Source organism: Microbacterium sp. 05N427, from assembly GCF_056397105.1.
In genome coordinates, this window is sequence record NZ_JBFTMT010000013.1 from 56,777 (window position 1) to 113,317 (window position 56,541).

Consider the following 56,541-nt stretch of genomic DNA (forward strand, 5'->3'; position numbering starts at 1 on the left):
CCCGCCCATCGACCATACGGCGCAGGGCCCGCATGCGCCGAGGACCGAGCTCGAACACCTCGTCGAGGCCATCGAGATCTATCAGCCCCTGGTGCAGCGCGCTGTCCAGCGATGCTACGGAGTCGCGCGGTTCCTGGCAGGACATCGCCTGCGCGAGCGCCTCCGCCAGGGGGACCTCCAGGTCGTTCCACGGCGCCGAACACGCGCGCCAGTGCCGCACGATTCCGCGTGGCGGGCGGATCTGCCTCGAGGAATGCGGCGTCATCTGCACGTGCAGAGGGTGGCTGGCCCGCACGAACACCCCGGCGAGCGCGAGCGCGCTGACGCAATCGACACGTCCGCCCAGTTGTCCGGCCCTGACCGCCGGGTCGGCGCTGCCCGCCACCGCGTACTGGCCCTTCCTCAGGCGGATCAGCACGCCGTGGCGCACCGCCTCGGTGATGTCCCTCCCGGTATGCCCCTCGGCGCGGAGTTCAAATGTCCGGAATCGCTGCTCGATCATGGCCCGAGGTTGACGAGTCTTCGACGGCCTGTGGGGCGCACCCACGAAACCCGTGCACAATCGGGCAGTTGTCGCATCTGTGGAGGACGACCGAGCAGGCCTCTCGGCGGTTGCGAACTCAGTCGATTCGGGCCGTGTCGCGGCCGGGAACGGTAGAACAGTCCGAATCGACTGAGTTCGCGACGAGGAGGCGGCGAGACAGCGGTCGGCTCCGCCCTAGGCTGGGTCGATGGAACCCACGATCCTCCGCACCGAGCGCCTGGTCCTGCGTGCCCCGACCTCCGCCGACGTCGACGCGATCACCGCGGCGTGCCAGGATCCGGAGATTCCCCGCTGGACGACCGTTCCCAGCCCCTACGCGCGCGAGGACGCCGAGGACTTCGTCCGGCTCATCGGCGAGTGGTGGGAGGACGGATCCCAGACCGTGTGGGCCGTGTTCGCGGACGACGTCCTGGTCGGTGCCATCGGGCTGCACCAGATCACCGAGCACCGGGCGGGCGGGGATGCGGAGCTCGGGTTCTGGGTCACGGCCCCGGCGCGCGGTCACGGATACGTCACCGAGGCGGCCCGTGCCGTGATCGACTGGGGCTTCGCCAACCTCGGGCTCGCCCGTATGACCTGGCGCGCTGTGGTCGGCAACATCCCGTCCGCCCGCAGCGCTCGTTCGCTCGGCTTCCGGTTCGAGGGAACGCACCGCCAGTTCCTGACGAGCCCTCGGGGGCGGGACGACGGATGGCTCGCGGGGCTCCTGCGCACAGACGACCGCATCCCGGTCGACTGGCCGATCGACCTCGGCTGAGGCGTCTCCCCCGGCGCGTCGTCGGACGGCATCCGACCCGGCCTGTCCGGATGTCGCACGCGGGTGGCAGGATGAACCCATGCCGGAGATGCCTGAGGTGCAGGGGCTTGTCGACTTCCTCGCGCAGCGCGCGGTCGGCCTCACGATCACACGTGCGTCCGTGTCGGCGATCGCAGCGCTCAAGACCTTCGATCCTCCTGTGACCGCGCTGGCGGGCGCGCGCGTCGAGGGCGTGGAGCGGCATGGCAAGTTCCTGGATCTGACACTGAAAAGCGACGTCGAACCGCAGCTGCACCTCGTGTTCCACCTCGCCAAGGCCGGGTGGCTGCGCTGGTACGACGCGCTGCCCACCACCCTGATCCGCCCGGGCAAGTCGCCGATCGCGCTGCGGATCGCGTTCGACGGCAGCGGCTTCGACCTGACCGAGGCCGGCACCAAGAAGTCCCTCGCCGTGTACGTCGTCCGGGATCCGGCCGACGTACCCGGCATCGCGCGACTGGGCCCGGATCCTCTGGATCCGTCGTTCACCCGCGACGTGTTCGCCGCGCTGCTCGACGGCCGGCGCACCCAGATCAAGGGGCTGCTGCGGGACCAGGCCGTGATCGGCGGGATCGGCAACGCCTACTCCGACGAGATCCTGCACGCCGCGCGGATGTCCCCCTACGCACCTGCCGGAGGTCTCGACGACGCCGACGTCACCCGGCTCTACGACGCGATGCAGTCGACCCTGCGCGAAGCCGTGGCGGAGGCGAGCGGCAAGCCGCCGGCCGACCTCAAGGACGCGAAGCGGCGCGGCATGCAGGTCCACGCTCGCCGCGGCGAAGCCTGCCCGGTGTGCGGCGACACRGTGCGCAGCGTGTTCTTCGCCGACCGCTCGCTGGAGTACTGCCCGACCTGCCAGACCGGCGGCAAAGTGCTCGCGGACCGCCGGCTGTCCMGGCTGCTGAAGTGACCCTGCGCACGACATGAGGCGTCACAGAACCATCCATCGGAATGAAACCGGCACCGACGCGTTGACTAAGCTGAGAGCAGTACAACGTGCTCCGGGGTCGGTGAGAATCCGAACCGGCGGTGACAGTCCGCGAACCGAGGATCCGACACGGATCCGAGGCCGATCCGGTGGAATTCCGGGACCGACGGTGATGCGAGCGAAGGCTTGCGAGTCCGGATGAGAGGAAGCACGCACGATCGACGTGCGCCCGACCCCGGTGACCTTGACCAGGATGAGGAAGGCGACATGACGGCGACAGCGGTGGAGCAGGCGGCGATGACGCACGCGCTCGAGATCGCGCGCCGCGGCCCCCGGGGGCTCAACCCGCAGGTCGGCGCCGTGATCCTCTCCCCCGCAGGCGACCTGCTCGCCGAGGGCTGGCACCGAGGCGCCGGCACCTCGCATGCGGAGGTCGACGCGCTCTCGAAGCTCCCGCCGGAGCAGCTCCGCGGCGCGACCGCGGTGGTGACCCTCGAGCCGTGCAACCACACCGGGCGCACGGGCCCGTGCGCACAGGCGCTCATCGACGCGGGCGTCCGCCGCGTGATCTATGCGCTGGACGACCCCGGAGTGACCTCCGGCGGAGGTGCCGAGAGGATGTGCGCCGCAGGCGTCGACGTCATCGCCGGCGAGCAGGCCGAGGCCGCGCGCGCCCTGATCGACGGCTGGCTCACCGTGCAGAGGCTCGGCCGGCCGCACGTGACCGTGAAATGGGCGCAGAGCCTGGACGGACGCGCCGCAGCGGCGGACGGATCCAGTCAGTGGATCACCGGTCCCGCCGCTCGCGCCGATGTGCACGGTCGTCGCGCCGCCGCCGACGCGATCGTCGTCGGCACCGGAACCGTGCTGGCTGACGACCCCGCCCTCACCGCCCGTGACGGCGACGCCCTGCTCCCCCACCAGCCGGCCCCCGTGGTGATCGGCGCCAGGGAGACCCCGGCCGACGCCGCCGTGCGCCGTCACCCGCACGAGCCGCTGTTCTATGCCGAGCACGACCTCGACGCCGTCCTCGCGGACCTGCGGGACCGCGGGTTCCAGCGCGTGTTCGTCGAAGGCGGACCGACCCTCGCCAGCGCGTTCCTCGCCGCGGATCTCGTCGACGAGGTGCTGGCATATCTCGCGCCCGTCCTGCTCGGCGGGCCGAAGCTCGCCCTCACCGACATCGGCGTGCCCTCGATCGGCGAAGCACGACGCCTGGTCGTGGACGAGTGGCTGCCGCTCGGCGCGGACCTGCTGGTGGTCGCCCGCCCGGCGGACCTCGACGGCACGACATCGACCGGCGCCGCACCGGTGCCCGCAGTCCTGAACACCTCCCGGAACGAAGGAGCAGCCTGATGTTCACCGGAATCATCGAGGAGATCGGCGAGATCACCGCGATCGCGCCCGCCGGCGACGGCTGGCGCCTGACCGTGCGCGCCCCGAAAGCGGCGTCCGACGCCGTGCACGGCGAGTCCATCGCCGTGAGCGGCGTGTGCCTCACCGTCGTTGGCTCCACGCCCGACACGTTCGACACCGACGTCATGAAGCAGACGCTCGACGTCGCCGCGATCGGCGGCGCGACCGTCGGCACGCGGGTGAACATCGAGAAGGCGATGCCGGTCGGCGCGCGCCTCGGCGGCCACATCGTCCAGGGCCATGTGGACGGGGTCGGCGAGGTGCTCGAGGTGCGCCCCGGCGCGCAGTGGAGCGTGCTGCGCATCTCCCTGCCGCACGACCTCGCCCCGCTCGTCGTGGACAAGGGATCCATCTCGGTCGACGGCACGTCGTTGACGGTGAGCGCCGTCAGCGCGCCGTCCGCGCCGGCCGCCTGGTTCGAAGTGTCCCTGATCCCGGAGACCCTCTCGGCGACCACGCTCGGATCCCGGTCCGTCGGCGACCGCGTGAACCTCGAGACCGACATCCTCGCCCGGCACGTCGAGCGACTGCTCGCGTTCCGCGCCGCAGACGCAGGCGCCGACAGCGCCGCCACACCGGAAGGAGGCTCGCGATGAGCCTTTCCACCATCGAAGAGGCGCTGGAGTCCCTCCGCGCCGGGCGCCCCGTGCTGGTCGCCGACGACGAGAACCGCGAGAACGAGGGTGACGTCATCCTGTCGGCCGAACTCGCGACGCCCGAGTGGATCGCGTGGACCGTGCGCTGGACCTCCGGGTACCTGTGCGCACCCATGCCTGCCGACATCGCCGACGCGCTGAACCTGCCGCCGATGGTCGAGGCCAACGAGGACGCCCGCAGCACCGCGTACACGATCAGCGTCGACGCGGCCACAGGAGTCACGACGGGGATCAGCGCGGCTGACCGCGCACGCACGCTGAACGTGCTGGCGGATGCGGCGTCCACCCCGACCGACCTCATCCGCCCCGGGCACGTGCTGCCCTTGCGCGCGGTCGACGGCGGCGTGCGTCAGCGCGGCGGACACACCGAGGCGGCCGTCGAGCTCATGCGCCTCGCGGGCCTGCGGCCGGTCGGCGCGATCGCCGAGGTCGTCGCCGAGGACGGCAGCATGATGCGCCTGCCCGGCCTGATGGAGCTCGGCGAGCGCGACGGGATCCCCGTGATCACGATCGAACAGCTCATCGCCCACCTCAACGAGACGGACCCGCGGGACGAGGCCGACTGCGTCGCGAACAACACCCGACGCCGGGTCAGCCTGCGCGCCGACGCCACGGTGCCCACCACGCATGGCGTGTTCCGGTTCCTCGCCTACAAGGACCGCATCACCGGCACCGACCACATCGCGGTCGTGTCCGGCGAGCCGACCGAGACCGCCCTGGTGCGGGTGCACTCCGAGTGCCTGACCGGAGAGGCGTTCGGATCCCTCAAGTGCGAGTGCGGCCCGCAGCTCGAGGCGGCTCTGGACGCGATCGAGCAGGACGGCGGCATCGTCATCTACATGCGCGGGCACGAAGGTCGCGGCATCGGGCTCATCAACAAGCTGCGCGCCTACGCCCTGCAGGAGGAGGGACTCGACACCGTCGACGCCAACCTCGCGCTCGGCCTCCCCGCCGATGCCCGTGACTACGCGGCAGCCGCCGGGATCCTCACCGACCTCGGAGTGAAGCGGGTGCGCCTGCTCACGAACAACACTGACAAGGTCGCGCAGCTGCGCCAACTCGGCCTCGACGTGATCGAGCAGGTGCCGCTGATCGTCGGCGTCGGCCCCAACAACCACCAGTACCTCGAGACCAAGCGCGACCGCATGGGCCACATCATCGGCGAGTCCGAACTCGCTGCGGCCCTGGCGGCGAACGGCGCGGAGAACGGAAGAGACGACGCATGAGCGGCGCAGGAGCACCCACCACCGGCGGATTCGACGCGACCGGCCTGAACGTCGTGATCGTCGCCGGTACGTGGCACGAGACGATCACGAACGGCCTCATCGCGGGCGCACAGCGCGTGCTCGAGGACACCGGCGCGAACCACCGCCTGGTGCGGGTTCCCGGCTCGTTCGAGCTCGCCGTGGCCGCGCAGGCCGCCTTCGCCGGCGGTGCGGACGCGGTGGTCGCGCTCGGCGTGATCATCCGCGGCGGCACCCCGCACTTCGAGTACGTCTCGGCTGCCACCACGGACGGCCTCACCCGGGTCTCCCTCGACGCCGGCAAGCCGGTCGGCTTCGGCGTGCTGACGCTGGACGACGAGCAGCAGGGTCTGGATCGTGCGGGCCTCGAAGGCTCCAAGGAGGACAAGGGCGCCGAGGCGGCCGACGCCGCCCTACGCACGGCGCAGGTCATCCGCTCGCTGCGCGGCTGAGTCCTGCCCGGCGCGCAGCCGGCTCAGCGCGGGCTCCCCATCTCCGAGTCGTCCCCGTCAGCGCACGCTATGGCGTCCGCTGACGGGGACGACTCCATTTGAAAGCGTTTGCCGGGTTGACCTGGGAATTCTGGGTCGGAATGTCGGTGGCCCGGAGTTTACTGGGGTCATGGCAAACGTGAGCGACGCGGTGCAGGATCCCGGGACGGACCCGGCGGATCCGGCCGTTGTGCTGACCGCGCTCGTCACCGGGTTGGAAGCGACGGAGGCTGCGATCATCCGGCTGCACGCACTGCGGGAGGCGCAGCTCGCTGTGGCGCACGATGTCGCCGTGGCGATCGCGGCGCCCGAACGGACAGGATCGACGGGATCGACTCCGGGCGCGGCGGCTGAGCTGGCCGCCCGGTCGGTCGCGGCGGAGCTGGCCGGGGTGCTGCACATGTCGGACCGGGTGGTGCAGGGTCGGATGGCGCGCGCGGCGGATCTGATGGCCCGATTCCCCGCGACGATGCGGGCGTTCGCAGATGCGCGGATCAATGCCGCGCACGTCCGGACGATCCACGATGCGGGCGCCCGCCTCGATGAGACGGTGCGGGCCGAGTTCGAGCAGGTCGCCGTCGCCGCTTCCGAGGGCGAGACTCCGCATCGGGCGAAACGGATCGTGGAACGCGTCGCGGAACGCCTCGCCCCGCGCAGCCTCACCGACCGGCACCGGGACGCGCAGGAACACCGGCGGGTGTGGCGGGAAGACCTCGGTAATGGGCAGAAAGCCCTCGGCCTGATCCACTCCGCCGCGATCGTGGACGGGATCTACGACCGACTCACCCAGCAGGCGCGGGTCGTCACCGTCGCGAACGCGCAGGCTGCGAAAGACGCTGCCTCTCCCGACCCGGGCGACCTCGGCGACCCTGGCGACGCGCGGACGATGGACCAGCTGCGCGCCGACCTCTGCGCGGACACCCTGCTCACCGGGGCCGCATCCGGACACGACACCGACGCCGGGCTTCTGTCCGCGATCCAGGCACGGATCGAAGTCACCATCCCCGTGCTCACCCTCATCACGGCAGACACGGCAGACACGGCAGACGTTTCAGGCGGAACGGGACCCGGCGCGGCGTTCGGTGTCCGCACCGAACAGCCCGCCGAACTCGCCGGCGGACAACCCATCGACACCGACACCGCCCGCACCCTCACCGGCGGCGCGACCGCGTGGGAACGGGTCCTCACCCACCCGATCACCGGGGCGATCCTCGCCGTCGACCACTACCGGCCCAACACCGACCTACGCCGCCTCCTACACGCCAGGGATTCCCGGTGCCGGTTCCCGACCTGCGGGCTCCCACCCCGCACCCAAGACCTCGACCACACCATCGACGCCGCCCACGGCGGACCCACCGAAGAAGGCAACCTCGGCGGACTCTGCCGACGCCACCACATCCTCAAACACCAAACCACCTGGAAAGTGACACAACACGGCGCCGGAGTCCTCGAATGGACCAGTCCCATCGGGCGCACCTACATCGACCGGCCGCCCCCGCCCGTGACCTTCACGGTCGATGATCCGGATCCACCATCCGGATCCGGCATCGCCCCTGCGCCGTTCTGACGGGTCCCTGCGGCTGAGGCGCGCCTACCTGGCGCGGCCTCCGCTCCGGGAATACCCTGAGGCCATGGAGACCCTCCGCGCCATCGTCGTGTTCATCCACCTGCTCGGATTCGCCACGCTCTTCGGCGCCTGGCTCGCTCAGGCCGTCGGAGGCAAGCGCGAGTTCACGCAACTGATGAACATCGGCCTCGCGATCGCCGGCCTCGCGGGCCTCGCCCTCGCCGCGCCGTGGGGCATCACCTGGACGCCGGGCATGAGCTTCTACATCAAGATCACGGTGAAGCTCGTGGTGCTCGTCATCATCGGCGCGCTGATCGGCATGGGCATGGCCCGCCAGAAGCGCGGCGACAAGGTGCCCGCCGGTATGTTCTGGAGCGTCGGCGCGCTCACCCTTCTGAACGCGGGTCTCGGCTACTTCTGGCACTGAACCCACGCTGCTCGACGAACTCTCAGTGGACGCGGGATCCGATTTCGGATCCCGCGTCTTCGTGTCTCCCCCGCGCGTCACACTCCGCCACGGCCGCGTGTCCACCTGTGGATCGGCTGAACGCCGGGCGTAGACTCCCCCGTGCTCGTCGCGCCGCTGGGGATCCGACGAGCGCTGATCGACGCACCGACCGGAGGACCGTATGAGCACTGCAACCGTGACCGCACCCGCCAATCCCAGATCCCGGGTGATCCTCGCCAGCCTCATCGGCACGACGATCGAGTTCTACGACTTCTACGTCTACGCGACTGCCGCGGTGCTCGTCTTCCCGATCCTGTTCTTCCCGACCGGCAACGACACGACCGCGCTGCTCGCCTCGTTCGGCGTCTTCGGCGCCGCGATGATCGCGCGCCCGATCGGCGCCATGGTCTTCGGGCATTTCGGCGACCGCTACGGGCGCAAGGCCACGCTCGTCGCCTCCCTGCTCACGATGGGCATCGCGACCTTCCTCATCGGCCTGCTGCCGACGTTCCAGCAGATCAACTGGTGGGCGGCCCTGCTGCTGCTGGTGCTGCGACTGGCGCAGGGCTTCGCCCTCGGCGGGGAGTGGTCGGGGGCCGCCCTCGTCGCCACCGAGAACGCTCCGGCGGGCAAGCGCGCCTGGTACGGCTCCTTCCCGCAACTGGGCGCCCCGCTCGGCTTCATCATCGCGAACGGCCTGTTCCTCACCATCAACGCACTGCTGCCCCACGAGAGCGACCCCTCACTGAAGTCGGAGGCGTTCCTCAGCTGGGGCTGGCGCGTGCCGTTCCTGTTCTCCTCCGTGATGGTGATCATCGGACTCTGGGTGCGCCTCAAGCTCGTCGAGTCGGAGACCTTCAAACGCGCAGAGGACAAGGGCACGATCCGCAAGCTGCCCCTCGCGACCGTGTTCCGCCACCACTGGAAGCACCTCATCCTCGGCACCTTCGTGATGCTCGCGACCTATGTGCTGTTCTACTTGATGACGAACTTCACGCTCTCGTTCGGCACCAAGCCGTGGTCCGTCGAGATCGCCTCCGCGGCGGCGCAGAAGACAGCCGAGGCCAAGGGCGCCGCCTTCGATCCGACCGCTTTCGCCGCACAGTTCTACCCCGGCCAGGGCTTCGGCTACACCGACTTCGTCGTCATGCAGATCGTCGGCGTGGTGTTCTTCGGCGTCTTCACGCTCCTCTCGGGTCCGTGGGCGGACCGGATCGGGYGCCGCACGCTGCTCATCTGGACCACGATCGCCATCATCCTGTTCGGCTTCACCTTCCCGCTGTTCCTCGGACAGCACGCCGGCGAGCCGTTCGCGGTGGTGCTGACCCAGTCCTTCCTGATCCTCGGCTTCCTGCTCATGGGCGTCACGTTCGGACCGATGGGGGCCCTCCTGCCCGAGCTGTTCCCGACGAACGTGCGGTACACGGGATCCGCCGTCGCGTACAACGTGTCCTCGATCCTCGGCGCCGCCGTGGCACCGCTCATCGCGGTGTGGCTGTGGCAGACGGCGGGCGGATCCCCCTGGCTGGTCGGCATCTACCTGTCCTCGATGGCGGTGCTGACCCTCATCGCGCTGTTCCTCATCCCCGAGACCAAGGACCACGCCTACGAGGACGACCTCGGCGTGCCCACCCTGCCCTGACCTGCCCTGACCGCCGGACGTGTCCGCCGGGAGCTGAACCGGATCCGTCAACATTGATTGACAAGCCTCCTCGTGTCAACAAGCATTGACACGAGGAGGCTTCATGATGAAGACGGCACAGGCGACGGATCCCCACGGCGAACCCCTCGCGGAGCTGCACCGGCTGGTCGCCGCACGACGAGAGATCGCCCGCGCCGAAGAGGTGCAGGTGCGCCGCGCTCGCGCGAACGGGTACTCCTGGCAGGCGATCGCGAGTGCCCTTGGCACCACGCGCCAGGCGGCGCATCGGCGATTCGGGCGGCACTGATCACGGCCGGGCACCTGCGGAGACGGACTGCTCGGCACGCGCCCGCGGCTCAGCCCGGAAGAGAGGTCAGCCGTGCGCCGCGTCCGCCCAGCGCAGCACTCGCAGGGCGCGCAACGTAACCCAGCGGCTGGGGAAGCCCTCCTGCTCGCCCTCCATCTCGAACGACGTCGGCCCCTCGTGCGTGTTCTCCAAGCGCCATGCCCCGTCCGCCCCTTGCTTCGAACGCAGCATCTCGACCACCTCGGCGCAACGCGGATCGCCCTCGGGCCGCGCGCGTCGCAGGTAGTCCAGGCCACGCAGCACGTCGTAGAACCAGCGCACCGGGTAGGACGTCATCGTGAACCGCGGGTCGATGATCTCTCCCGTGCTGCGGCGCCGGAGCAGGCCTCGATCGAGCAGGTACTCCTCTGCAGCGATCCGCGCCGCGCGCGCCTCGTCGGTACCGCCGGTCGCCTGCTCCCAGTCGAGCAGCCCCTCCAGTACGCAGATCGTGGAGTGCAGCGACGATGTCGTGGCGCCGTACTCGGCCCAGCAGTTCCATCCGTCGTCCTCGAGCCGGCCGTCGAGCAGCGTCTTGACGACCGCATCTCCGGGCTCGCCGACGTAGGCGGCGATCGTCAGCACGACGCCGTTGATACAGGGCTCCGTCTCGCCGTCGAAGTACGGCGGGGAACCCGGCTGGTCCCACGTCACGCCGTCCCGCACGCGCGCGACGGCCCGCCGCATACGCTCGTCCGCGGGGTCGACCCCGAAATCGACGAGCTGCTGCAGGCTGAAGTGCGTGGCGGTCCACGCGTCGTACATCGGGCGGCTCTCGTCGACCCAGCCGGGCCGGTACACCCCGCCGTCCCACAGGCCGTCCTCCCCCTGCAACGCGAGGAGCTGAGCGCCCCATCCCTCAGCGGCCACGCGCGCACGCTCAGCGGCGACCTCCTCCGGGCCGGCATCCGTGAGATCCCGCAGCACCTGCCATCGGATCGCGGGATCCCCGTCCATCAGGTAGTCGATGACGTCCATGAGATGACGCTACGCCGGGACGCCGACGTTCGGCCCGACCAGCGCGGCACCTGGCGTCGGCGGAACGGCTCAGGAGTAGTCCGCGATGATCCTCCGCACGCTCCCGTCCAGGGTCATGCGACCCCCGTACGGCAGGATCCACTGCGGCCGGGTGTGTCCGAAGGGCACGCCGATGCAGACGACGACGTGCGGGTTGAACAGGCCGATCTGGCTCAGCACCGCGTCGCGCTGCTCGGCCCGCAGCCCCGGCCGGATCTCGGGGTGCGGCACGTTGCTGCGATCGCTCACCGGCGGCCGAGCAACGACGACGCCGGCCACGCGCTCCAGCAGGCCTCGCTCCCCATAGGCGCGCAGCTGCTCGGCGACGGCGTCGGCCGGCATGAGCTCCTCGCTGGTCTCCAGCAGCAGGATCGTGCCGTCGAGCTGCTCCGCACGCGGGAAGCGATCGGCGAGGGCGAGTTGGGCGAGCACCTCCACGCAGCCGCCCCAGGTCCGGCCCGCAACGCGACGCGGCGGCCCTGACCACACCCACGGCTCCGTCGTCTCGCGGTCGCCGAACTCGACCAGCGCGACCGGGTCATGCCAGGGGCGACCGAAGTCCTCCGACTCGCCCGGTTCGGTGAGTTCGATCTCGCCGCCCTCGAGCAGAGCCGCGCGCAGCGAGCGTGCGTGGATCTCGTCCACCCCCGGCCCCGCTCCGAGGTGCACCTGCGTGGAACCGCCGTGGAAGGCGGAGATGCCGTGCCGCCACAGCCAGTTCAGGATGTTGGTGTTGTCGCTGTAGCCGAGGAAGGGCTTCGGATCCGCCTGCGCGAGCGCCGGATCCAGGTGCCGGGTGACCCGGATCTGATCGTCACCGCCGATGGTCGCCAGGATCGCCCGGATGGACGGGTCCGCGAAGGCCGCGTTCACATCGGCCGCACGCGCTTCGGGGCTCGCGCCGAGCTGCCGCGTGGTGGCGTACTCGACGGGCACGAGCCCCGTGAGTTCGGTCAGCCGTCGCATCGCCTGCTCGTGGATCGCGACCGAGACCGCGGGCGCGGCGAAAGCCGGCGAGAGCACCGCAACACGGTCGCCGGGACGGGCCTTGGGCGGGTGCATCATGGGTTCCACCCTAGGTCGCTGGAGCAGGAGATCGCGCGTACGGAAAACCGCGGCGACAGGATGCCGGGGACCACTCAGCCTTTTCGCCCCTGACATCCCGCCGCCGCGGGTCTTGGTGGATCCGGTCCCTCCCCCGTTCGCACGGGGAAGGGACCGGATCACGTGTTAGGCGCTCGCCAGGCGGTAGCGCAGCGAGGCGAGCTCGGTGGTGAGAGCCGCCGGGAGGCGGTCGCCGAACGTCGCGAAGAACTCCTCGGTCGAGTCGGCCTCACGGGTCCACGACGCGGTGTCGACGCGGAACAGCTCGGCGAGATCCTCGTCGGTCACATCCGCGCCCTCGAGGTTGAGGTCCTCGATCTTGGGCAGACGCCCGATCGGGCTCTCGATCGCGCCGACCTCGCCCTCGATGCGACGGATGATCCAGTCGATCACGCGAGCGTTGTCCCCGAAGCCCGGCCACAGGAACCGGCCGTCGGAACCGCGGCGGAACCAGTTCACCTGGAAGATGCGCGGCGCCTTGTCGAAGCGGACCGCACGGCCCATCTTCAGCCAGTGCGCGAAGTAGTCGCCCATGTTGTAGCCGCAGAACGGCAGCATGGCGAACGGGTCGCGGCGGAGCTCCCCGAGCGTGCCCTCGGCCGCGGCCGTGCGCTCGGACGAGATGGTCGCCCCGAGGAAAACGCCATGACTCCAGTCCGTCGCCTCGACGACGAGCGGGACGTTGGTGGCGCGGCGTCCACCGAAGAGGATCACGTCGAGAGGCACGCCCTCGGGGTCCTCCCAGTCCTCAGCGATCTGCGGGCACTGCGCGGCCGACACGGTGAAGCGCGAGTTCGGGTGCGCGGCGGGACGACCGGAATCCGGGGTCCACGCGTTGCCCTCCCAGTCGATGAGGTTCGCGGGCGCCTCATCGGTCAGCCCCTCCCACCACACGTCGCCGTCCGGACGCAGCGCGACATTCGTGAAGATCGTGTTGCCCCAGAGGGTCTCGACCGCAGTGACGTTGGTCGACTCTCCGGTGCCCGGCGCGACGCCGAAGAAACCGGCCTCGGGGTTGATCGCACGCATGCGCCCGTCCGCCCCGGGGCGGATCCAGGTGATGTCGTCGCCGAGCGTCTCGACCTTCCAGCCGGGGATCGTCGGGCGGAGCATTGCGAGGTTGGTCTTGCCACAGGCCGACGGGAACGCCGCGGCCACGTGGTAGGCCTTGCCCTGGGGCGAGACGACCCGGATGAGCAGCATGTGCTCGGCCATCCAGCCCTCGTCGCGGGCGAGGACAGAGGCGATGCGCAGCGCGAAGCACTTCTTCGCGAGGATCGCGTTGCCGCCGTAGCCGGAGCCGAAGGAGTAGACCTCGAGCGTGTCGGGGAAATGGACGATCCACTTCTCGTCGTTGCACGGCCAGGTGGTGTCCGCCTCGCCGGCGGCGAGCGGAGCCCCGACGGAGTGCACGGTACGCACCCACTGGGCGCCCTTCGCGATCTCGCGGACGACGGCCGTTCCGACGCGGGTCATGATGCCGATCGAGGCGACGGCGTACGCGCTGTCGGTGACCTGCACACCGATCTGCGAGATCGGCCCGCCGACCGGCCCCATCGAGAACGGCACGACGTACATGGTGCGCCCGCGCATCGAGCCCTCGAAGATCTCGTTCATCTTCGCGTGCATCGCGCTCGGATCCGCCCAGTTGTTCGTAGGGCCGGCGTCGATCTCCTTCTCGGAGGCGATGAAGGTGCGCCCCTCGGTGCGGGCGACGTCGCTGGGGTGCGAACGGGCCAGGTAGGAGCCGGGACGCCACTCCGGGTTGAGCTTGATGAGCTTGCCCTCGTCGACGAGCTCGTGCAGCAGGGCGTCGTTCTCAGCGGCGGATCCGTCGATCCAGTGCACCCGATCGGGCTTGGTCAGCGCACGGATCTCCTCGACCCATGCGCTGAGCGCGGCGAAGGCCGGCGTGTCGTACTCGGGAGCCGCCCCGTACTCGCGCACGGGTGCGAGGTGGGTGGTCCGCGGGGTGGACGTCTCGGCGATAGCCATGTCTGCTCCTTAAATCCTGGGGCGTTGTGACCATTCTGCGCGAGGAATCGGCGCTCTTCGGGCCGTTGACGGCTTCAAGAATCCAAATTCTTTCGCTAGGATCAAAAGCATGGCTTCAGGACTCGAGCTCACGACTCTCGGACATCGCATCCGGCACCACCGCACGCGCAGCGGCATGACGCTGGACGAGCTGGGCGCCGCCGTCGGTGTCGCCGGCTCCCAGCTCAGCCTCATCGAGAACGGCAAGCGCGAGCCGAAGCTCTCCCTGCTGCAGTCCATCGCGAACGCGACGGGCACCGAGGTGAGCGACCTCATCTCGGGCGAGCCGCCGAACCGGCGCGCGGCACTGGAGATCGAGCTCGACCGCGCCCAGTCCAGCTCGGTGTTCCGCCAGCTCGGCATCGCGCCGGTGCGGGTGAACAAGGGCATGCCGGACGAGACGATCGAGTCGATCCTGGGGCTGCACCGGGAGCTGCACCGCCGCGAGCGCGAGGCGATCGCCACGCCGGAGGAGGCACGGCGCGCCAACACCGAACTGCGCCTCAAGATGCGCGCCCTCGACAACCACCTGCCCGACATCGAGGCGCTCGCCGAGAAGCAGCTCAAGGCGGCGGGCCACTCCTCGGGCGCCCTCACCCACCGCACCGTGAGCATCATGGCCGAGCAGCTGGGTTTCGAGCTGCTCTACGTCGACGACCTGCCGCACTCCACGCGCTCGGTCACGGATCTGGAGCACGGCCGGATCTACCTGCCGCCGGCGTCGATCCCCGGCGGGCACGGCCTGCGGTCGATGGCTCTGCAGGCGATGGCGCACCGGATGCTCGGGCACACCCCTCCCACCGACTACGCCGACTTCCTGCAGCAGCGACTCGAGATCAACTACTTCGCCGCGTGCTGCCTCATCCCCGAGACGGCAGGCGTCGCCTTCCTGCAGCAGGCGAAGAAGGACCGCAACCTCGCGGTGGAGGACTTCCGCGATGCGTTCGGCGTGACCCACGAGGCCGCCGGCATGCGGATGACCAACCTCATGACGACGCACCTCGACATGCGACTGCATTTCCTACGCGTGGACGAGTCGGGCGCCCTCACCCGCGTCTACGAGAACGATGACCTGCCGCTGCCGATGGACGTCACAGGATCCGTCGAGGGCCTCACGGTGTGCCGCAAGTTCTCCGCACGGGCGGCCTTCAGTCAGCGCAACCGCACCACCGAGCACTATCAGTACACGGACACCCCGTCCGGCACGTTCTGGTGCTCGACGCAGACCGGATCCACCGACGGCGGCGGCTACTCGATCACGGTCGGCGTGCCGTTCGACGACGCCCGTTGGTGGCGGGGCCGGGAGACCACCGACCGCGCGCAGTCGACCTGCCCGGATGAGGCGTGCTGCCGCCGCCCCCCGGCCGGCATCGCCGAGCGCTGGAGCAGCAAGGCCTGGCCGAGTGCTCGGGTGCACACGCACATGTTCTCGCCGCTCCCCCGCGGCGCGTTCCCCGGCGTGGACGACAACGAGGTGTACTCCTTCCTGGACCGCCACGCGGCCCAGTAGGCGCTGTGCCCGGTCTGCCTGCGCGCTTTGCCTGGGTGGGTGGGTCGTTGTGCGGCGGGCTTTGCCTGAGTGGGTCGCTCCGGCCTGCGACGGATGCGCGATCCCGCGACGTATGCACGACGGATCCGCCGCTCACGTCGTGCATCCGTCGCACGGTCGTGCATCCGTCGCGTGGGTCTTCATCCTTCGCAGCACGACGGAGCGGGATCCTGAGCTAGCGTCGGAGCATGCCCCTTGCCCTCGTCACCGGTGCCGCGCGCGCCGAAAGCATCGCGGCAGGCATCGTGCCGCGCCTTCGGCAGAGCGGCTGGACCGTCGTCACGAGCGATCTCAGCGACGCCGACCACCCGGCGGATCTGTCGACGGCTGAGGGCCCGGAGGCGCTGATCGCAGAGGTGGCGCGCGAGCACGGAACGATCTCCGCGCTGGTGCTGAGCCACGCCTACGACGTGGAGTCGGGGATCCTCGACACGACGGCGGAGAGTTTCGATCGGCACGTCGCGGTCAACGCGCGTGCGACGCTCCTGCTGATCGCGGCGTTCGCGCGGCAAGCCGCCCCCGAGGGCGGGGCGATCGTCGCACTCACGAGCGACCACGTGACCGGGAACCTGCCATACGGTGCGTCCAAGGGCGCGCTCGACCGCATCGTCATCTCTGCGGCCCGCGAACTCGGACCCCGCGCGATCTCTGCGAACGTGCTGAACCCTGGCCCGATCGACACCGGCTGGATGGACGATGGGGTCCGCGAGCACCTCGCCGGCCTCACGCCGCAGGGGCGCCTCGGCCGCCCGGCCGATGTCGCGGCTCTGGTGGACTTCCTGGTGTCTCCCGAGGGGCGATGGGTGTCCGGCCAGCTGCTCAAGTCTGACGGCGCCTTCTCCGCGGCCTTCTGAGTCGGGCCGCCGCCTCACCGTCGCGTGACCGCTGCCTGCGACGGATGCACGATCCTGGGACGGATGCGCGATCGGATCCGCGGACTCGTCGTGCAGGCGTCGCCGGATCGTGCAGACGTCGCGCGAACCTCAGGGCCTCAAGAACTCAGGGCCTCAGGGCCTCAGTGCGCGGACACGAAGTCGGCGTAGCGGCGCAGGGCCGAGGCGACGGCGGCGGGATCCGGAGCAGGCTCTCCGCCGAAGAACTCCGGGATCGGCTCGTCGCGGTGCCGGCCGACCGCGGCCGAGTGCGTCCAGGCACCGGCGATGCGGCCCGCCGAGAGCAGGCTCGCGCGCACCATGCCGTTCTTGCCGGGTCCGATCAGCGCCATGCTCTCCGCCGTGGCCACCGCCGAGCGGTCGGCGTAGGAGATGTAGTACTCGTCGAACATGGGCAGCGCGAGCGTCGCGGCGTCATCGGCCCCTGCGGCGCGGCGTGGACGGACGGTGCCGATGAACACGCCCTCCGCCTTCTCCGTCACCCTCGCTCGCCCGCGCTCGACGGCCTCGCGCGCCACGGTGATCGGCAGGCCGGACCACCAGGCGAAGTCGCCGACCGTGACCGGCCCGTGCCCGTCGACGTAGCGGACGAACAGCTCGGCCAGGGGATCTGCGGGCGGCGCGGTCTGCGGGAGCCACTCCTCGCCGAGCATGAACAGCTGCTCACGCGAGACGGCGTCATCCCGGTGCACGACCGGCCCCTGCACCAGGATGCCGCGCACATTGAGCGCGTAGATGAGGTGAATCCCGCGCTGACCGGTGGGATCGATGCCCATCTCGGTGAGGTCGTCGAAGAGCTGCGCCCTGGTGCGCCCTCCGTCGGCGAGGCGCTCACGGAACGCCGACTCGACGTGCGCGACGAGCGCGTCGTCGATGCCGAGCTGGCGCTGGCGCGTCGCGTCCTGCCGGAGCTGCCGATCACCGGTCACGGACAGCACCCAGCGCACGTCTTCCGCCGGGATCACGTGCAGCGTGCCGCGCATCGTGTGCGTGCGCACGAGCTCGCCGCGATCGAACGCCGCATCGACGGCGGCGAGCGTCGGCGCACCGGACGAGCGGATGCCGAGCGCCCAGCGTCCGGCGACGAACTCCTGGCCCTGCACGGCGAGCATGTGCCGGGCTGCGGCGACAGGGGTGCGCGCCGGAGCGGTGAGCCGGTGCGAGCGGAGCCGTTCGCTCAGGAGTGCCGTCATGGATCCATCATGCCGTGGGGTCAGGACATCAGCCGGGTGCTGGCGGGCGTCGCCCCCGTCGACCGCAGACCCTGGGCGCGGATCGGATCCGATTGGATCCGATGAGTTCCCTATGACGACGCTCAAGAGGCTCGATTCTTGGGCCTCTCTGTCAAACCCCCGCCGACGATGGTGCCATGGCAACGCTCACGCCCCTCGCTCCGGTCGGACCGCTCGTCGCGGCCCGGGGACGCCGGCTGCGCCCGGCGCTCTGGCGCCTGGGCGCGGTGACGCTGATCTGGGCGACGAGCCTGTTCGTGCTCGCGCTCTGGGTGAGCGGCGCCGGCGTGCAGGCCCTGCTCGCATTCGACGGCGACACGTTCACGACGCTCGGCCGTCTGACCGGCCTCGTGTCGGCGAATCTGCTGTTGTACCAGGTGCTGCTCATGGCCAGGGTGCCGGTGTTCGAGCGCGGATTCGGGCGGGACGGCATCACGCGGCTGCACCGCCTCGTGGGATTCTGGTCGTTCTGGCTGCTCCTCGCACACCTCGTGCTCATCACCGTCGGCTACGCGATCACGGCGCACACGAACGTGCTCGTGCAGGCGTGGGACTTCGTCTGGGACTACCCCGGCATGCTCCTGGCGACCGCGGGTACCGGTCTGCTGATCCTGGTCGTGGTGACGTCGATCCGCCGCGCACGTCGCCGGCTGCGATACGAGTCCTGGCACCTGCTGCACCTGTACGGCTATTTCGGCGTCGGCCTCGCGATCCCGCACATGCTGTGGACCGGCGCGGACTTCACCGCGTCCGCCGGTGCGACCTTCTACTGGTGGGCGCTGTGGGCCGTCACCGCCGTGTGCGTGCTGTGGTTCCGCGTCGCCGTGCCGCTGATGCGCAGCGCCCGCCACGGACTCCGCGTGGTCGCCGTCGATGCCGATGGACGCGACGGGATCTCGGTCCGCGTCGCCGGCCGCGACGTACGCCGCCTGGGCGCTAAGGCGGGGCAGTTCTTCATCTGGCGGTTCCTGGACGGCCCGGGCTGGACGCGGGGTCACCCGTTCTCGCTCGCCGCGGACCCGGCAACGGAAGAACTCGTCATCTCGGCCCGCCGTGTCGGCGACGGCACCGATCGTCTCGCGGAGCTGCGCCCGGGGACGAGGGTCATGGTCGAGGGCCCGTACGGTCACATGACCGGCGAGCGCCGCAGCGGATCCCGCCTGCTCATGCTCGGCGCCGGCGCGGGCGTCGCACCCCTGGTCGCGCTGCTCGAGTCCGAGCCGTACGCACCCGGCGAGGCGATCCTCGTGACGCGCGACCACTCCGCCGCCCACGGACTGCGCCGCGCCGAGATCGACCGGCTCGCCGTGTCCCGCGGGCTCGTGCACTACACGCTGCACGGCCGTCGCGCAGACGCCGGCACGAGCTGGGTGCCGGCCACTCACGCCGAATGGGATGGCGCTCAGCTGCTGCAGCGCATCGCCGGAGACCTGTCCCGGTACGACGTGTATCTGTGCGGGCCGATCCCCTGGATGCAGAGCATCCGCCGGGATCTCCGCACCGCCGGCGTGCCCTCCGAACGCATCCACAGCGAGGCCTTCGCCGTCTGAACGGCGAGCGATGGAACCGAGAGCGGGAGAACCATGAAGAAGATCGTCTACGCCGTCCTCGCGACGGTGACCGGGCTGGTCCTGCTGTTCAGCTACCGCACCTCGCTCGAGGTGGTCGCACCGGCCGCGAGCGGTGCGGCAGGGACCGCCGGGAGCACCGGCACGACGAAGAGCGCGACCGGATCCTCCACCGGGACGAGTGCGGGCGGCACGTCCCCCGGAGCGTCGACGGGATCGTCTTCGTCGGCGTCCGGCACCGGAGCGGCCTCCGGATCCTCCTCCTCCTCGGGATCCACGACCTCCGCCACGACCTCGACCGGGCTCAAGGACGGATCCTTCACGGGTCAGGCCGTCGACACGCGCTACGGCGCCGTGCAGGTCGCGATCACGGTGTCGGGCGGGCAGATCACCGACGTGTCGGTGCCGCAGTACCCGAACACCGAGCGCCGCGACGAGCAGATCAACGCGCAGGCCATCCCGATCCTGATCTCGGAGACCAAGAGTGCTCAGTCCGCGCAGATCGACATGGTCTCGGGCGCCACGTTCACCTCTGACGGGTACACCCAGTCGCTGCAGAGCGCGATCGACCAGGCGAAGGCATGAGCGGCGCCGTGCCTCTCGCGGCCCCGCCAGCCGGTGCGGATCCGAGCGCGACCTCACCCCACCGCCACGTCAGCACCGCCGAGCTCATGGGCACGGTGGCAAGCGTGCACGTCCTGACCGCGGCCGCCTCGACCGATGCGGCCGTCGCCGCGCGGATCACCGCCGCGCAGAGCGCCGCGCTCGACGAGCTGCACGAGCTGGACGCGCTGTTCTCCCCGTTCCGCGGGGACTCGCAGATCTCGCGATTGCGCGACGGGTCGCTGCACCCCGAGGATGCGGATCCGCGGATCCTCGAGGTCTGCGAGGCGTGCGTGCGACTCGCCTCCGACAGCGGCGGGCGGTTCGATGCGAACAGACACGGCTGGTTCGATCCCACGGGCTACGTCAAGGGCTGGGCGGTCGAATGCGCAACCTCCCGCCATCTCGCACCCCTGCTCGCCGAGGACGACGTGATCGCCGTCGGGCTCTCCGCGGGCGGCGACATGCAGCTGCTCACGGCCCCGGGAGCGGACTGGACCTGGAACGTCGGGATCGCGGATCCGCTCCGCCGCGGAGTGTTGCGGGCTCAGGTGCCGCTGCGCGACGGGGCCGTCGCGACCTCCGGACCGGCCGAGCGGGGCGCGCACATCGTCGACCCGCGTACGGGGAACGCGGTGCTCGACGCACCCACCGCGACCGTGATCGCCGAGCACCTGAGCGACGCGGACGCCTGGGCGACGGTCGCCGTGGTCGCGGGCTTCGACGACCTCACCTGGCTGCGCGCGGCGCCCGACTGCTCGGGGATGCTGATCGCGCCGGACGGCCGGATCCGGCGTTGGGCGCACGGCGTGGAGGTCGCCGTCGCAGCCTCCGGCGATCTCGATCTCGATCTCGATCTCGGTCTCGGTCTCGATCTCGGGTTCTGACCCCGCTGCGGCGCCGGCGGCGGCCCTCCGCCCGCCAGACGACGGGTGCGAAACTCAGTCGATCCCGGCCCTCATCCGCCTCACCCCGGGGAATCCGTGCGGAATTGACTGAGTTTCGCACGCGTCTTCGCTCCGAAGGGCACTTCGGCGCCTCCCTCACGCCACAAGCGGGAGCCGGAGCAGGAATGTCGTCCCCGCCTCCGACGAGCTCTCGATGCCGACCGATCCGCCGTACCTCGTCGCCACATCCCGGACCAGGGCGAGGCCGAGCCCGAAGCCGCGCCGTCGCCCGGTCTCGGGGCCCCGGGCGAAGCGCGTGAAGATGCGCTCCCGGTCCTCGACCCTGACGCCGGGACCCCGATCGGACACCCGGAATTCTGCGAAGCCGCGCGGCGCGCCGTGAGTCGAGCCTCGGTGCGCACCGCTGCCCGGTCCGATCGCGATGGCGACCGACGTGCCGCGGGGAGCATGCTGCACGGCATTGTCGAGCAGCGCCGTGCACAGCCGGGTCAGGGTCACGTCGGGCACCGCCACGGAGGTGCCGGGACCGACGTCCGACTGCAGCTCGACGCCCGCGCTCTCGGCGATCGGACGGATCAGCTCGACCGCGGCCTGCACCGCTACCGCGGCGTCCGACGCCGCTGCCGGGACGGGGCCCTGGTCCGCCTGTGCCGCGAGGAGCAGCTCGGTGAGGATGTCGTCCATGGCTGCCGTGTCGCCGCGCAGCCGCTCGAGAGCGTCGTCGATGCCCTCTCCGCGGGCGACGCGGCGCTGCAGGATCTGCACGCGGCTCGACAGGGCGGTGAGCGGAGTGCGCAGCTCATGGCTCGCATCGGCGACGAAGTCGCGCTGCGCCTGCAGCGCCACCTCGAGCGGCGCGACCGCACGCCGGGCGGTGAGCCAGGCGATGAGGCCGAGCAGCGCGACGCCGACCACGCCCAGGACGATGACCCAGGGCACCACGCGGTCCACGTCGACCACGATGTGGTCGGGATCGTCCACCGCGAATCGGCCGGGCCTCGGGCCGCCCGGGATCCCGTCGTCGCCCTGCGGGCGCGACGTCGCCAGGATCACGGCGATCAGGATGCCGACCCCCGCGGCGATCACGACCGCCGACGCGACGCCGGTCCACAGCCCGATCTGCCGAGCCGTGCGCCGCACCCGGTCGCGGTCCGCGGATCCGCTCATCTCCGGTCCTCGCCCGGGAGTCCGCGGCGGGTCACGTCGGATCCCCCGCGCGATAGCCGCGTCCGCGCACGGTGTCGATCATCTCTGGCGTGGTCTTGCGCCGGATGTAGTGCACGTAGGTGTCGACGGTGCCGACCCCGTCCGCCGAGGAGAACACCCCGCGCAGGATCTCCTCGCGGCTGAACACGCGCTCGGGGCTCGCGGACAGGAACTCGAGGAACGCCGCYTCGGTGGCGGTCAGCGACACCCTCGCCCCGCTCGGCGCATGCAGCACCCAGGAGTCCGGGATGAAGGTCCACTCCCCGATCGCCCGGCGGCGGCCCTCGGCCTGGAAGCCGCGGCGCAGCGCGCGCAGCCGCGCCAGCAGCTCGTCGAAATCGAAGGGCTTCGTGAGGTAGTCGTTGGCGCCCGCGTCCAACCCCTCGACCCGATCCGGGATCGCGCCGAGCGCGGTCAGCATGAGCACCGGCGTCGTGATCCGCGCGGTGCGGACCGCCTCGACCAGGCTCGCGCCGTCCAACCCGGGCAGCCGACGATCCACGAGCATCACGTCATACCGCTCGTCGAGTGCGCGGCGCAGCGCGACCGCGCCGTCGGTCACATGGTCGACGGCGTAGGTCTCGCCGAGCACCTCGAGGGTCATCTCGGCGATGTCGGCGTCGTCCTCCACATAGAGCAGCCGTGGTCGGGCGTCGATCATGCGGGCCTCCTGTCCTCAGGATTGCACCACACTCGCTCCAAGACGAGGCCCAGGAAAGCCCCGGTGATCCGCTCCCGTCGCAGAAACTGTCGCTATTCGCGGCGCAGAACGACAGAATTCGCGACGGGAGCAGAGGTGGAGGCGGCTCAGGCCTGGAGCGTGACCTCGCGACGCACCGGCAGCACCACCGGGTGCGAGCCCGCCATGACCTCGAGCACGCGGATGACCTGGCTCGAGTAGCCGAACTCGTTGTCGTACCAGACGTACAGGATCACGTCGGTGCCGTTCGCGATGGTCGCGAGGCCGTCGACGATCCCGGCCCGGTGGGAGCCGACGAAGTCGGTGGAGACCACCTCGGGCGACTCCACGTAGTCGATCTGCTGACGCAGCTTGGAGTGCAGCGAGACCCGGCGCAGGTAGTCGTTGATCTCGGCCTTCTCGGCGGGACGCTCCAGGGTCAGGTGCAGCACGGCGAGCGACACGTCGGGCGTGGGCACGCGGATCGCGGATCCGGTCAGCTTGCCGGCGAGCTCGGGCAGAGCCCGGGCGACGGCCTTCGCGGCGCCGGTCTCGGTGATGACCATGTTCAGCACCGCCGAGCGGCCGCGGCGGTCGCCCTTGTGGAAATTGTCGATGAGGTTCTGGTCGTTCGTGAAGGAGTGCACCGTCTCGACGTGGCCGCGGACGATGCCGTAGGCCTCGTCGACCGCCTTGAGCACCGGGGTGATCGCGTTCGTCGTGCAGGACGCGGCGGACAGGATCCGGTCGCCGTCCTCGATGGTGGCGTGGTTGATCCCGTGCACGATGTTCTTCAGGTCGCCCTTGCCTGGCGCGGTGAGCAGCACGCGCGCGACGCCCGTGGACTCGAGGTGGCGGGCGAGACCCGCCTCATCGCGCCAGCGGCCGGTGTTGTCCACGACGATCGCGTCGCGGATGCCGTAGGCGGTGTAGTCGATCGTGCCGGGATCGTCCGAGTAGATGACCTGGATCCGGGTGCCGTTGGCGATGAGCTGCGAGTTCTCCTCGTCGACGTCGACGGAGCCCTCGAAGCGGCCGTGCACCGAATCGCGCAGCAGCAGGGAGGCGCGCTTGACGAGGTCGTTCTCCGCGCCCTTGCGCACGACGATGGCGCGCAGCCGCAGGCCGCTGCCGCCGCCCGTGTGCGCGATGAGGATGCGGGCGAGCAGCCGCCCGATGCGGCCGAAGCCGTACAGCACGACGTCGGTGGGCTCGGCGGGAGCCGTCTCGCTCAGCGCCGGGGCGAGCTCTCCGCGCAGGCGCTCGACGATCTCGGCGGCGTCACCCCGTGCGTGCTCCACAAGACGCCCGATGTCGAGCGAGGCGGAGGAGGGGGCGAGCTCCCGGAGCGCCTCGAGCACCGCGAGGGTGCCCTCCAGCGGGAGCTCGTCATGGCCGAGGCCGGCGACGCGCTCGTGCACCTCGAGGATCTCGGTGGTGGACAGGCCGAGCAGGCGGTGCCCGTGCAGCGATGTGACCACGTCACGATCGCGGTTCAGCCCGCCGATCAGCGGGATCATCCGCTCGGCGAGTTCTTCTCTGGCCTTCCAGTCGTCGCGGCGCGCGGCGAAGTCGTTCATCAGCGTCCTTGCAAGCACATGCGCCAGGGGATCGATGGCGCGGGATCGGGTGGGGCGGATCCGCCCTTATCCAGGGTAGGCGGCCACCCTCGCCACATCCGGCCGATCCGGACCGCAAGAATCGGGCTTCTTTGCGCCTCGCACAAGGCCGGCCCTGCCTCTCCGGACAGCGGTCGCACATCGCCGCGGATCCGAGGAGGCGCGCCCCGAAGCGCCGGCGCGTATTCGCTTCCTCTTCACCTGCTCGAGGAGTCGATCTATTCGTCTACACTGGTGGAATAATGAACCAGACACCGCTCGGCGACGACGCCGATCTCCTCGTACACGGCGGACGGATCCATACTCTCGGCCCGCGTGCAGCGACGACCGACGCCCTCGCCGTCCGCTCCGGCCGCATCGTCGCCCTCGGGGCCGACGCGCTCCGGATGCCCGCGCAGGAGACCATCGATCTCGACGGCCGCACCGCGATCCCCGGCGTGAACGACGCGCATCTGCATGCGGCCTGGCTGGGCGCGCGCTGGCCGCACCTGTTCTTCTCCCCCGCGCCCCCGGCGGAGCAGCCGGAGGGCCCACTCGTGCACACCGCCGCCGAACGCCGTGCGGCCCTGCAAAACGCCTGGCGCCTGCTCGCCGGACTCGGMATCACGAGCTACACCGAGCCGGGGATCGGGCCGGGCGAGGACGCCGGCGAGACCGGCTGCTTCGGCACCGCGATGATGGACGCCTACCTCGCCCTGCATCGCGAGAAGGCGCAGACGGCGCGCGTGACCCTGCTGCGGCTGTTCGGCACGCTGGACGGATCCGCGGAGCTCGAGGACTTCGAACGCGGCATCCGGCTCCCGGTTCCCGCGACGGATCCGCGTTGGCTGGCGGTCACGGGCGTGAAGATCTTCGCGGACGGAATCCCCCCGATGACGACCTCGTGGGTGAGCGAGCCGTACCCCGACGGCACCTCGGGAGAACTGCTGCCGCAGAGCGCCGGCGGCGCGCTGCATGCCTACCGGCGCATGATCGCGATCGCGCTCGAGCGCGGCGAGCAGATCGCCGTGCACGCGACAGGCGACCGGTCGATCGAGGAGTTCCTGCGCGTGCTCGAAGCGCACCCCGGATCCTCCGGCACGGCGCCGCACTACGTCGTGCACGCCGACCTCGCGAGCCCGGCGCAGATCGAGCGGATGCGCGCGGTCGGGGCGGGCTTCGCCGTGCAACCGCTCATCGCGGAGCACACCAGGGACTGGGCAGGCGTGCAGCTCGGTCCAGAGCGCACCGCCGCCGCGTGGCCGCTCGGCGAGATGCTGGCGTCGGGGGCGCTCACCACGATCACGAGCGACGCCCCGATCGCGACCCCGGATTGGCGCATCGGACTGGACGCCTCACTCGCCCTGCTCGGCCGCGACGACGCCGGCACCCGCGAGCAGCTGCTCCGGCGCGTGACCATCGACCCCGCCCGCCAGGACGGCGCCGCCGCTTGGAAGGGTTCGCTCGAGGTCGGCAAGGTCGCCGACCTCACAGTGCTGGACGAGGATCCCGCCGAACCCGGCCGCCCGTTCGCCACGATCGGCATCGCCCGGACGATCGTGGACGGCAGGACGGTGTTCGCGCGGGAGTGAGCCGCGTCCCGCCCCCGGCCCCCGGCCCCGGACGATGCCCGCGAGCGCACGGGATCCTGCCGAGCGCACGGCTTGCTCACGCGAACGAGCCGTGTACTCGACAGCTCCCCGCGCACCCGGCACGTCACGATGCCGCACAGGCTCGCCCCGTGGACGAAATCAGCCAGAGCACCGGATCCTGCCGAGCGCACGGGATCCTGCCCCCGCACCCCGCCACACCCGGCGAGCGCACGGGATCCTGCCGAGCGCACGGCTTGCTCACGCGAACGAGCCGTGTAGTCGACGGCTTCCCGTGCACTCGGCGCCACCCAGCCGCCCCGCGAGAAAGGGGCGGGCGACGCGTCCGCTCGTCGCCCACCCTGGATCCGGTCACGTCCGCGAGAACCGGATCCTGATGCGCCACCCCACCCTGCGCAGGAGCGAGGGCGAGGCGGCGCCGCTCTCACACCGCTGTGGCGATGAGCACCCGCGGGCTCGCCGGGAGCGCGATCTTCTCGCGCACCTCCCAGCCGGCATCGGTCAGCCAGCCGCGCACCTGCGCCTCGGGGTAGACGATCGTGCCATCGATCACGAGGTACTCGCCCGCATGCAGCGCATCGATGCCGCGCTGCGAGGCGTCGTCGTCGAGGAAGAAGTCCAGCACGGTGAGGGTGGCGCCCTGGACCGCGGCAGCCCGGAGGTTGCGGAAGATCCGCGCATTCTCCTCCGCAGAGAAGCGGTGGATCACGTGGTTCGCGAGCACCGCGTCGTAGGCGCCCTGCGGCTGCGCGGTCGCGGTGTCTCCGGTCTCGACCAGGGCACGGTCGGCCACCCCCGCCGCTTCGACGGCCTCGGCGATCCCGCCCTCGAACCCCGGCGCATACAGGAAGGTGGTGCGCAGACCGGCGTTGCGCTTCATCGCCTCCAGGGCGAAGCCCGCCGACAGACCGCCGAAGTCCAGCGCGCTCGTCGCGGCGGAGAGGTCGACCCGGCGGCCGAACTCCTGGGCGTGCAGGGCGTTGTAGGTCATGACACCGGCCATGAAGGTGCCCCACCGGGCGTCGTCCATCTGCAGCTCGCCCGGCTCGGTCGTGTCGACCGTGTGCCCGAACTGGAGCCAGTGCGGGTAGCTGATCTCGCCGAGGAAGGTGAGGAACGGGGCAAGGTCCAGCGCGGAGGACTCCCCCGCCAGGTAGGCCGCCGCGTCGGCCTCGAGCACATAATGTCCGTCCGCACGCGTCAGCAGGCCCTTGCCCGCCATGGCATCGGCGAGGATCTGCGCGATCCGCTCGCTCACGCCGGTGCGCTCCGCGATCGCCGGGATCGTGTCGGCGCCTGCGGCGACCGCGGAGAACAGGCCGATCCGGCTGGCTTCGAACAGCTGCTTCGAGGCCATGTAGCCTGTCGCGATGTCCAGGATCCGCGCGGCGTCGGGTGTCGTCGTCATGTGTGTTGCCTTTCGTGAGGATGCGCGGGACGCGCGGGTGGCACTCGTTAGTCTACAAGTGTAGGAAGAAAAGAACAGGGGCACCCTTCGGCAACCTCAGGGACCGGACAAGCTCAGGAACCGGAGGCCGGCCCAGGGACCGGGGCGGGCGGGCGAGACCGGGGGCTCAGTCCTCCGCGAGGAAGTCCACGACGGCGGCACGGAACTCCGGCGTGTGCAGCGCGGCCAGGTGATCGCCGGGAACCCGCACAACGCGGGAGTCCGGCACCGCGGCGGCGAGCGCGTCCATGCCCTGGGCCATCGGGTCCTCGACCCCGCCGAGCAGCAGCAGGGGCTGCGCAGGCGTATCGACCGCAGGATCGAACGGCTCGGAAGCGAGCCCCTCGATCAGATCGAGCAGCGCCTCCGGGCGGTTGCCGGGCAGGGTCGTCATGCCCAGGATCATGCCCGTGATCGGATCCGCCGGCGGCGGTCCCCCGGCGAGCGCGGCGCGGGCGGCGGGCAGGTCGACCAGGGTGAACGGCTCCATCGGGCTGAGTCCGCCGAGCACCACGCGCCGCACGGCGACCCCGGGATGGCCGGAGAGCGCCCAAGCCAGCCGAGCGCCGAGGGAGTAGCCGACGACGTCGATCTCCTCCCTCGGAGCGACCGTGGCGACCGCCCGGGCGAGCAGTTCGACGACCGCCGAGGTGGAGAACGCGCCGACCGCGGGGCTGTCGCCGTGCGCGGGCAGATCCACGAGCACGACGGGGTGATCCGCGAGCACCGGATCCCACTCGGTGGCCGGCCAGTCGACGCGGGCGCGCGAGGCGAGTCCGTGCAGGAACAGGACCGGCCGGCCGGTCCCCTCCCGACGGGTGACGGACAGGGCGATCTCGGGTGCGCCGGTCATCGGGCGCCCTCCTCTCGATGAAGCGTGGAGGCCGCCCGGAGCCCGGTCAGCGCAGCCGCGCGAGGAACTGGTCGATGTAGGCCTGGTAGTCGGGGATGCGGTCGCCGTCCGGATACATGAGGTTGATCACGGTGGCGCCCACCGCCGCCGAGATGTACTCGTTCGCGAGCGGGACGAAGTCCTGATCGCGGATCGCGCCCTCGTCGCGGGCCGCCTCCATCCGCTCGACGAGCGACGCGCGCCAGGACCGCAGATGGCTGCGATACAGCTCCGCGAGCTGCTCGTTGGACATCGCGTACTCCCAGAGCGCCAGCAACACCCGTCCCGCGGCGATCTGATCGGGATCGCGCGGCACCGTGCCCTCGAGGAATCCGCGCAACGCGGCCTCGGCGGTCTCGGGAGAGGATCCGGCCTCCTGCACGCCCTCCGACATCTGCGCGAGGATCGTCTCGAACGTCGCCGCGACGATGCTCTCCTTGCCGGGGAAGTAGTGCTTCAGGGCGCCGTTCGCGAAGCCCGCCTCCGCGGCGATGCTGCGCATGGTCGCCGCTTCGAACCCGCCCTTGAGGATGATCCCCTTGGCGACCTCGACGATCTCCCGACGACGCTGATCGTGATCGATGATCTTCGGCATGGGTTCCTTCCGACGTGGCGTCCGGCGACGGCGCGCACCGCGGTGCGGACGTGCGGAATCGCTGCCTGCTACCGTACCGGGGCATCCGCGGCCTCGCGCAGCGCCAGCCATTCGGCACGGCGCGTCCTCTGCTTCACGGGGTCGGCGACGGGCGAAGCCAGCCGCAGACGCTCGGCGTACGGGTGCCGCGGCGAGCGCGTGACCTGCTCCCCCGCCCCGGTCTCGACGATCTCACCGTGATACATCACGGCGACACGATGGCAGACCCGGCGCACGACGCCGAGGTCGTGCGAGACGAACAGGTAGGAGACGCCCGTGTCACGCTGCAGCTCGATGAAGAGGTCGAGGATCGTCGCCTGCGTGGTGAGGTCGAGCGCGCTGACCGGCTCGTCGCACACGATCAGGCGCGGCCGGCGCACGAGCGCCCGCGCGATGGCGACACGCTGACGCTGTCCGCCGGAGAACTCGCTCGGATAGCGGTCCATCGCGGTCTCCGGAAGGCGCACGCGGTCGAGCATCTCGCGCACGCGCCCCTGCGCCTCGGCGCCGCCCAGCCCGCTCGTCAGCAATGGCTCGGACAGGATGTCGCCGATCGTCATCGCGGGGTTCAGGGATCCGTACGGATCTTGGAACACGACCTGCACATCGTCGGCGAGCGTGCGGCGCTGGGCACGGCCGAGTGCGGTGATGTCCTTCCCGTCGAAGCGGATGCTTCCGCCGGTCACGGGTGCGAGGCCGAGGATGGCCTTGCCGAGCGTGGACTTGCCGGATCCCGACTCGCCCACCAGGCCCATGCACTCCCCCGCCGCGACGTCGATCGAGACGCCGTGCAGGGCGCGGAACGCCTTGCGTCCGCGGCCGTACTCGACGACCAGATCCTGCACCTCGAGCAGCGCGGTCATGCGCGCACCTCCGTCGTGTTCGTCGTGCGCACCGCGGCGTCGGCGTCGAGCTCCGCACGCCCCGCCGCGTCGTCGAGCGAGGCGGCGATGAGCTCGCGGGTGTAGGGCTGTTGAGGTTCCGCGAAAAGTGGATCCACATCCCCCTGCTCCACGATCTCGCCGCCGCGCATCACGATCACGCGGTCGCAGATGTCCGCCACCACGCCGAAGTTGTGCGTGACGATGAGCAGCGCCATCCCGTACTCCTGCTGCAGTTCGCGCAGCAGCTCGAGCACCTCGGCCTGCACCGTGACATCGAGCGCGGTCGTGGGCTCGTCCGCCACCAGGATCGACGGGCGGCCGGAGATCGCGCCGGCGATGAGTACGCGCTGGGCCATGCCTCCGGAGACCTGATGCGGATAGCTGCGCATGACGCGGTCCGGATCCGAGAGCCCCACGCGCAGCAGCACCGCGCGCGCCCTGGCCTTCGCGTCGGCAGCGCGCATGCCGTGCACACGGCGCAGGGGCTCCACGAGCTGATGGCCGATCGTGTACGACGGGTCGAGGTTGCTCATCGGCTCCTGCGGCACGTAGCCCAGCTCGCGTCCGAGCAGCGCGAGACGCTGCTTCGGCGACGCGTTCGTGACGTCGTGCCCCGCGATGCGGATCGCGTCGGCGGTGCTCGCGCCGCTCGAGGGCAGCAGGTCGAGCACCGAGAAGACCGTCTGCGACTTGCCGGATCCGGATTCGCCGACGATGCCGACGACCTCCCCGGCGGCGACGTCGAGGGTCACGCCGTGCACGACCTCGACGACGCCGCTCGGGGTCGCGTGGCTCACCCGCAGGTTCTCGACGCGCAGTGCGGACTCCTCCGCGGAGTGCCGCACGGTGCCGGTCGAGGGAGCGGCCGTGGTCGCCGCGTCGAGGACGGTGCCGCGCCGGCGGCGCAGCCGCGGAGTGCGCACCTGGGCGAGCTCGGCGAGCGTCGAGCCCATGATCGCGAGCACCGCGATCGTGAGGCCGAGCGCGACAGAGGGCCACAGCAGCATGAGCGGATACGTGAGCATGAGGCGGAATCCCTCGAGCATCATCGCGCCCCAGCTGGGCACGTTCGAGTCGCCGATCCCGAGGAACTGCAGGCCCGCCTGCATGCCCATCGCCATGCCCGCGGTGAGTGCGGTCTGGATGATGACGGGCGGGTAGACGGCCTTCACCACGTGCCGGGAGATGATCCGCCCGTCGGAGAGGCCGGACACACGGGCCGCGTCGATGTAGGGCTCCTCGCGCACGCTGAGCGTCTGCGACCGGGCGATGCGGAAGTACCCAGGGACCATGAACACGCCGACCGTGACCATGAGCAGCTCGAAGTTGTTGCGGCTGCCCGCGGCGACCACGAGCAGGATGATCATGCCGGGGATCGACTGCAGCGCATCGCTCACCCACATCGCGACCCGGTCGAACGGGCCACGGAAGTACCCCGCGGCGACGCCGGCGGGGACGCCGATCACCACGGCGGTGATGATCGTGATGAGCGCCCCCCAGATCGTGATCCGGGTACCGAAGATGAGCCTGCTGAGGATGTCGCGGCCGGTCGAGTCGGCGCCGAGCAGGTGCGCGGCGGAGGGCGGTGCCTTGGCCGCGGCGAGGTCGACGAAGTTCGGATCCATCGGTGCGAGCACAGGCGCTGCGACGCCGACCAGCACGATGAGGACGAAGATCACCAGAGGGATGTACCCGCCGGGGTGGCGGAGGAACCGGCGGAACAGGCCGGAGCGGCGGCGCTGCCTGGCGCGGTCGAACGCGACGCGGATGTCGGTGGTGGTCATGCGACGCGCACCTTCGGGTTGATCCAGCCGAGCACCAGGTCGAGCAGGAGGTTGATGATCACGACGAAGACGATCGACACCACGGTGATGCCGAGGAGCATCGGGATGTCGCCGTTCTGCGAGGACTGATTGGTCAGTTGCCCGATGCCGGGGAGGCTGAAGATCTGCTCGACCACGATCGCGCCGCTGAGCAGTCCGACGAACATGAGGGCGATCACGGTGAGTGCCGCGGGCGAAGCGTTGCGCAGGATGTGCAGGTTGACCCGGCTCGCGGAGAGCCCGCGGCTGCGGAGCGTGCGCACCCAGTCCTGCCGGCTCTGCGCGATCACGGCGTTGCGCAACTGCTCCGACACGGCGACCACGCCGCCGAGCGCGAGGGAGATCGCCGGAAGCGTGAGCGAGCGGATCCAGCCGTCGACCGACTGCGAGGGCTGCACGTAACCGACCGCGGGGAACCACTTCAGCTGCACCGCGAACCACAGCACGAGCACCAGGCTCACCCAGAACCCGGGCAGGGCGAACAGCACGACGGAGATGCCCTTGAGGATCCGGTCGAACCAGGTGCCTGGCCGCAGGCCCGTGATCATCCCGAAGGCGATGCCGAGCACGGCGGTGATGAGCGTGGCGAGAGTCACCACGGAGAGCGTGACCGGGATCTTGATCGCGAGCTGAGCGCCGACGGGCTGGAAGTTGCGCCAGGAGGTGCCGAAGTCGCCCGTGACGAGGTGCGAGAACCAGTCCCAGAACTGCACGAGCAGCGGACGGTCGATGCCGATCCTCGCCGCCAGAGCCGCCTGTTGCGCGGGGCTCGCCGTGGTGCCCAGGAGCGCGGCGGTCGGATCCTTGATGGCGAGGTGTGCGAGGAAGAACGTCGCGATCGAGACGACCACGAGCAGCACGATGCCGGACAGCAGCCGTTTCGCGGTGAACAGGAGCATGGGGGCCTCTCGGGAAGGTGAGGGACGGGGATCCGGCTCTTCGACGGCGACTCGCGCGCCGAAGGGCCGGATCCCCCGGGCGTCAGCCCTTGGTGATGTAGCGCAGGGTCGGGAACATCATGCCGACGATCGGCTGGACCTTGATTCCCTGGACGCTGTAGAAGGTGTTCTTCGCCTGGTACCAGACGGACCACCAGGCCTGATCGACGAGAGCTTTGTTCAGCTCCTTGATCGCGGCGCTCTGGTCGGCGCCCTTGGAATCCTGCACCTTCTTCACGAGAGGGGCCAGGACCGTATTGCTCGCGTAGTCCGGGTTCGGGTTGAACCACTGCTTGCTGGTGACCTGGCGCTGCACGGTCGCGACGTCATTGCCGTCCATCGCGAGGAACGAGATGAACATCGGGTAGTTCGGCGCGTTCGTCTGGTAGTCGGGCATCTGCATGTTGTCCCAGGTGACCTTGACGCCGATCGCCGTCAGGGCCTGCTCTGCGGCGGGCTTCCACTGCTCGAAGACGGGCGACATCGGCATCGCGATACTGAAGCCGTCGGCGTAGCCGGCCTTGGCCAGCAGGTCCTTCGCCTTGGCGACGTCATAGGAGTAGGTCTTGTTGAGCGCGGGATCGTTGATGTCGCCGCCGTCAGGGAAGACCTGGTTGGTCGCGACGCCCGCACCGTTGCCGACCGCCTTGAGGATCGCCGCGCCATCGAAGGCGTAGTTCAGCGCCTGACGCACCTCGACGCTGCCGAGCGGCTTGCTCTTCGCCCCCGTGTGGTCGGTGATCACGAGGCCGGCCCAGCCCGACACCCGGTCCGCGGTGTTCCAGCCCTGCTGGTCGGCCTGCGACTGGTTGGCGACATCGCCGTATTCGAGGTTGATCTGACCGCTCAGCATGGCGTTGTGCCGTGCCGTGGCGTCCTGGATCGGGAAGATCGCGAGGTGGGAGAACGCGTAGGTCTTCGCGTCCCAGTGATCCTTCACCTTGGTGAAGTGGTACTCGCTTCCTGCAACACTCTTGGAGCTGTCCAGCACGTACGGACCGGATCCGATCGGATCCTTCCCGAGGGAGCCTGCGGCGATCGCCTTCGGCGACATGATGTAGCTGCGGCCGAGGCCCATCAGGTACAGGATCGTGTCGTCGCGCTGGGTGAGGGCGACCTCGACCGTGTGATCGTCCTTCGCGGTGATCGCCGAGACGTTCGTGTACGCCTCGCCCGAGCGCGCGCCCGCCTTGAGGTACTCCAGGCTCTTCACGACAGCGTCCGCGTCGACCTTGCCCCCGTCCGAGAACTTCGCGTCGGTGCGGAGATCGAAGTCGATCGTCTTGTCGTCGCTCGACACGGTCCACTTGGTCGCGAACGACGGGACGGGCTTGCCGTCCTTATCGAGCGCGACCAGGGAGTCGTAGATGGCGGAGAGGTACGGCCCATCGAAGCCGATGTCGGCCAGGGACGGATCCCAGGACGTGACGTCCAGGAAGTTGCCGATGTTGAGGTCGTCCGGCGCGTTCGCGGCGGCGCCATCGCTCGCCTGCGACGTGGCACTGTTCGCGGCGCCGGAACAGCCGGTGAGGGCGAGGGCCACGGCTACAGCCGCGGCGATCGCGAGGGGCACTCGTTTCATGGTTCCTTCTCTCGGTGCGGGTTTGGGGAAGAAGGTTCGAAGGGCCTTCGGCCGCGCTCCGGGGAGCCTTACCGACGTCACTTCGATGTGTCGTGCGTTTAGTCTACATCTGTGGAAAAAGAGCGCAAGCCCTGTTTCCCGACGATCTCCGCCGCAGGAGCCTCTGGGCTTGCCATGGAGCGCGTGGGCCCTGTCCCCTCGCGCACACCTGGATCTTCTGACTCGCCGATCGTCCTCCACAATCTGGTCTTCGGTTGAGTTGTCCCCTGTTTGGATATGTGGGTTGATCTGGGGTTCGAATGTCGGTGGTGGCGGGGAGGATGGGGGTATGAGGACGTGGGATGCGATCGCGGCACTGATCCCGGCCCTAGCCGGGCGGGTCGGTGCGGGTGCGGGCGCATCGGACGTGCAAGCGGTCGTGGAGGGGTTGGCTGATGCGGAGGCGGTGGCGGTGCTTCGCGAGGCCGGTGAGGTCGGCCGGCTGGTGGAGCAGGTGCAGGTGATCTGCGCCGGAGTGATCGCCCGCCGCTCCACCAGGGACGCCGGACATGCCGGGTTGGCGCAGTCGCGCGGGCACCGGACCGCGGCGTCGCTGATCCAGGAGCTCGGCGGGATGACGAAGGGCGAAGCCGCCCGGCAGGTGCGGGTCGGGGAAGCACTCCTCGACGATGCCGTGGTGGAGGGTGATGCGGGTGCTGGTGTCGGGTCGGATCGTGCTGGAGTCGGCTCGTCCGATGATCCTGCGCCGGGAGTCGCGCCCGTGGGCGATTGGCGGCAGGTGTTGCGGGAGGGATTGCGATCCGGGACGGTCACGTCGGCACAGTTCGACGCGATCCGCCGCGGACTCGGCAACCCACCCGAAGCCGCCGACGACGCCTGGGCACACGCCGCCGAACAGCTCATCGGCGAAGCGGGGCGGCGGACCGTGGAAGAACTCGCCGCCGCGGCACGCACGATCCGGGACCTCCTCGACCCTGACGGCGCCGAAACCCGGTTCCTCGCCCGGTACGAGAAGCGAGCGTTTCGGACCTGGTTCGACCCCGACGGGATCCGCCGCGCCTCGATCGCGTTCGACGACGAAGGCGGCGCCTACCTCGACACGATCTTCAACGCCGCACTCCGCCCCCGCCGCGGCGGACCCCGATTCGTCGAACCGGGGTGGTGCCGGTCACCGTCGACACGTGCGGGAACCCCCTCGACGTCGGCCGCGAATCACGACTCTTCACCCCGAAACAACGCATCGCCCTCGCCATCCGCGACGGCGGCTGCCGATGGACCGGCTGCGACCGCCCCGCCTCGTACTGCGAAGCCCACCACATCGACGAATGGGCCAGAGACCAGGGCCACACCGACATCGACCGCGGCATACTCCTCTGCCGCTTCCACCACATGCAACTCCACCACGGCGGGTGGCAGATCACCCGAGAAAGGAAGAACGACTTCATCCTCCACAGTGCCGACGGGCACCAGACCGTCCTGGCTGGGCGATTGCCCCTCCGCTACATGTGGGGCGACGTGGACCCACCACCCCCACGCTTCCACCCCGCCGCCTGACCTCGCCCGAGATGAGCCACCGGTCGGGGGGCCGGAGCGCCCGCACGCGCCGATCGCGGTGCGTGCGACGGGCGAGAGTCAAGACGCCGCGAGCGCCGTGGGGGCCACGGCGGGCGTGGTGGGCGGCGGTGGCCGTAGGGGCCTCGACGGGCAGCGATGGCCGTAGGGGCCGCGATCGGCGGCGATGGGCAAGGATCGCCAACGATGGCCGTGGTGGCCTCGAGGGGCAGTGCCTCACCACGACCCGTCGTCGTTGACCCCGACGTCGGCCTGCAGTCCGGCAAGAGCCTCGCGCACCTCTGCGCCGTGCTCCGCGACCAGCGCGAGCGCCGCGTGATTCTGCTCCAGCTGCTCGATCCGGGAAGCTCCGAACAGCACGTTCGCCGCGGCGGGATGCGTGAGGCAGAACGCGATCCCGAGCGCGGCGGGCGTGACGCCGAAACCGTCGGCGACTCGGGCGACCTCCGGGTAGAGCGCGAGGATCCGCTCGCGGATGCCGCCGACGTCCGCGCCGATCTTGCGCTGCGGAGCGAGCCCGGTCGCGAGCATGCCGCCCTCGAACACATCCGAGGCCTGCAAGGCGAGCACGCCGTCGGCGAAGAGCGGCCCGTACGACGCGCCTTCGGCCATCGCGCGGCGAGCGATGCCGTATTTGAGCTGCGCGAACGACGGACCGACGAACCCGCCCGCGGCCGCGGCTTCCAGCGCGGCCCGCGTATGCCCGATCCGCCAGTTGTTGATCCCCCAGCCTCCGACCAGGCCGTCGGCGATGAGCTCGTTCACCTCGGCGACGATGCGTGCGACGTCGGGCTCGGCCAAGTAGTCGCCGACGACGAGGGTGTCGAAGCGATCCACGCCGGCACGCTCGAGGCTCTCCGTCAACTGCGCGCGGAAGGACTGGTTCGGCCAGTCCCACAGCCAGAGCTTGCCGCCGAGCACGATCTCGGAGCGTTCGACGCCGCTCGCACGCAGCGCCTCGCCGAACAGGATGTCGGTGCGGGAGTTCTCAGCGTGCGGACCCATGTTGTAGTACGCGACATCGAAGAACCCGGCGTCGAGCTCGACGGCACGGCGGATCATCCGGGCGGCGGCATCGGGGTCCATCCGATCCCAGGTGTTCCAGGATCCCAGCGCGAGCGGCGGGACGGCGAGATCGCCGAGGGTGCGGCGGGATTTCGTGGGGGCGGTCATGAGGCTCCTTCGACTCGGTCGCGAACCCGTCGCACGATCGGGTTGCGTTTTTCTATACTTGTAGAATATAACGGAGATGCCCCGTCAGAGAGGACGTGAGATGACCATCTCCCCCCGCCGCATTCTCGTCACCGGAGGAGCCTCCGGGCTCGGCCGCGGCATCGCCGCAGCCTTCCGCGCCCTCGGGGACGAGGTGATCATCGGGGATGTGAACGCGGAGGCCGCGGCCTCTGTGGCCGCCGAACTCGGAGCGACGGCGATCACCCTCGACATCTCCGATCCCGACGCCGTCGCCGCTGCCGGAACCGCACTGGGCAGCATCGACGTGCTCGTGAACAACGCCGGCGTCGTGCTCGGCGGCGGCACACAGCAGCAGGTGCCGCTCGAGGTCTTCGACGCGGCCGTGGCCGTGAACATCCGCGGCACATTCCTCATGCTCCGCGAGTTCGCACCCCGCCTGCCCGACGGCGGCGCCATCGTGAACACCTCCTCGATCGGCGGACGCCAGCCCACTCCCGGCATGGGTCACTACGAGATGACCAAGGCCGCCGTCGACGCGATGACCCGCACCGCGGCGATCGAGCTCGCCGGCCGCCGGATCCGCGTGAACGCCGTCGCCCCCGGCCCGATCCTCACCCCCCTCACTGCGGGCTTCGCCACCGACCCGCAGGCGCGCGCCGCGTGGGAGGCCCGGATCCCGCTCGGCACGATCGCCGAGGTGGAGCAGGTCACCCCGCTCGTCGTCTTCCTCGCGAGCGACGCCGCCAGCCACATCACCGGCGTCTCCGTCCCCGTCGACGGCGGCCAGCTGCTCGTCTGACGTGCTCCCCGAACCAGGAAGGATCCGCATGACCCTCYCCACCACAACCCGCGCGGCTGTGCTCACCGAGCACGGCGCGCCGCTCACCCTGCAGGACCTCCCCCTGCCCACCGAGATCGCGCCCGGCGCCGCCCTCGTGCGCATCGCGTGCTCCACCCTGTGCGGCACCGACATCGAGATCTGGGAAGGCCGGATGACCTTCCCCGGCATGCTGCCGATGGTGCTGGGCCACGAGATGGTCGGTGAGATCGTCGCCCTCGGCGAGGGCACCGTCGACGCGCTCGGCCGCCCGCTGAATGTCGGCGACCGGATCGGCTGGTCCGAGTCGACCTGCGGCGAGTGCTACGGCTGCGTCGTGCTGCGCGAGCCCGTGCACTGCTCCCGCCGCGGCTACGGCTTCCTGCAGCGCTCCGACGTGCCGCCGTACGCGACCGCGGGCCTGTCCGAATACGCCTACGTCACCCCTGGCGCGGCCAAGCTGCTGCTGCCGGACGCGGTGAAGGACACCTGGGCATCGATGGCGGGCTGCGCGGCGAAGACCGTGCTGCGCGCTTTCGAGCGCGGCGGGCGCATCAGACCCGGATCCACGGTCGTCGTGCAGGGTGCAGGCGCGCTCGGAATCTTCGCGACCGCCGTGGCGAAGATCTCCGGCGCCGGGCGCGTGATCACGGTCGGCGCGCCCGCGGCCCGGCTCGACCTCGCCGCACGCTTCGGCGCGGACGCCGTCGTGGACTTCCGCGAAGGCCCCGTCGTCGCGCAGGTCACGGAGCTCACCGACGGACGCGGCGCGGACCACGTGTTCGACTTCGCCGGCGCACCGAGCGTGGGACCGGACGCCGTCGGCATGGCCGCACAGCGCGGCACCGTCGTGATCGTCGGATCCACCGGCCCGGTCGGCGACGCGTTCCCGGTGAGCGCCCTCATGGGCAAAGAGCTGACCATGGTCGGTTCGCTCAACGGCGACATCGCCGACTACGCCCGCTCGATCGACTTCTTCCAGGCCTTCGCGGACCGCTTCCCGTGGGACGACCTGTTCAGCGCCCCGGTCGGACTGGATCAGGCCTCGGCGAAGATCGCGAACATGCACCAGCTCGATGAGGTCAAGGCCGTCATCGACCCCCGACTGTGACCCCCCGACTGCGAACCCCCGACTGTGAAGGAGACAGCGACCATGAGCGCAGAGACGACTCGCCTCCCCCGGCGCGAGATCGGCACGAGCGGCATCGCCGCTTCGCTGTTCTCGCTCGGCTCCTGGCACACCTACGACCGCATGGACTTCGGTGACGCCACGGCGATGCTCCGCGAAGCCGTCGACCGCGGCGTGAACCTGTTCGACGTCGGCGTGTATACCGGGCCCGGGATGCCTCCGGCCTTCACCGACGTCATCTTCAGCGCCATGGTGCGCGCGGCCGGCCTCCGGAGGCACGAATGGCTGCTCTCGTCCAAACTGTGGCTCGAGGCGTTCGGCGCGGACGGCTTCCGCCCCCAGCTCGAGAACGCGCTGTTCCGGGTCGGCGTGGAGCACGCGGATCTGGTGATCCTCGGGGATCTGCGCCGGGACGACCTGGATCTGCGCGACCTGGTGCTCGACCTCGCCGGCCTCACGGAGGCGGGTCTCATCCGCGCCTGGGGGGTGAACAACTGGTCCGCCTCCTCGATCCAGACGCTCATCGATCTCGCCGCGACCGAGGGAGTGCCCGGCCCGCAGATCGCGCAGCTGAAGTACAGCGTCTCGCGCCGGTCCATCCCCGACGGCGCGCCCTTCGCGCGCCTCTGGGAGCAGGGCGTGACCCTGCAGGCCTCGGACTGCCTGGAGGGCGGCGTGCTCGCCGGAAAGGTGCACGGCGACCGGCAGATCGGCCGGGATCCGGGTGACATCCGGCAGCGCATCATCGACGACGTTCCGGCGTTCACGGCGCTCGCGGAGTCGCTCGACGCCACCCCGGCGCAGCTCGGGATCGCCTTCACGCTCACGCATCCTGCCCTGACCACAACCCTGTTCGGCGCGTCGAGCAGCGCGCAGCTGCGCGCGAACCTCGACGCGGCCGTGCTCCTCGACCGGGTCGGCGCCGCCGAGCTGCGCCGGCTCGTCGAACCGTTCTGGGCCGACCGCGATGTCGTCGACCCCGAAGGACCCTGACTGGTTCTGGTCAGTGGGCGCCCTTCGTCTCGCTTCGCTCGCTCAGGGACCGGGAACGGGTCGCTCGCTGAGCGCCCTTCGTCTCGCTTCGCTCGCTCAGGGACCGGGAACGGGGCGGTCGCTCAGGGACCGGGAACGGTTCGGTCCCTGAGCGAGGAGCGCAGCGACGAGACGAAGGGCGTCTCGCTTCGCTCGCTCAACAAATCCACGTCACGAAAGGCACAACCGCATGACCGTCACCGCCGCCGGCCACCCGACCGTCGCACCCGTCCCGTTCGACCCCGAGGTGCAGATCGTCCTCGACGCGATCGCACAGAACCCGCAGCCTGCGCTCACCCGGGAGACGCTCCCCCGCGAGGGCGTGGACACGATGTTCCCCGACAACGACGCCGTGATCGCAGGCCGCGCGATCGGTTGGGAGGACCGGATCATCCCCGGCCCGGCCGGCGCGCCCGACATCGAGATCACGATCTTCCGGCCGCGCGGCCCCTTTGACAGCCCCCGGGATCAGGGCCTGCCCGCATTCCTGAACATCCACGGCGGCGGACAGATCGTCGGGCACCGCAGCTGGGAGACGGGCCGCGTGGTCGACATCGTCGCCGAGCACGGCGTGGTCGCGGTCAACGTCGAATACCGGCTCGCACCGGAGCACCCCTCGCCCGCGGGACTCGAGGACTGCTACGCCGCACTCCTGTGGCTGCACACGCACGCCGAGGAGCTCGGCGTGGATCCCGAGCGGATCATCGTCGGCGGCGGCAGCGCGGGCGGCTGCCTCGCCGCCGGCGTCGCCCTGCTCACCCGCGACCGGCGCGGCCCCGTGCTCGCCGGCCAGCTGCTGCTGTGCCCCATGCTCGACAACACCAACACGACCGTGTCGAGCCTGCAGTACGACGGCATCGGCACCTGGCAGCGCGAGGCGAACCTGCTCGCCTGGTCGTGCCTGCTCGGTGACGAGCTCGCATTCAGCGCTGAGGCCTCCGGCTATGCGGCGCCGACGCACGCCGCCGACGTCTCGAACCTCGCCCCGGCGTTCATCGAGGTCGGCGAGGCGGAGATGTTCCGGGACGAGGACACGCAGTATGCGCTGCGGATCTGGGCCACGGGCGGTCAGGCCGAACTGCACGTCTGGGGCGGCGGTGCGCACGGATTCGACATGTACATGCCCGAGGCCGAGATCTCCCGGGCGGCGCTCGCTGCGCGGGCGAGCTGGCTGCGCCGCATCTGGGGTGCCCGATGACGACCGAGACCGCCGTCGGATCCCTCGTCCCCGTTCCCTACGACCCCGAGCTCGTCGACGGCCTTGCGGCGTTCCTCGACCTCGTCGAGATCATCCCGCTGCGCGCCGACACGATCCTGCAGAACCGCGCCCATTTCGCGACGATCGTCCCGCCGATCGCGGTCCAGGCCGAGGGCCGGGCGGTGACCTTCCAGGACCGGGTGATCCCGGGCCCTGACGGCGGCCCTGACGTCGAGATCACGATCGTGCGCCCCGCCGTCCCGATCACGGATCCGGCTCCCGCTGTGCTCTCCATCCACGGCGGCGGTATGGTGCTCGGCACGCGCTTCTTCGGCACGTCGGAGCTCATCGACCTCGCCGAGCGGCACGGCGTCATCGGCGTCGCCGTGGAGTACCGCCTCGCCCCGGAGCACCCCGGCCCGGCCCAGGCGGAAGACTGCTATGCCGCCCTCCTGTGGATGGCCGCGCACGCCGGCGAGCTCGGGATCGACCCGGAACGCATCCTCGCGTCGGGGCAGAGCGCCGGAGGCGGACTCTCCGCGGCGGTGGCGCTGCTGGCGCGCGACCGGAACGGTCCGCATCTGGCCGGCCAGTTGCTCGGCTGCCCCATGCTCGACGACCGCAACGAGACCGTATCGGCCCGCCAGTACGACGGCATCGGCGCCTGGGACCGCAACAACAACGACACCGCGTGGACGGCGATCGCGGGCGCCGACCGGTTCACCGATCGGGTCTCCCCCTATGCGGCGCCGGCCCGCGCGGCCGACCTCTCCGGGCTTCCCCCGGCGTACATCGAGGTGGGCGCCGCGGAGACGTTCCGCGACGAGGCGGTCGACTACGCCTCCCGCATCTGGGCCACGGGCGGCCAGGCCGAACTGCACGTCTGGGCCGGCGGCTACCACGGGTTCCACGGATTCTCGCCCGGCGCCGTGGTGTCCGTGGCCGCGAACGCCGCACGGGAGAGCTGGCTGCGCCGCGTGCTGCGGCTCGGCGGATGAGCGACGTGCTCGCCCGCCCGCGCATGGGCACGCTGCGCGCGATGCTCGTGCTCGGGCTGCTGGAGGCGTTCGGTCCGCTCTCGATGGACCTGTACCTGCCGCAGCTGCCTCAGCTCGCGACCGCGCTCGGCACGAGCGACGCCCTCGCGCAGGTCACGATGTCGGCGTGCATGGTCGGGCTCGGACTCGGCCAGCTCGCCGCAGGTCCGCTCAGCGACCGCTTCGGCCGGCGCCGCCCGCTCCTGGTCGGCGTCTCCGCGTTCGCCGTGCTGTCGCTGGTGTGCGCGCTCGCCCCGGGGATCGAGGTGCTGCTCGTCGCCCGCTTCCTGCAGGGCCTCGCCGGATCCGCCGGCATCGTGATCTGCCTCGCCGTCGCCCGGGATCAGTTCGCGGGTGCGGAGCTCAGCCGCATGCTGTCGCTGCTGTTCCTCGTCTCCGGCGCCGCTCCCGTGATCGCGCCCGTCGTGGGCGGTCAGCTCGCGCGGTTCATGGACTGGCGCGGGATCTTCGGCGTGCTCGCCGGGATCGGGGTAGCGCTGGTGCTGGTCGTGCTCCTCGCCCTGCCGGAGACGCTGGATCCGTCGGACCGTCACGCGGGCGGGATCCGCCAGCTGGGCTCCCACACCGGCGCCGTCCTGCGGGATCGCCTCTTCGTCGCGGTGCTGTGCGCGGGAGCCGGCGGCGGCGTGGCGTTCTTCACCTACCTGTCCCTGACCTCCTTCGTGCTGCAGGACGAGTTCGGACTGGATCCGCAGGGGTTCAGCCTCGCCTTCGCCCTCGGCGCGCTCGCCAACATCGCCGGAAGCCAGGCGAGCCGGCTGGTCGTTCGTCGCACGGGCCCGCTGCGCGTCTACCTGCTGGGCGTGACGGCGACGGCGATCGCGACCGTCGTGCTCGCCGCGCTCGCCCTCCTCGGAGCGGGAGCGTGGGGCATCGTCGCCGCGCTCGTCGGGTTCATGCTGTGCGCGGGGCTGGGCGGCCCGAACTCGTCGACGCTCGCGCTCGCGCACCACGGCGCGCGCGCCGGCACGGCGTCGGCGCTTCTGGGCATGTCGACGTTCCTGGTGGGCCCGCTCCTGTCCCCCCTCGCCGTCGGCATCGGCGGCGCGAACGCCGTGACGATGGGCGTCACGATGGCCGCCGCCGCCAGTATCGCCGCGCTCATCGGCTGGTTCGCCGTCCGTCCCGCCGCCCGCTAGCCGCCCTCACGTTGCGTCCCCTCGCCCGTTGCGTCCCCTCGCCTTCCCGTCGCAAATGTGGTCGTCACGGGGTGATCCCGTCGCAAATGAGGTCGCTATTTGGCGGCCAGAACGGCATCGTCTGCGACGGGAGCGGATCCGAGGCCGGCCGCACCGGCGGACCGAGGAGGCGCTCAGCCGAGAGCGGCGATCGCGTCGCGGAGGATGCCGTCCGACGCCGCCAGAGCCGGGCCGGCGACCTCGGCGGAGGCGCCGGAGAAGAGCATCAACAGGGCGAGCTTGACGGATCCGCCGGCCTCCGTGAGCGCACGCACCGCGTCGTCCTGCGCCGCGCCGCTGAGCTGGATGAGCGTGCGCACCGAGCGCGCGCGCAGCTTCTCGTTCGTGGCCTGCAGGTCGACCATGACGCCGCGGTAGGTCTTGCCGAGCCGGATCATCGACAGCGTCGAGAGCATGTTCACGACGAGCTTCTGTGCCGTGCCGGCCTTGAGGCGGGTGGATCCGGTCACGAACTCCGGACCCACGACGACCTCGATCGGCACGTCGGCGGCGGCGCCGATGGCGGACCCTGCGTTGGCGGCGATCGCGACGGTCAACGCGCCGACCTCGCGCGCGTAGGCGAGCCCGCCGAGAACATAGGGCGTGCGTCCCGAGGCGGAGATCCCGACCACGGTGTCGTTGTCGTTCAGTCCGAGGCCGCGCAGGGACGTCTCGGCCGCGCGGTCGTCGTCCTCCGCGTTCTCCACGGCGTCGCGGATCGCGTTCTCGCCACCGGCGATGAGCCCGACGACCATGCCCGGATCCGTGCCGAACGTCGGCGGGCACTCCGAAGCGTCCAGCACGCCGACCCGACCCGCGGTCCCCGCGCCGATGTAGATCAACCGTCCGCCGCGGCGGAACCGCTCGGTGATGCCGTCGACGGCCTCGGCGATCCGCTCGCCCTGAGCGGCGATCGCCTCGGGGACGCGGCGGTCCTCGGCGTTCATCGCCCACACCAGGTCGAGCGTCGGCAGCAGGTCGAGGTCGCCGCGCGAGGTGTCCGCCTGCTCGGTCGAGAGATGCGAGAGCTCCCCGATCAGCGCCGCCAGGCGGGCGTCGTCGGTCGCTGACTCATTCGGCGCGGACTCATTCGGCGCGGTCTCATTCGGCGCGGTCTCATTCGGCACGGTGCACGAACCTTTCATGAAGAGGGGCGCGGCCCTCGGCGATCATTGCGGCGCCGTCCAGCGCATCGCCGCGGGCGGGCACTGCTTCCAGCCCCCTGGTCTCGAGCGCGGACGAGACCGCCGCGCGGAACCCGTCGTGTGAGGTGAGGCCGCCGTGCAGCGCCACCACGGACGAGCCTCCGGCGGCGGCGAGCGCGGTGTCGCTGAGGAGGTCGGCCGCCCTGTCGCGGATCGCCACAGCGACCGCATCGCCCTGGTCGGCGCCGTCGAGGACGGCGGGCGCGAAGGTCGCGAGCAGGCGCGCGGGCGCGGCCGCGCCGCCGACCCAGGTGATGGGGGATTCGTCGTCGCCGATGAGCAGCGCGAGCACATCGGTCAGCACGGTCGCAGGGCCCAGGCCGTCCCTGGCACGGAGCACCGCGCGCACGCCCTCGCGGCCGATCCAGGATCCGCTGCCGAGGTCGCCGAGATCCGGACCCCAGCCGTCCACGCTGCGGTGCGCCTCGGCTCCGATGCCGAGCGCCACGGCGCCGGTCCCCGCGATGAGCAGAACGCCGGCCTCGCCGTCGAGGGCGCCGGCATGCGCCGTGACGACGTCGGAGGTGACCGCCGTGGGTGCGTGGGCTGCGTCCGCGAGCGCGCGGGCGAGAGCTGCGGCCTCGACCGTGGCGTACATCGCGCCGGCCGCGCCGACCCCGATCCGCTCCGGGCGGGCGTCGGCGAGCAGCGGCACGATCGACTCCAGGGCGAGAGCGACGCCGTCGAGGGCCGCGAGCCCCGGCGCTCCCCCGCCCTCGCGGCGCACGGGCACCCCGTCGAGCACGAGGCGGGCGCGGCACAGCGACTTGCCGAGGTCGATCGCGGCCGTGCCGGAGAAGGTCATGCACCAAAATGTACGGGATCCGAACGATAGGCAAAAGTTGGCGCGGCGCGCCCCTGCGCTCAGGGCAGGAGCACCATCGCCGCCATGACGATCAGCGAGACCGCCATCGCGACGCCCTCCGCCTCGAGAAGGATCCCTCCGCTGTGCGCCCCGTGTCGCAGCATCGCCGCACCGGCCCTTTCCGCTCGGACCGGATCCGGTTCACGACGGGCGAGGGCACGCGCGACGACGCCCACGCCCACGCCCACGCCGCCGCCACCCGCGGCATCCGCCCGGCTCGGCCCGAGGCCGTGCCGCACGCGCGCGCCGAGCATGAGACCCACGAGCACAACGACCCCTGCCGCGGCCGCGAGCGACATCGGCACGAGCACGCCGTGCCCCGCGTGGCCGAACCCGGCGGACGCCGGAGCGGGCGTTCCGGAGCGCGCGCCGAGCATCGCCAGGGCGCACACCGCCATCACCACGCAACCGAGCGCGCGGTGGAAGCAGGCAGCGGCGTGCGCGCGACCACGCGTGCCCACGACGCCGAGCATCGCCGAAGCGATCCCGGCGACCGCGACCAGCAGCAGGATGCGGGCGTCCCCGTCGCCCACGCACAACGCGACCATGCCGAGCGCCATCACCACCGCGCTCTGCTGCGCCTGCCAGGGCACCGCGGCGGGCATCACGCCGCCGGCGACGAGGCAGCAGGCAGCGGCCGTGATCGCGGATCCGATCATCAGCAGCAACACCGCCGCATGGAGCATGCGAACAGTGTTCTTGATCGCTCGCTCAAAAACAATACCCCGGGGAGGCATCGGATCCGAAGCGATAGCGCCGGGTCTGCGCCAGGATGGACGCATGCCCAGAGTCGTCGATCACGACGCGCGTCGGCGCGACATCGCCGCCGCGCTGCTCGCCGTCGCCGCGCGAGACGGTCACGACGGCGTCAGCTCCCGGGCCGTCGCACGCGAGCTCGGCGTCGCCGTCGGATCCCTGTGGCACTACTTCGACGGCTTCGACGACGTGATCCGCGGTGCGGCGGCGGAGGTCACCCGCCGCACCGAGGACCGGATCCGTAGCGCGACCGCGGGTCTGCGCGGACTCCCCCGCCTCGAGGCGATCATGCGCGAGGTGCTGCCCGTGGACGCCACCACCCGCACCGAGGCGCACGTCGTGGTGGGATTCTGGGGCAGGCTCGCCTCGATCGCCCCCACCGCGGACGCCTCGGCGCCGACCATCCCGCTCTGGCGCACGGAGACGTCCGAGGCGCTCGAAGAGGCCGTCGCCGACGGCGAGCTGCGCCAGGACACCCCGCTCGACGACGTGCTGGCGCTCCTGCGCGCGATCACCTACGGGCAGCAGATCGTCGAGGTCGCCGAGCCGGCCGATCCTGCCGCGCATCTGCGCGTCTTCGCCGCGATCCTGGATCCCTGGCGGGCCTGACTTCTCTCACTCGGATCTACACAACCCCCGCGCGCGAACACGCTCACAGACCGGCGCGTGCCGAGCGCGACCATTGCATCCACGCCCCTCCGCGGCATATCATCGACGCAACCCGTTTCTTGAGCGTTCGCTCAACTAAACCGCAGAGGTCGACGATGCCCCACCACGCTCCGCAGCCGATCACGCTCGACGCGATCCCGACGCCGCATCCGCTGGATCCGCTCACCGGAGGCGAGATCGCCGCCGCCCGCGCGATCCTCGCCGCGGCAGGCCTGCTCGGCGACACCGTGCGCGTGCCGATGCTGCTGCCGGACGAGCCGACCAGGGCCGAGCTCGCCGCGTGGGCCCCCGGTGCCCCGATCGACCGGCGCGTCGACGCCACCCTGCTCGACACCGCGACGGGCGTCGCGACCGAGACCGTGGTCTCGATCACCCGCGGCGAGGTGCTGCGCGCCGAGCGCGTGCCGAACGACGCCCCGCCCTACGGCCAGCCGCAGTACCTGTTCGAGGAGTACGAGCGCGCCGAGGCCATCGCCAAGGCCTCCCCCGAATGGCGCGCCGCGATGGAACGCCGGGGACTCGCCGAGCACATCGACCTCGCGTTCTGCGGGCCGCTCGCCCCCGGCTACACCGGCCGCGCCGACGAGGTCGGGCGACGCGTGATCCGCTCGCTCACGTTCCTCCGCTACGACGAGCTGGACTCCCCCTGGGCGCACCCGGTCGAAGGCCTCATCGTGCACATCGACCTCACGTCGGACAGCGTGATCCGCCTCGAGGACATCGGCGACGTCGCTGTGCCCGCGGGCCACGGCAACTACTACCCCGAGGCGCAGGGCGAGGCGCGCACGTCGCTCAAGCCCATCGAGATCGTCCAGCCCGAGGGGCCGAGCTTCTCCGTGACCGGATCCCTCGTCGAGTGGGAGAACTGGTCGATGCGGGTGAGCTTCAACGCCCGCGAGGGCCTCGTGCTGCACGACGTGACGTTCGACGGACGCCCCGTGCTTCACCGCGCGAGCGTGCCCGAGATGGTCGTCCCCTACGGAGACACCGCGCCGGGGCGCTTCTGGATCAGCTACTTCGACGCCGGCGAGTACCTGCTCGGCAAGAACGCGAACCACCTCGAGCTCGGATGCGACTGCCTGGGTGTCATCCGCTACCTCGACGGCTACGTCGCCGACGACCAGGGCCACCCGGTACGGATCCCGAACGTCATCTGCATGCACGAGGAGGACACCGGGATCCTCTGGAAGCACACGAACCTCGAGGGGCGCTCGGACGTGCGCCGCGCCCGCCGCTTCGTCGTGTCGTACTTCTCCACGATCGGCAACTACGACTACGGGTTCTACTGGAACTTCGGCCTGGACGGCACGATCGAGGTGATCGCGAAGGCAACGGGCATCGTGTTCGTGGGCGCCGGCGAGCCCGGCGTCCCGCAGCGCCACGCCACCGAGCTCGCTCCCGGCGTGTTCGCCCCCGTGCACCAGCACCTGTTCTGCGCGCGGCTCGACGTCGCGGTCGACGGATCCGACAACCGGCTCGTCGAGGTCGACGCGGCAAGCGTCCCGATGGGACCGGAGAATCCGTTCGGCAACGCGTTCAGCTGGACGGAGACCGTCCTCGGATCCGAGTCCGCCGCGCAGCGCGACGCCGACACCTCGGTCGCCCGGGTCTGGGAGGTGCAGAGCGCCTCGCACACGAACGCCGTCGGCCGTGCGACCGCCTATCAGCTCGTGCCGCAGCCGACCGCGCTGCTCATGGCGGATCCGGCCTCCTCCGTCGCGGCGCGCGCGGCGTTCGCGACCAAGCACCTCTGGGCCACCGCGCACCGGGAGGGCGAGCTGTGGCCCGCCGGCCGCTACCCGAACGCGCACCAGGGCGGATCCGGGCTGCCCGAGTACTCCGCGGGCGACGCGCCCCTGGACGGCCCCGAGGGCGCCGACCTGGTGCTCTGGCACACGTTCGGACTCACGCACTTCCCGCGCCCCGAGGACTGGCCGATCATGCCCGTCGACACCGCGGGCTTCGCGTTCCGTCCGTACGGCTTCCTCGACCAGAACCCCGCCATGGACGTGCCGGAGTCGTCCCAGGCGCACGCCGCGAGCAGCACCGGATCCGCCTGCTGCGGCGGCGCCGAAGCCTGCACCTGCGGGCACTGACCCCGGCCGGTTCCCGCCGGGATCCGCAACCCCGCCGGGATCCGTGAGACCGAACCTCCGTCCCGAGACCGCCGATAAGACCCTCGGTCTCGGGACGCAGGTTCGGTCTCGCGGTCAGAGGGCGGCAGCGCGGGGCAGGGGGCAACGAGGCACCGGGGGCGGGTCACACCGCCTTGGCGACGAAGTCTCCGGAGTCGACGAGGGCGTCGGCGGTGGCGATGATCGTGTCGCGGAGGGCGGCGGCGGCGCGGGTCGGCGCCATGTCGGCCCTGTGCGCAAGGCTCACGGTGCGGGTCAGCTTCGGCGACGCCAGGGGCACCGCCCGCAGTCCTGGACGGTCGAGCGCGACCATGGCGGGGACGACGGCGACGCCCACCCCGCGCTCCACGAAGCGCAGCACGGTGTCCATCTCCGGCCCCTCCACGACGACCTCCGCAGCGAGCCCCGCGGCGGCAAAGGCCGCGTCGGTCGCCGCACGCAACTCGTAGCTGCGCGGGAACGCGATCAGCGGCAGATCCGCCACGGCCGCGAGCGCGATGGCCTGGCCGTGGCTCACGGGCGACTGGGCGGCCGAGGAGATCAGCACGAGATCCTCCTCGAGCAACGGGGTGCGGCTGAGGCTGACGGGCGACGCCGCCGCCGCATCCGAGGACGCGAGCAGCGCGAGATCCAGCACCCCCTCGGCGAGCGCCGCGACGAGGCCGCGCGAGCCCCGTTCCGTGATCTCCAGCTCGATCCCGGGATGCGCGGCACGGAACGCGCCGACGACCTCCGGCACGATGCTCGCGCACAGCGACGGCGGCGCGCCCAGGCGCACCCGCCCACGGCGCAGGCCGGCGATCTCGGCCATCTCCCGCCGCACCGAGGCGGCATCCGCGAGCATCCGGCGGGCGTACGGCAGCAGCACCTCGCCGGCGGCGGTGAGCGAGATGTGCCCTCGTGCGCGATGGAACAGCTCGGATCCGAGCTCCCGCTCCAGCGTCGAGATCTGCCGGCTCAGCGAGGGCTGGGCGAGATGCAGCTCCTCGGCGGCACGGGTGAAGTTGCCCAGCCGGGCGATCTCGACGAATCCGCGGAGCTGCTCGAGGTTCATGACCATAGCCTAGACACATTCACTCCAGCAGAATTATGCATTGGAGTAATCACCGGCAGATTCTTAGCGTGGAAGTCATGACTGAGAACACCACCCGCGAACGCCTCGTCTCCACGACCGTGCTCGTGATCGGCACCGGCGGATCCGGCCTGCGCGCGGCCATCGAGGTCGCCGAGCAGGGCGTCGACGTACTGGCCGTCGGCAAGCGCCCGCGCCACGACGCGCACACCTCCCTCGCCGCCGGCGGCATCAACGCCGCCCTCGGAACGATGGACCCGCAGGACAGCTGGCAGCAGCACGCGGCGGACACCATCAAGGAGAGCTACTTCCTCGCCGACCCGCGCACGGTCGAGATCGTCACACGCGGCGCGGAGGAGGGCATCCGCGACCTCGAGCGCTACGGCATGGGCTTCGCCCGCGAGGACGACGGCCGTATCTCGCAGCGCTTCTTCGGCGCGCACACCTTCCGCCGCACGGCGTTCGCCGGCGACTACACGGGCCTGGAGATCCAGCGCGCCCTCGTCGACCGCGCGGAGCAGCTCGAGATCCCGATCCTCGACACCGTCTACATCACCCGCCTGCTGGTCGACGACGTCCCCGGCCCCGACGGCGGCACGGTGCCCCGGATCTTCGGCGCCTACGGTTTCGACCTCGTCGACGGCACCCGGTACCTCATCCACGCCGACGCCGTGATCCTCGCCGCGGGGGGCCACAACCGCATCTGGCGGCGCACCTCATCCCGCCGCGACGAGAACACCGGCGATTCCTTCCGGCTCGCCGTCGAGGCCGGCGGGCGGATCCGCGACCCCGAGCTCGTGCAGTTCCACCCCTCCGGCATCATCGAGCCGGAGAGCGAGGCCGGCACGCTCGTCTCGGAGGCGGCACGCGGCGAGGGCGGGGTGCTGCGCAACGCGCTCGGCGAGCGCTTCATGCAGCGCTACGACCCGGAGCGGATGGAGCTGTCCACCAGGGACCGCGTGGCGCTGGCCGCGTACACCGAGATCGCCGAGGGCCGCGGCACCCCGAGCGGCGGGGTCTGGCTGGACGTGTCGCACCTGCCGCGGGAGACGATCATGACCCGCCTGCCCCGCGTGTATCAGACGATGCTCGAGCTGCAGATGCTCGACATCACGAAGGATCCGATCGAGATCGCGCCGACCGCGCACTACTCGATGGGCGGCGTCTGGGTGCGTCCGGAGGATCACCGCACCGACGTGGACGGCCTGTACGCGATCGGCGAGGCCTCCTCCGGCCTGCACGGCGCGAACCGGCTGGGCGGCAACTCGCTCATCGAGCTGCTCGTGTTCGGCCGGATCACCGGTCGCGCCGCGGTCGCGCACGCCTACGGCCTCGACGCCCAGCGCCGCTCGACCGACGCCGTGCGCCGGGCCAGGGCCGAGATCGACGACCTGCTGGCCGCCGATGGCCCCGAGAACGTGCGTGCCCTGCAGCGCGCGATCCGCGACACCATGACCGCGCATGCGGGCGTGGTCCGCGACGAGGAGGGCCTGCGCGCCGGCCTCGCCGAGCTCGACGCGATCGAGGAGCGGATGACGCGGATCGGGATCSACCCCGACATCGCCGGGTTCCAGGACCTCGCGCACGCCTTCGACCTGCGCTCCTCCGCGCTCGCCGCGCGGGCGACGGTGGAGGCTGCCCTCGAGCGCCGGGAGACCCGCGGCTGCCACAACCGCAGCGACTACCCCGAGATGGATCCGACTCTGCAGGTCAACCTCGTCTGGTCGCCGTCCACGGGCGTCGTGCGCGAGGAGATCCCATCGATCCCCGCCGAGATCGACGCCCTGATCCGCGAGGTCGACAGCGCAGGCAAGCTCGTCGAGTAGCCCGGCGAGGGCGGCGAGGGCCCGGCGACGCGCACCCGCGGGCCGGGCCCTTCGACGGGCTCCGCGGCCGGGTCCTCCCCGCCACCGGCCCGCGGTGGTAGAGTGCCTCAACGGATCGTATACAAAGTCGTCGATCCACCCCTGCATCTTCCCGAGGTGATCAGCCGTGGCAGCCATTCCCGTCGCTCCCGCAGAGTCCGTCTCGACGCTCGTCGCGCGCAACATCAGCGAGTTCCGTTCGGCCGTCTCCGACTCGTTCGTCCCCCTGCAGGTGAGCGGCGAGGGATCCGCGCCGTTCCGCGGCCTGATCCGCGGCGCCTCCGTCGACGAGGTGCACGTCACCGATCTGCGCGCGTCGCGCCACGTCGTCGAGCGCACACCGGAGCTCATCGCCCGCGGCGACCGCTCGTACTTCAAGGTGAGCCTGATGCTCGCCGGCACGGGGCTGCTCATCCAGGACGATCGCGAAGCCGTACTCACCCCCGGCGACCTCGCCGTCTACGACACCGACCGCCCGTACTCGCTCGTGTTCGACGAGGACTTCCGCACGATGGTGGTCATGTTCCCGAAGCACCTGCTGAGCCTGCCGCCCGAGATGGTCGGGCAGCTCACCGCGGTGCGGATCTCGGGCCAGGAGGGTCTGGGCGGTATGGTCGTGCCGTATCTGCGCCAGCTCGCGGCGAACCTCGATCAGCTCGCCGGCGCCACCGGAGCGCGCCTCGCGCACAGCGCGCTCGACCTCGTCTCCACGGTGTTCACCCGCGAGCTGGGCCTCGACGAGGCGGCGGCCGACCCGCACCGCGCGCTCATGCAGCGCATCCGCGGCCACATCGACCGCAACCTGGCCTCGACCGATCTCGGCCCCACCTCGATCGCGAGCGCACACTTCATCTCCACCCGGCACCTGCACGGGCTTTTCCAGGAGCAGGGCACGACCGTGTCGACCTGGATCCGCACCCGCCGGCTCGAGCAGTGCCGGCGCGATCTGCTGGATCCGATCCTCGCCGACCGGCCCGTCGCCGCGATCGCCGCGCGCTGGGGCTTCGTCGACGCCGCGCACTTCAGCCGCGCGTTCAAGACCGCCTACGGAGTCTCCCCGAGCGAGTACCGCGCCACGCACTGAGTGCGCGACGCAGCGGGATCAGTCCTCGAACTCGATCTCGATGAAGCCGCCGACGATGCGGGTGCGGAACGTGCGCAGCAGCAGCGCCGGATCCGTGAAGCACTCGCCCGTGCCGAGGTCGTAGACCTCCTTGTGCAGCGGCGAGGCGATCGTGGGCCGGTCGCCGTGGGAGCCGACGATCCCCCGCGCCATCACGGGCGCGCCTCCGGCGGGATCCTCGTGCTCGACCGCGTACACCTCCCGCGGTGAGAGCAGGAAGAGCGCGACCTGCCGCATCCGGATCAGCACCGCCTCGCCCCAGGAGGGTTCGAGGTCGTCGATCCGGCAGGCGCGCTCCCACCGGGAGTTCCCGCTCACGGAGACGGTCGCGGCCGGGACGGGCAGCGCCGGAACCGAGCGGACCGCCAGGGGCAGGGCCGGACGAGGAAGAGTCTGCGTGATCGTCATGAGCCGACGCTATGCGGCGGATGTTTCGCGCACGCACGCCCCGTGTGACGGCCGTGTGAAAGACCGCTCACACGCGCCCACCGGGACTGTGCGACCGGCGACATGCGCCGGTTACATCGGCGAAACGGTCGGGAAACGGCGTCGACATACGCTCGGGATCCACCGACACCGAGGAGGGCACGCATGACGACCCGACGCACCCTGATCGCCGGGGGCGGCCCCGCCGCCCACCGTCTTGTCGAGGCGCTGGTCTCCCGCGGGACCGGAGACCGGCGCATCACCGTCCTCGCCGAGGAGCCCCACCGGCCCTACGACCGGGTGCAGCTGAGCAAGCGCCTCGCCGACGGCGCCGCGGACCTCACCCTCGAGCCCGACTGCTGGGGCGACCCCGCGGTGTCCTTGCGCATCGGCGAGACGGCCGTGTCGATCGATCGGGCCGCCCGGACCGTCACCACGTCGAACGGCGACGTGCTCGGCTACGACGACCTCGTCCTGGCCACCGGATCCGCCGCTCCCGTCCCGGACATCCCTGGGGCTGCCTCGGCCCGGGTCTACCGCACCCTGGCGGACGTGGACGCGCTCACCGCGGAAGTCGCCGCGCTCGGTGCTGAGCTCGGCCGCCCCGCGCGGGTGGCCGTCGCCGGCGGTGGGCTGCTGGGGCTGGAAGCTGCCGGGGGCGTCGCGGCACTCGGCGCCGAAGCCGTGATCATCCACTCCGGCGGCTGGCTGATGTCGGCGCAGCTCGACGAGGGCGCAGGTCAAGCTCTGGGCCGGCTCATCGCGGCGCGCGGAATCGACCTGCACCTCGGCACCCGACCGCAGCGGATCCTGCAGGACGACGAAGGGCGCCCCACCGCCGTCCGGTGCACGGACGGCCGCACGGTTCCTGCGGACATCGTGGTGTTCGCGATCGGGATCCGCGCACGGGACGAGCTGGCCACGGCCGCGGGCATCGACACCGCAGCCCGCGGAGGGGTGATCGTCGACGACGCGTGCCGCAGCTCCGATCCGTCGATCTGGGCGATCGGCGAGGTGGCCGCGATCGACGGCCGCACGATCGGGCTGGTCGCTCCCGCGAACGCCATGGCGGAGACGGTCGCCGACCGTCTGCTCGGCGGGGATGCGACGTTCACGACCGTCGACGACGCGACCAAGCTCAAGCTCTCGGGAGTGGACGTCGCGAGCTTCGGCGACGCCCTCGCCCGCGAGCCCGGCGCCCTCGAGATCGTCTACGCGGATCCCGCGCGCGGCCTGTATCAGAAACTCGTGGTGAGCGACGATGCGAAGACACTGCTGGGCGGCGTCTTCGTCGGCGACGCCGCACCCTACGCGGGCCTGCGCCCGCTGCTGGGGCGGGCCCTGGACGCCGAGCCCGCCGCATACCTGTCCGCCGCCGGCGCCGAGCCCCCGTCCGGCGGCTCTCTGCCGGACGACGCATTCGTGTGCTCGTGCAACAACGTCACCGCGGGCAGCGTGCGCACGGCGATCTCGGACGGCTGCCACGAACTCGGCGCACTGAAGGCCTGCACGCGCGCGGGCACCCAGTGCGGATCCTGCGTGCCGCTGGTGAAGAAGCTGCTCGAGACCGAGCTGACCGCGGCGGGCGCCACGGTGTCCCGCGCGCTCTGCGAGCACTTCGACCAGTCCCGCCAGGAGCTGTTCGAGTCGGTCCGCGTGCTCGGCCTGACGAGCTGGGAGGACACGATCGCCCGGCTCGGGCGTGGTCGCGGCTGCGACATCTGCAAGCCCGTCGTCGGGTCGATCCTCGCCACCCAGCACGGGCAGTACCTGCTCGATGCGGGCCGCGGGCCGCTGCAGGACACMAACGACCGCGCGCTCGCCAACATGCAGAAGGACGGGACGTACTCTGTCGTGCCCCGCATCCCCGGCGGCGAGATCACCCCGGAGAAGCTCGCCGTGATCGCGCGGGTCGCGCAGGACTTCGGGCTCTACACGAAGATCACCGGAGGGCAACGGATCGATCTGTTCGGCGCACGGCTGGACCAGCTCCCCGAGATCTGGGAACAACTGGTCGACGCGGGCTTCGAGTCGGGACAGGCGTACGGCAAGGCGCTGCGCAACGTGAAGAGCTGTGTCGGATCCACCTGGTGCCGCTACGGGGTGCAGGACTCGGTCGGCATGGCGATCGCCCTGGAGCTGCGCTATCGCGGGCTGCGCAGCCCGCACAAGCTGAAGTTCGGCGTCTCGGGCTGTGCCCGCGAATGCGCCGAGGCCCGCGGCAAGGACGTCGGCGTGATCGCGACGGACAAGGGCTGGAACCTCTACGTCGGCGGCAACGGCGGCTTCCAGCCCGCGCACGCGCAGCTGCTGGCGTCCGATCTGGACGACGACACCCTGGTGCGCTACATCGACCGCTACCTCATGTACTACATCCGCACGGCGGACCGGCTGCAGCGCACGGCCCGATGGATCGAGGAGGTGGACGGCGGTCTCGACCACGTCCGCGACGTGGTGGTGCACGACGTCCTGGGCCTCGCCGACGAGCTGGAGGCGGCCGTGGCCGCCCACGTCGACACGTACGAAGACGAATGGGCGGCGACGCTGCGGGATCCCGAGCGCCTCCGCCGGTTCCGATCGTTCGTGAACGAGCCGACCCTGCCGGATCCCTCGATCGCCCGCGTGGTCGAGCGCGGTCAGCTGCGACCGGCGACGGCGCAGGAGCGCGTCGAGGGCGCGGTGCTGATCGCCGGGTCGACGATCCCGCTCCGCCCCGAGGAGCGCCCATGACCGCGCGGGTGGGCACCGTCACGCTCGTCGGCGGCGGGCCCGGCGATCCGGAGCTGCTCACGATCGCCGCAGGGCGCGCGCTGGCCGCCGCCGACGTGGTGCTCTACGACCGGCTCGCACCGTATGAGGCCCTCGCCGAGCTCGCACCGGACGCCGCCCTCATCGACGTCGGCAAACGGCCGGGCCATCATCCGATCGCGCAGGAGGAGATCGAGCGGCTGCTGGTGCAGCACGC

Annotated in this window: 50 protein-coding genes, 1 pseudogene and 1 riboswitch (2 of these 52 only partly in view); of the genes and pseudogenes, 29 read left to right on the forward strand and 22 right to left on the reverse strand. The window is 71.0% G+C overall.

Annotated elements, in window-relative coordinates; translation table 11 throughout:
* Positions 1–502, reverse strand: the 5' portion of a protein-coding gene (locus AC1DG4_RS14115) for an endonuclease domain-containing protein (RefSeq protein ID WP_477379786.1). It extends 341 nt beyond the left edge of the window; only the first 502 of its 843 coding nucleotides appear in the window; the start codon lies at positions 500–502; the stop codon falls past the left edge of the window.
* Between the two features lie 229 nt (positions 503–731).
* Here AC1DG4_RS14115 and AC1DG4_RS14120 point away from each other — a divergent pair, with 229 nt between their 5' ends.
* From AC1DG4_RS14120 to AC1DG4_RS14165, 10 genes are all read left to right on the forward strand, one after another.
* Complete coding sequence (locus AC1DG4_RS14120) at positions 732–1,301, forward strand: GNAT family N-acetyltransferase (protein WP_477379788.1); 570 nt, start codon at positions 732–734, stop codon at positions 1,299–1,301.
* A 79-nt stretch (positions 1,302–1,380) separates the two neighbouring features.
* Entirely contained in the window at positions 1,381–2,253 is an 873-nt protein-coding gene (locus AC1DG4_RS14125; protein WP_477379790.1) for an Fpg/Nei family DNA glycosylase, read from the forward strand.
* 83 nt (positions 2,254–2,336) lie between these two features.
* Positions 2,337–2,486, forward strand: a riboswitch (FMN riboswitch).
* A gap of 52 nt (positions 2,487–2,538) precedes the next feature.
* Positions 2,539–3,627, forward strand: a complete 1,089-nt coding sequence (gene ribD, locus AC1DG4_RS14130) for a bifunctional diaminohydroxyphosphoribosylaminopyrimidine deaminase/5-amino-6-(5-phosphoribosylamino)uracil reductase RibD (protein ID WP_477379792.1) — start codon at positions 2,539–2,541, stop codon at positions 3,625–3,627.
* Positions 3,627–4,283, forward strand: a complete 657-nt coding sequence (locus tag AC1DG4_RS14135; protein ID WP_477379794.1) for a riboflavin synthase — start codon at positions 3,627–3,629, stop codon at positions 4,281–4,283. Before ribD ends, AC1DG4_RS14135 begins: the two co-directional genes overlap by 1 nt.
* On the forward strand, positions 4,280–5,569 hold the full coding sequence (gene ribA, locus AC1DG4_RS14140) for a GTP cyclohydrolase II (protein ID WP_477379796.1): 1,290 nt from the start codon (positions 4,280–4,282) through the stop codon (positions 5,567–5,569). Before AC1DG4_RS14135 ends, ribA begins: the two co-directional genes overlap by 4 nt.
* Entirely contained in the window at positions 5,566–6,039 is a 474-nt protein-coding gene (gene ribH / locus AC1DG4_RS14145) for a 6,7-dimethyl-8-ribityllumazine synthase (protein ID WP_477379798.1), read from the forward strand. The genes ribA and ribH overlap by 4 nt, the downstream gene beginning before the upstream one ends.
* Before the next feature lie 169 nt (positions 6,040–6,208).
* On the forward strand, positions 6,209–7,645 hold the full coding sequence (locus tag AC1DG4_RS14150) for an HNH endonuclease signature motif containing protein (RefSeq protein ID WP_477379800.1): 1,437 nt from the start codon (positions 6,209–6,211) through the stop codon (positions 7,643–7,645).
* A gap of 64 nt (positions 7,646–7,709) precedes the next feature.
* Positions 7,710–8,072: a Fe-S protein gene (locus tag AC1DG4_RS14155; RefSeq protein ID WP_477379802.1), complete on the forward strand. Its 363-nt coding sequence runs from the start codon at positions 7,710–7,712 to the stop codon at positions 8,070–8,072.
* A gap of 202 nt (positions 8,073–8,274) precedes the next feature.
* Complete coding sequence (locus AC1DG4_RS14160) at positions 8,275–9,735, forward strand: MFS transporter (RefSeq protein WP_477421298.1); 1,461 nt, start codon at positions 8,275–8,277, stop codon at positions 9,733–9,735.
* 103 nt (positions 9,736–9,838) lie between these two features.
* Positions 9,839–10,042, forward strand: coding sequence for an AsnC family protein (locus tag AC1DG4_RS14165; protein ID WP_477379806.1), 204 nt, complete (start codon positions 9,839–9,841; stop codon positions 10,040–10,042).
* 66 nt (positions 10,043–10,108) lie between these two features.
* On the opposite strand, the gene AC1DG4_RS14170 is transcribed toward AC1DG4_RS14165, so the two are convergent.
* The 3 genes from AC1DG4_RS14170 to AC1DG4_RS14180 form a co-directional block, all read right to left on the reverse strand.
* Positions 10,109–11,059: a hypothetical protein gene (locus AC1DG4_RS14170; RefSeq protein WP_477379808.1), complete on the reverse strand. Its 951-nt coding sequence runs from the start codon at positions 11,057–11,059 to the stop codon at positions 10,109–10,111.
* Between the two features lie 69 nt (positions 11,060–11,128).
* On the reverse strand, positions 11,129–12,163 hold the full coding sequence (locus tag AC1DG4_RS14175; protein WP_477379810.1) for a S66 family peptidase: 1,035 nt from the start codon (positions 12,161–12,163) through the stop codon (positions 11,129–11,131).
* Positions 12,164–12,328: 165 nt separating this feature from the next.
* Complete coding sequence (locus AC1DG4_RS14180; RefSeq protein ID WP_477379812.1) at positions 12,329–14,197, reverse strand: phosphoenolpyruvate carboxykinase (GTP); 1,869 nt, start codon at positions 14,195–14,197, stop codon at positions 12,329–12,331.
* Between the two features lie 109 nt (positions 14,198–14,306).
* Here AC1DG4_RS14180 and AC1DG4_RS14185 point away from each other — a divergent pair, with 109 nt between their 5' ends.
* Both AC1DG4_RS14185 and AC1DG4_RS14190 read left to right on the forward strand, forming a co-directional pair.
* Positions 14,307–15,746 (forward strand): helix-turn-helix domain-containing protein, encoded by a 1,440-nt coding sequence (locus tag AC1DG4_RS14185; RefSeq protein ID WP_477379814.1) that lies wholly within the window; start codon positions 14,307–14,309, stop codon positions 15,744–15,746.
* Positions 15,747–15,973: 227 nt separating this feature from the next.
* Positions 15,974–16,639 carry an SDR family oxidoreductase gene (locus AC1DG4_RS14190; protein WP_477379816.1) on the forward strand — a complete coding sequence of 222 codons (666 nt, stop codon included), beginning with the start codon at positions 15,974–15,976 and terminating at the stop codon, positions 16,637–16,639.
* Between the two features lie 161 nt (positions 16,640–16,800).
* Here the strand turns inward: AC1DG4_RS14190 and AC1DG4_RS14195 are convergent, their stop codons facing one another.
* Positions 16,801–17,871 (reverse strand): winged helix DNA-binding domain-containing protein, encoded by a 1,071-nt coding sequence (locus tag AC1DG4_RS14195; protein ID WP_477379818.1) that lies wholly within the window; start codon positions 17,869–17,871, stop codon positions 16,801–16,803.
* A 176-nt stretch (positions 17,872–18,047) separates the two neighbouring features.
* Between AC1DG4_RS14195 and AC1DG4_RS14200 the strand changes: the two genes are divergently transcribed.
* Genes AC1DG4_RS14200 through AC1DG4_RS14210 form a run of 3 tightly spaced genes read left to right on the forward strand, consistent with a single transcriptional unit; the run spans position 18,048 to position 20,968 of the window.
* Positions 18,048–19,460 (forward strand): ferredoxin reductase family protein, encoded by a 1,413-nt coding sequence (locus AC1DG4_RS14200; RefSeq protein ID WP_477379820.1) that lies wholly within the window; start codon positions 18,048–18,050, stop codon positions 19,458–19,460.
* 33 nt (positions 19,461–19,493) lie between these two features.
* On the forward strand, positions 19,494–20,063 hold the full coding sequence (locus tag AC1DG4_RS14205; protein WP_477379822.1) for an FMN-binding protein: 570 nt from the start codon (positions 19,494–19,496) through the stop codon (positions 20,061–20,063).
* Positions 20,060–20,968, forward strand: coding sequence for an FAD:protein FMN transferase (locus AC1DG4_RS14210; protein ID WP_477379824.1), 909 nt, complete (start codon positions 20,060–20,062; stop codon positions 20,966–20,968). Before AC1DG4_RS14205 ends, AC1DG4_RS14210 begins: the two co-directional genes overlap by 4 nt.
* A 156-nt stretch (positions 20,969–21,124) precedes the next feature.
* On the opposite strand, the gene AC1DG4_RS14215 is transcribed toward AC1DG4_RS14210, so the two are convergent.
* The 3 genes from AC1DG4_RS14215 to AC1DG4_RS14225 all read right to left on the reverse strand — a co-directional run bounded on the left by AC1DG4_RS14215 (position 21,125) and on the right by AC1DG4_RS14225 (position 24,454).
* The gene (locus tag AC1DG4_RS14215) at positions 21,125–22,156 is read right to left on the reverse strand and encodes a sensor histidine kinase (protein ID WP_477379826.1); all 1,032 of its coding nucleotides are present in this window, start codon (positions 22,154–22,156) and stop codon (positions 21,125–21,127) included.
* 31 nt (positions 22,157–22,187) lie between these two features.
* Positions 22,188–22,856 carry a response regulator transcription factor gene (locus AC1DG4_RS14220; protein WP_477379828.1) on the reverse strand — a complete coding sequence of 223 codons (669 nt, stop codon included), beginning with the start codon at positions 22,854–22,856 and terminating at the stop codon, positions 22,188–22,190.
* 146 nt (positions 22,857–23,002) lie between these two features.
* Entirely contained in the window at positions 23,003–24,454 is a 1,452-nt protein-coding gene (locus AC1DG4_RS14225) for a glyceraldehyde-3-phosphate dehydrogenase (RefSeq protein ID WP_477379829.1), read from the reverse strand.
* A gap of 281 nt (positions 24,455–24,735) precedes the next feature.
* Between AC1DG4_RS14225 and AC1DG4_RS14230 the strand changes: the two genes are divergently transcribed.
* The gene (locus tag AC1DG4_RS14230) at positions 24,736–26,064 is read left to right on the forward strand and encodes an amidohydrolase (protein ID WP_477379831.1); all 1,329 of its coding nucleotides are present in this window, start codon (positions 24,736–24,738) and stop codon (positions 26,062–26,064) included.
* Between the two features lie 442 nt (positions 26,065–26,506).
* Here the strand turns inward: AC1DG4_RS14230 and AC1DG4_RS14235 are convergent, their stop codons facing one another.
* From AC1DG4_RS14235 to AC1DG4_RS14265, 7 genes are all read right to left on the reverse strand, one after another.
* Positions 26,507–27,490: a methyltransferase family protein gene (locus tag AC1DG4_RS14235; protein ID WP_477379833.1), complete on the reverse strand. Its 984-nt coding sequence runs from the start codon at positions 27,488–27,490 to the stop codon at positions 26,507–26,509.
* 166 nt (positions 27,491–27,656) lie between these two features.
* Complete coding sequence (locus tag AC1DG4_RS14240; protein WP_477379835.1) at positions 27,657–28,382, reverse strand: alpha/beta fold hydrolase; 726 nt, start codon at positions 28,380–28,382, stop codon at positions 27,657–27,659.
* 46 nt (positions 28,383–28,428) lie between these two features.
* Positions 28,429–29,016 carry a TetR/AcrR family transcriptional regulator gene (locus AC1DG4_RS14245; RefSeq protein ID WP_477379837.1) on the reverse strand — a complete coding sequence of 196 codons (588 nt, stop codon included), beginning with the start codon at positions 29,014–29,016 and terminating at the stop codon, positions 28,429–28,431.
* Between the two features lie 68 nt (positions 29,017–29,084).
* The gene (locus tag AC1DG4_RS14250) at positions 29,085–29,918 is read right to left on the reverse strand and encodes an ATP-binding cassette domain-containing protein (RefSeq protein WP_477379839.1); all 834 of its coding nucleotides are present in this window, start codon (positions 29,916–29,918) and stop codon (positions 29,085–29,087) included.
* Positions 29,915–31,723, reverse strand: coding sequence for a dipeptide/oligopeptide/nickel ABC transporter permease/ATP-binding protein (locus tag AC1DG4_RS14255; RefSeq protein WP_477379841.1), 1,809 nt, complete (start codon positions 31,721–31,723; stop codon positions 29,915–29,917). The genes AC1DG4_RS14250 and AC1DG4_RS14255 overlap by 4 nt, the downstream gene beginning before the upstream one ends.
* Positions 31,720–32,661 (reverse strand): ABC transporter permease, encoded by a 942-nt coding sequence (locus AC1DG4_RS14260; protein ID WP_477379843.1) that lies wholly within the window; start codon positions 32,659–32,661, stop codon positions 31,720–31,722. Before AC1DG4_RS14260 ends, AC1DG4_RS14255 begins: the two co-directional genes overlap by 4 nt.
* Positions 32,662–32,743: 82 nt before the next feature.
* Positions 32,744–34,282, reverse strand: a complete 1,539-nt coding sequence (locus tag AC1DG4_RS14265) for an ABC transporter substrate-binding protein (RefSeq protein ID WP_477379845.1) — start codon at positions 34,280–34,282, stop codon at positions 32,744–32,746.
* Positions 34,283–34,610: 328 nt separating this feature from the next.
* Between AC1DG4_RS14265 and AC1DG4_RS14270 the strand changes: the two are divergent.
* Positions 34,611–35,348: pseudogene (locus AC1DG4_RS14270) on the forward strand (HNH endonuclease signature motif containing protein); the annotation flags it as partial.
* Between the two features lie 146 nt (positions 35,349–35,494).
* Here the strand turns inward: AC1DG4_RS14270 and AC1DG4_RS14275 are convergent.
* Positions 35,495–35,749 carry a hypothetical protein gene (locus tag AC1DG4_RS14275; RefSeq protein ID WP_477421302.1) on the reverse strand — a complete coding sequence of 85 codons (255 nt, stop codon included), beginning with the start codon at positions 35,747–35,749 and terminating at the stop codon, positions 35,495–35,497.
* A gap of 321 nt (positions 35,750–36,070) precedes the next feature.
* On the reverse strand, positions 36,071–37,027 hold the full coding sequence (locus tag AC1DG4_RS14280) for an aldo/keto reductase (RefSeq protein WP_477379849.1): 957 nt from the start codon (positions 37,025–37,027) through the stop codon (positions 36,071–36,073).
* A gap of 100 nt (positions 37,028–37,127) precedes the next feature.
* On the opposite strand from AC1DG4_RS14280, the gene AC1DG4_RS14285 reads away from it, so the two are divergent.
* The 6 genes from AC1DG4_RS14285 (at position 37,128) to AC1DG4_RS14310 (ending at position 43,421) form a co-directional block, all read left to right on the forward strand.
* Positions 37,128–37,847 carry an SDR family NAD(P)-dependent oxidoreductase gene (locus AC1DG4_RS14285; RefSeq protein WP_477379851.1) on the forward strand — a complete coding sequence of 240 codons (720 nt, stop codon included), beginning with the start codon at positions 37,128–37,130 and terminating at the stop codon, positions 37,845–37,847.
* 28 nt (positions 37,848–37,875) lie between these two features.
* Entirely contained in the window at positions 37,876–38,976 is a 1,101-nt protein-coding gene (locus AC1DG4_RS14290) for a zinc-binding dehydrogenase (protein WP_477421299.1), read from the forward strand.
* Between the two features lie 42 nt (positions 38,977–39,018).
* Positions 39,019–39,987, forward strand: coding sequence for an aldo/keto reductase (locus AC1DG4_RS14295; protein WP_477379855.1), 969 nt, complete (start codon positions 39,019–39,021; stop codon positions 39,985–39,987).
* Between the two features lie 229 nt (positions 39,988–40,216).
* Positions 40,217–41,224, forward strand: coding sequence for an alpha/beta hydrolase (locus AC1DG4_RS14300; protein ID WP_477379857.1), 1,008 nt, complete (start codon positions 40,217–40,219; stop codon positions 41,222–41,224).
* The gene (locus AC1DG4_RS14305; RefSeq protein WP_477379859.1) at positions 41,221–42,222 is read left to right on the forward strand and encodes an alpha/beta hydrolase; all 1,002 of its coding nucleotides are present in this window, start codon (positions 41,221–41,223) and stop codon (positions 42,220–42,222) included. The genes AC1DG4_RS14300 and AC1DG4_RS14305 overlap by 4 nt, the downstream gene beginning before the upstream one ends.
* The gene (locus tag AC1DG4_RS14310; RefSeq protein WP_477379861.1) at positions 42,219–43,421 is read left to right on the forward strand and encodes a multidrug effflux MFS transporter; all 1,203 of its coding nucleotides are present in this window, start codon (positions 42,219–42,221) and stop codon (positions 43,419–43,421) included. Before AC1DG4_RS14305 ends, AC1DG4_RS14310 begins: the two co-directional genes overlap by 4 nt.
* 173 nt (positions 43,422–43,594) lie before the next feature.
* On the opposite strand, the gene murQ is transcribed toward AC1DG4_RS14310, so the two are convergent.
* From murQ to AC1DG4_RS14325, 3 genes are read right to left on the reverse strand one after another with little or no spacing between them, the layout of a single operon-like run.
* Positions 43,595–44,587 (reverse strand): N-acetylmuramic acid 6-phosphate etherase, encoded by a 993-nt coding sequence (gene murQ / locus AC1DG4_RS14315; protein WP_477379863.1) that lies wholly within the window; start codon positions 44,585–44,587, stop codon positions 43,595–43,597.
* Positions 44,577–45,470 carry an N-acetylglucosamine kinase gene (locus AC1DG4_RS14320; protein ID WP_477379865.1) on the reverse strand — a complete coding sequence of 298 codons (894 nt, stop codon included), beginning with the start codon at positions 45,468–45,470 and terminating at the stop codon, positions 44,577–44,579. The genes murQ and AC1DG4_RS14320 overlap by 11 nt, the downstream gene beginning before the upstream one ends.
* Positions 45,471–45,529: 59 nt before the next feature.
* Positions 45,530–46,216: a hypothetical protein gene (locus AC1DG4_RS14325; RefSeq protein ID WP_477379867.1), complete on the reverse strand. Its 687-nt coding sequence runs from the start codon at positions 46,214–46,216 to the stop codon at positions 45,530–45,532.
* Between the two features lie 94 nt (positions 46,217–46,310).
* Between AC1DG4_RS14325 and AC1DG4_RS14330 the strand changes: the two genes are divergently transcribed.
* Positions 46,311–46,895 carry a TetR/AcrR family transcriptional regulator gene (locus tag AC1DG4_RS14330; RefSeq protein ID WP_477379869.1) on the forward strand — a complete coding sequence of 195 codons (585 nt, stop codon included), beginning with the start codon at positions 46,311–46,313 and terminating at the stop codon, positions 46,893–46,895.
* A 155-nt stretch (positions 46,896–47,050) separates the two neighbouring features.
* The gene (locus tag AC1DG4_RS14335) at positions 47,051–49,051 is read left to right on the forward strand and encodes a primary-amine oxidase (RefSeq protein WP_477379871.1); all 2,001 of its coding nucleotides are present in this window, start codon (positions 47,051–47,053) and stop codon (positions 49,049–49,051) included.
* 163 nt (positions 49,052–49,214) lie between these two features.
* Here the strand turns inward: AC1DG4_RS14335 and AC1DG4_RS14340 are convergent, their stop codons facing one another.
* The gene (locus AC1DG4_RS14340; RefSeq protein ID WP_477379873.1) at positions 49,215–50,144 is read right to left on the reverse strand and encodes a LysR family transcriptional regulator; all 930 of its coding nucleotides are present in this window, start codon (positions 50,142–50,144) and stop codon (positions 49,215–49,217) included.
* Between the two features lie 77 nt (positions 50,145–50,221).
* Between AC1DG4_RS14340 and AC1DG4_RS14345 the strand changes: the two genes are divergently transcribed.
* Complete coding sequence (locus AC1DG4_RS14345) at positions 50,222–51,988, forward strand: FAD-binding protein (protein WP_477421300.1); 1,767 nt, start codon at positions 50,222–50,224, stop codon at positions 51,986–51,988.
* 166 nt (positions 51,989–52,154) lie between these two features.
* Positions 52,155–53,111: an AraC-like ligand-binding domain-containing protein gene (locus AC1DG4_RS14350; RefSeq protein ID WP_477379877.1), complete on the forward strand. Its 957-nt coding sequence runs from the start codon at positions 52,155–52,157 to the stop codon at positions 53,109–53,111.
* Between the two features lie 18 nt (positions 53,112–53,129).
* Here AC1DG4_RS14350 and nirD read toward each other — a convergent pair whose 3' ends face one another.
* Entirely contained in the window at positions 53,130–53,558 is a 429-nt protein-coding gene (gene nirD / locus AC1DG4_RS14355; RefSeq protein ID WP_477379878.1) for a nitrite reductase small subunit NirD, read from the reverse strand.
* A gap of 183 nt (positions 53,559–53,741) precedes the next feature.
* Here nirD and nirB point away from each other — a divergent pair, with 183 nt between their 5' ends.
* Together nirB and cobA are read left to right on the forward strand one after the other, a co-directional pair.
* Positions 53,742–56,306, forward strand: a complete 2,565-nt coding sequence (gene nirB, locus AC1DG4_RS14360; RefSeq protein ID WP_477379880.1) for a nitrite reductase large subunit NirB — start codon at positions 53,742–53,744, stop codon at positions 56,304–56,306.
* Positions 56,303–56,541, forward strand: the start of a protein-coding gene (gene cobA / locus AC1DG4_RS14365; protein WP_477379882.1) for a uroporphyrinogen-III C-methyltransferase. Its footprint extends 547 nt past the window's final position; 239 of the gene's 786 nt are visible here — the first part of the coding sequence; the start codon lies at positions 56,303–56,305; the stop codon falls past the right edge of the window. Before nirB ends, cobA begins: the two co-directional genes overlap by 4 nt.

What these genes read in the sequence shown, in the direction of transcription:
- AC1DG4_RS14285 (WP_477379851.1), top strand. Translation starts at nt 37,128, where the DNA reads ATGACCATCTCCCCCCGCCGCATTCTCGTCACCGGAGGAGCCTCCGGG.
- AC1DG4_RS14185 (WP_477379814.1), top strand. Translation starts at nt 14,307, where the DNA reads ATGGCTTCAGGACTCGAGCTCACGACTCTCGGACATCGCATCCGGCAC.
- AC1DG4_RS14205 (WP_477379822.1), top strand. Translation starts at nt 19,494, where the DNA reads ATGAAGAAGATCGTCTACGCCGTCCTCGCGACGGTGACCGGGCTGGTC.
- AC1DG4_RS14135 (WP_477379794.1), top strand. Translation starts at nt 3,627, where the DNA reads ATGTTCACCGGAATCATCGAGGAGATCGGCGAGATCACCGCGATCGCG.
- AC1DG4_RS14165 (WP_477379806.1), top strand. Translation starts at nt 9,839, where the DNA reads ATGATGAAGACGGCACAGGCGACGGATCCCCACGGCGAACCCCTCGCG.
- AC1DG4_RS14295 (WP_477379855.1), top strand. Translation starts at nt 39,019, where the DNA reads ATGAGCGCAGAGACGACTCGCCTCCCCCGGCGCGAGATCGGCACGAGC.
- AC1DG4_RS14225 (WP_477379829.1), bottom strand. Translation starts at nt 24,454, where the DNA reads ATGAACGACTTCGCCGCGCGCCGCGACGACTGGAAGGCCAGAGAAGAA.
- nirD (WP_477379878.1), bottom strand. Translation starts at nt 53,558, where the DNA reads ATGACGATCACGCAGACTCTTCCTCGTCCGGCCCTGCCCCTGGCGGTC.
- AC1DG4_RS14335 (WP_477379871.1), top strand. Translation starts at nt 47,051, where the DNA reads ATGCCCCACCACGCTCCGCAGCCGATCACGCTCGACGCGATCCCGACG.
- AC1DG4_RS14260 (WP_477379843.1), bottom strand. Translation starts at nt 32,661, where the DNA reads ATGCTCCTGTTCACCGCGAAACGGCTGCTGTCCGGCATCGTGCTGCTC.
- AC1DG4_RS14310 (WP_477379861.1), top strand. Translation starts at nt 42,219, where the DNA reads ATGAGCGACGTGCTCGCCCGCCCGCGCATGGGCACGCTGCGCGCGATG.
- AC1DG4_RS14280 (WP_477379849.1), bottom strand. Translation starts at nt 37,027, where the DNA reads ATGACCGCCCCCACGAAATCCCGCCGCACCCTCGGCGATCTCGCCGTC.
- ribH (WP_477379798.1), top strand. Translation starts at nt 5,566, where the DNA reads ATGAGCGGCGCAGGAGCACCCACCACCGGCGGATTCGACGCGACCGGC.
- AC1DG4_RS14200 (WP_477379820.1), top strand. Translation starts at nt 18,048, where the DNA reads ATGGCAACGCTCACGCCCCTCGCTCCGGTCGGACCGCTCGTCGCGGCC.
- ribA (WP_477379796.1), top strand. Translation starts at nt 4,280, where the DNA reads ATGAGCCTTTCCACCATCGAAGAGGCGCTGGAGTCCCTCCGCGCCGGG.
- ribD (WP_477379792.1), top strand. Translation starts at nt 2,539, where the DNA reads ATGACGGCGACAGCGGTGGAGCAGGCGGCGATGACGCACGCGCTCGAG.
- AC1DG4_RS14305 (WP_477379859.1), top strand. Translation starts at nt 41,221, where the DNA reads ATGACGACCGAGACCGCCGTCGGATCCCTCGTCCCCGTTCCCTACGAC.
- AC1DG4_RS14340 (WP_477379873.1), bottom strand. Translation starts at nt 50,144, where the DNA reads ATGAACCTCGAGCAGCTCCGCGGATTCGTCGAGATCGCCCGGCTGGGC.
- AC1DG4_RS14150 (WP_477379800.1), top strand. Translation starts at nt 6,209, where the DNA reads ATGGCAAACGTGAGCGACGCGGTGCAGGATCCCGGGACGGACCCGGCG.
- AC1DG4_RS14265 (WP_477379845.1), bottom strand. Translation starts at nt 34,282, where the DNA reads ATGAAACGAGTGCCCCTCGCGATCGCCGCGGCTGTAGCCGTGGCCCTC.
- AC1DG4_RS14215 (WP_477379826.1), bottom strand. Translation starts at nt 22,156, where the DNA reads ATGAGCGGATCCGCGGACCGCGACCGGGTGCGGCGCACGGCTCGGCAG.
- AC1DG4_RS14330 (WP_477379869.1), top strand. Translation starts at nt 46,311, where the DNA reads ATGCCCAGAGTCGTCGATCACGACGCGCGTCGGCGCGACATCGCCGCC.
- AC1DG4_RS14190 (WP_477379816.1), top strand. Translation starts at nt 15,974, where the DNA reads ATGCCCCTTGCCCTCGTCACCGGTGCCGCGCGCGCCGAAAGCATCGCG.
- AC1DG4_RS14240 (WP_477379835.1), bottom strand. Translation starts at nt 28,382, where the DNA reads ATGACCGGCGCACCCGAGATCGCCCTGTCCGTCACCCGTCGGGAGGGG.
- AC1DG4_RS14210 (WP_477379824.1), top strand. Translation starts at nt 20,060, where the DNA reads ATGAGCGGCGCCGTGCCTCTCGCGGCCCCGCCAGCCGGTGCGGATCCG.
- AC1DG4_RS14320 (WP_477379865.1), bottom strand. Translation starts at nt 45,470, where the DNA reads ATGACCTTCTCCGGCACGGCCGCGATCGACCTCGGCAAGTCGCTGTGC.
- AC1DG4_RS14250 (WP_477379839.1), bottom strand. Translation starts at nt 29,918, where the DNA reads ATGACCGCGCTGCTCGAGGTGCAGGATCTGGTCGTCGAGTACGGCCGC.
- AC1DG4_RS14235 (WP_477379833.1), bottom strand. Translation starts at nt 27,490, where the DNA reads ATGACGACGACACCCGACGCCGCGCGGATCCTGGACATCGCGACAGGC.
- AC1DG4_RS14155 (WP_477379802.1), top strand. Translation starts at nt 7,710, where the DNA reads ATGGAGACCCTCCGCGCCATCGTCGTGTTCATCCACCTGCTCGGATTC.
- AC1DG4_RS14195 (WP_477379818.1), bottom strand. Translation starts at nt 17,871, where the DNA reads ATGACGGCACTCCTGAGCGAACGGCTCCGCTCGCACCGGCTCACCGCT.
- AC1DG4_RS14180 (WP_477379812.1), bottom strand. Translation starts at nt 14,197, where the DNA reads ATGGCTATCGCCGAGACGTCCACCCCGCGGACCACCCACCTCGCACCC.
- AC1DG4_RS14255 (WP_477379841.1), bottom strand. Translation starts at nt 31,723, where the DNA reads ATGACCACCACCGACATCCGCGTCGCGTTCGACCGCGCCAGGCAGCGC.
- AC1DG4_RS14175 (WP_477379810.1), bottom strand. Translation starts at nt 12,163, where the DNA reads ATGATGCACCCGCCCAAGGCCCGTCCCGGCGACCGTGTTGCGGTGCTC.
- AC1DG4_RS14300 (WP_477379857.1), top strand. Translation starts at nt 40,217, where the DNA reads ATGACCGTCACCGCCGCCGGCCACCCGACCGTCGCACCCGTCCCGTTC.
- AC1DG4_RS14170 (WP_477379808.1), bottom strand. Translation starts at nt 11,059, where the DNA reads ATGGACGTCATCGACTACCTGATGGACGGGGATCCCGCGATCCGATGG.
- AC1DG4_RS14120 (WP_477379788.1), top strand. Translation starts at nt 732, where the DNA reads ATGGAACCCACGATCCTCCGCACCGAGCGCCTGGTCCTGCGTGCCCCG.
- AC1DG4_RS14245 (WP_477379837.1), bottom strand. Translation starts at nt 29,016, where the DNA reads ATGCCGAAGATCATCGATCACGATCAGCGTCGTCGGGAGATCGTCGAG.
- AC1DG4_RS14325 (WP_477379867.1), bottom strand. Translation starts at nt 46,216, where the DNA reads ATGCTCCATGCGGCGGTGTTGCTGCTGATGATCGGATCCGCGATCACG.